Here is a 42,799-nt window from a genome sequence, read left to right as displayed (position 1 = left end):
GACTCCGGCCCCAACTCCCCCTCCCGCTCCCCGCACTGCTTCTCCCCCTCGCCCCCGCCGGAGGCACTCTCACCCCACCTGCGGCACCTCCCCTCCCACCCCCCGCACCGCCGTGCGGAAGGCGATCGGGGTGGTGCCGGTGCGTTGGTGGAAGAACTTGGCGAAGTTGGCGGCGTCGGCGAAGCCGAGGTGGTCGGCGATCCGGGCGGCGGAGCTCTCGCTGTGGGCGAGCAGGCGTTTGGCCTCGAGGACGACCCGGCGGTCGACGAACTCCTTGGCGCCGACGCCTGCCGCGGCGATCGTCGCGCGGGAGAGCGTGCGCGGGGAGTAGCCGAGGAGCCTGGCGTAGTCCTCGACCCGGCGGGTGCGGGTGAAGTGGTGTTCGACGGCCTGCCGGAAGCGCCGGTAGGTCTCGCCGGGTTCGGTCGCGGTGCTGCCGCACGGCACGGCCGGGTTGGCGAGGCGCAGCAGGAGCGCGGCGAGCAGGTGGCGCAGCAGGGCGTGGTGGATGTCGGCGGGCAGGTCCGCGCCGGAGGCGTACTCGCGGTGGAGGTGGCGGACGGCGTGCCGGAGCGCTTCCCGGTCGGTGCCGTCGGTGTGCAGGACGGCGGCGGCGAAGGGGTCGTCGAGCCGGGCGGCGGCGACCGTGGCCGGGTCGGGGAAGCCGGGTTCGAAGAGGACCAGGGTGCCGTCCGCGTCGCCGAGTTCGCCCCACTGCTGGACCTGGCCGGGCCGGACCCACAGCCAGCTGCCGGGTTCGACGGTGTGCGCGGTGAAGTCGACGGTGTGGCGCAGGCTGCCGCGTTCGAGGGTGAGCAGGTGGTGGAAGGCGGGGCGCTGGGGGCGGTGGAAGTCGCCGTCGGTGGCGGCGGCCCGGCGGGCGCGCAGTTCGGCGAGGGTCAGGACTTCGACGCCGGCCGGTGCGCCGGGTGGCGCGGTGAACGGGACCTCGGGGATCGCCGTCCCGGACGCCTGGGGTTGGTTCGCTCGCATGGTCACCACATCCGCTGCCAGGCTACCTCCGGTTGATCTTCTTCCGGGAGCCCGGGCGGTACGGTCGGGGCAGCGGAGGAGGGAGTCCGGGTGTCGGGGATGGAGCGTCGGCCGACCTTGCACGACGTGGCGCGCGAGGCGCAGGTGAGTGCGAAGACGGTGTCGCGGGTGCTGAACGGGGAGGGGCCGGTCGCGGCGGCGACCCGGGAGCGGGTGCTGGCGGTGGTGGCGCGGCTGGGGTTCCGGCCGAACCTGATGGCGCGCAGCATCCGGACCGGTGGGCCGGATTCGACGGTGGGGCTGGTGCTGCCGGAGCTGGGCAACCCGTTCTTCGGGGCGCTGGCGGACGGGGTGGAGGAGGCGGTGCGCGGGCGCGGGCTGACGGTGCTGCTGGGGTGTTCGGGCGGGGACCGGGCGCGCGAGGCGGAGGTGGTGGGGGCGTTCCTGGCGCGGCGGACGAGTGCGCTGCTGGTGGTGCCGGCGGGTGGCGGGGGGACGCTGGCGGCGGCGGCCGGGGCGGGGGTGCCGCTGGTGTACCTGGACCGGCCGGGGCCGGGGGCGGACTGCGTGGTGTCGTCGAACCGGGCGGGGGCGCGGGCGGGGGTGGCGCACCTGGTGGCGGCGGGGCACCGGCGGATCGGGTTCCTGGGCGACCTGCCGGCGTCGATGTACACCCGGCGGGAGCGGCTGGCGGGCTGGCGGGAGGCGCTGGCGGCGGCGGGGCTGCCGGCCCCGGACGCCCTGGTGGCGGGGGCGCGGACGGCCGCGGCGGCGGAGCGGGCGGCGCTGGCCCTGCTGGCGCTGCCGGAGCCGCCGACGGCACTGTTCGCGTCGAACGTGAACGCGGCGACGGGCGCGCTGCTGGCGCTGGGGCGCTCGGGGCGGCGGGACGTGGCGCTGCTGTCGTTCGACGACCTGCCGTTGGCGGAGGTGCTGGAGCCGCCGCTGTCGGCGGTCGCGCAGGACCCGGCGCTGCTGGGTGCGACGGCGGCCCGGCTGGCGCTGGCCCGGCTGGACGGGGACGCGACGCCGCCGCGCACGGAGACCGTGGCGACCCGGCTGGTGCTGCGTCCGGCCCGCCCTTGACTACCGGCCGGTAACCGTTGGAACGTGGCCTCCCCCACCCGAAGGAGCGCGGATGTCCCCCCAGTTCGGCGACTACCAGAACGAGGTCTACTTCGAGGCGCTATTCGGCGTCGCCCCGAAGTTCCCGATGACGTACGAGGGCCTGGCCGAGCGGGCGCGGCACGCGCTGGCGCCGGAGCTGTGGTCGTACGTGGCGGGCGGGGCGGGCGACGAGCACACCCAGCGGGCGAACGTCGCGGCGTTCGAGCGGTGGGGGCTGGTGCCGCGGATGCTGGTCGGCGCGAAGGAGCGGGACCTGCGGGTGGAGCTGTTCGGGCTGGAGCTGGCCTCGCCGCTGTTCCTGGCCCCGGTGGGGGTGGTGGGGCTGTGCGCGCCGGACGGGCACGGGGACCTGGCGACGGCCCGGGCGGCGGCCCGGACGGGGGTGCCGATGGTGGCGTCCACGCTGTCGGTGGACCCGATGGAGGCGGTGGCGGCGGAGCTGGGCGGCACGCCGGGGTTCTTCCAGCTGTACACGCCGACCGACCGGGCGCTGGCCGAGTCGCTGGTGCACCGGGCGGAGGCGGCCGGGTTCAAGGCGATCGTGGTCACCCTGGACACCTGGGTGACCGGCTGGCGGCCGCGCGACCTGGGCAGCGGGAGCTTCCCGCAGCTGCGCGGGCACTGCCTGGCGAACTACACCTCGGACCCGGTGTTCCGGGCCCGGCTGCAGGATCCGGACGGGGATCCGCGCGGCGCGGTGATGGACTGGGTGCAGATCTTCGGCAACCCGCTGACCTGGGACGACCTGCCGTGGCTGCGCTCGCTGACCAGCCTGCCGCTCGTGCTGAAGGGCCTGTGCCACCCGGAGGACGTGCGCCGGGCCAAGGACGGGGGCGTCGACGGGGTGTACTGCTCGAACCACGGCGGGCGGCAGGCGAACGGCGGGCTGCCGGCGCTGGAGTCGCTGGCCGAGGTGGTCGAGGCGGCGGACGGCCTGCCGGTGCTGTTCGACTCGGGCGTGCGCAGCGGCGCGGACGCGGTGAAGGCGCTGGCGCTGGGTGCGACGGCGGTGGGCGTGGGCCGGCCGTACGTGTACGGGCTGGCGCTGGGCGGCGAGGCGGGGGCGGTGCACGTGCTGCGCTCGCTGCTGGCGGAGGCGGACCTGCTGATGGCGGTGGACGGGTACCCGTCGCTGGCGAGCCTGCGCGCGCCGGGCGCGCTGCGGCGCTGCTGAGCGCCCCCGTCCTACCGCGCACCCCGCCTTATTGCGACTTACTTGCAATAACAGAAGGCATGCAGGAGAGTGGAGCCGCGGGGTCGTCCGACGATCGTCTTCCCAACCGGCGTCCGCCGGGACGCGGCGCCGGCCCCGCGCCGACTTCCCGCCCGGGAGCGCTCAGCGCTCGACCGGGAGCCGCACCAGCATGGTCTTGCCGCCGCCGTCCGGGTCGGCGACGGTCTCCATCGCGCCGCCGGCCAGCGCGGCCAGCTCGTGCACCAGGCCCAGGCCCCAGCCGCCGCTGCCGTCCTGGTGCGGCACGACGGGGCGCTGCGGACAGTGCGGATGGCGGTCGTGCACCCCGACCGTCAATCCGCCCGCGCAGAAGTCGAGTTGGAGCGTGACCCGGGGTGATCGCGGCGCGGCGTGGCGGACGGCGTTGGTGACCAGTTCGCTGACCACCAGCAGCACGGTGTCGGTCAGCGGGTGGTCCGCGTCCAGTCCGCGGGCGGCCAGTTCGGTGCGCACCGCGCGGCGTGCCTCGGGCACGGACGCGGGCACGGTGGCCAGGCTCAGGCAGTAGCGCACGGTCTGGGGTGGGTCCGCGACAGCCATGGTCGGTCCCTTCACAACGGGGGCGACCGGGTGGGAGCGGAAGAACGCCGTCGTCCGGCCGCGTCGGGGCTCGGCAGCCCTGCCCCGTCCGAACGAACCGGACAGATTACCGATACTCAGTACGGTAAGGCCGAACGGGCCCAACTGCGGCGGCGGATGCTGGACAGTGGCCACAACTCGCCAACGCGCCCATATCCTGGGGATCATGTCCGACGACCTGCTGGAACCCCTCGGCCTCGGCACCCTGGAGAGCGCACTGTACCTGCGGGTGCTGGCCACCCCGCGCGCCACCTCCGCCCGGCTCGCGGAGTCGCTGGACGCCCCGCCCAGCGCGCTGCGCACCGCCCTGCACCGGCTGGTGGCCAGCGGCCTGGTGACCAGGCTGGCCGGCAGCCCGACCAGGTACACCGCCGCCCCGCCCGAGGTCGCGGTGGACGCGCTGGCCACCCGGCGCCAGCACGACCTGGACCAACTGCGGGTGAAGGTACGGGAGTTGGCACTCTCGTACGCCGACCTGGGGCCGTCCGTCTCCAGTGAGCTGGTCGAACTGGTGGAGGGCCAGGACGCCCTGCGCCACCGCGCCGAGCAGCTCCAACTCGGCGCCCAGCAGGAGATCCTGGCGATCGACTGCCCGCCGTACTTCGACTCCGCGACGGACAACCCGATCGAGTTCCAGCTGCTCGCCCGGGGCGTGGAGTGCCGGGTGCTGTACGACGCGCCGGGCCTGGAGAGCTCCGACAAGCGGGAGTTCGTGCTGCGCTGCGTGGACGCCGGGGAGCAGGCCCGCAGCCTGCCCTCGGTGCGGATGAAGATGCTGGTCGCGGACCGGCGGTGCGCGATGATCCCGCTGAGCTTCGAGGCCACCGAGTCGACCGCCGCGCTGTGGATCCGCCCCTCCCCGCTGCTGACCGCCCTGGTCACCTGCTTCGACCTGCTGTGGGAGCGCGCCACCCCGCTCGCCGCCGACCGGCCCGCCAGCGAACTCGACGACAAGGACCGGGAGTTGCTCGCCATGATGGCCGCCGGCGCGAAGGACGCCGCGATCGCCCGCAGCCTCGGCATCACCCAGCGCACCATGACCCGCCGGATCGCCCAGCTGATGGCCGAACTGAACGCGCAGACCCGTTTCCAGGCGGGACTGCAGGCCGCCAGGCGCGGCTGGCTGTAACGGGAGCAGACGCGGCGTCAGATCGGCGATCCGGCCCCGGGGATGCGTTCGAAGACCAGGTTGGTGCGGGTCTGCGCGACCGCCGGATGGGTCGTCAGGTGGTCCACCACGAAGCAGCGCAGCTGCTCCGGCCCGGCCACCGCCACGTGCAGCAGGTAGTCGTCGCTGCCCGCCATGTGGAAGACCGCCAGCACCCCCGGCAGCCCGGGCGCGGCGGCCCGGAAACTGCTGTTCTGCTCCCGGGTGTGCGCCCGCAGCCGCACCGAGATCATCGCCTGCAGCGGCAGCCCGACCGCCGGCAGGTCCAGCTCCGCGTGGTACCCGGCGATCACCCCGCGCTCGCGCAGCGCCCGCACCCGCGCCAGGCAGGTGGACGGCGCCACCCCGACCTGCTCGGCCAGCGCGTTGTTGGGCGTCCGGGCGTCGGCCAGCAGCACCCGGACGATCGCCCGGTCGACGGCGTCCAGCTCCGCCGCGCGGGCCCGTGGAATGTTCGGCACTCCCCCAGCCTGCCGGGCCGCGCCGAACATCCGCAAGGGTGCCGCCACCGTGGCCGAATCATCTGCCGTCACTCTGGCCATTCGACGCCCACCCGTTCACCATCGAGCGCCATGAGCCGACTCGACACCCGAGCCGTGCACGCCGGCCGCGACGACCTCGCCGGACTCGGCACGCACGTCCCCCCGCTCGACCTGTCCACCACCTACCCCGTGCCGGACCTCACCACCGGTGGCGACGCCTACCAGGCGCTGGCCACCGGCGGACGCCCGCCCGCCGAGGGCGGCCTGGTCTACCAGCGGCTGTGGAACCCCACCGTCGCCCGCTTCGAACAGGCGCTGGCCGAACTCGAGGGCTGCGCCGAGGCGGTGGCCTTCTCCTCCGGCATGGCCGCGCTCTCCGCCTGCCTGCTCGCCGCCGCCGCCGAGGGCCGCCGGCACGTGGTGGCGCTGCGCCCGCTGTACGGCGGCTCCGACCACCTGCTCGACTCCGGCCTGCTCGGCACCGAGGTCACCTGGGCCGCCCCCGACACCCTGGCCGCCGCCCTGCGCCCCGACACCGGACTCGTCCTGGTCGAGACCCCCGGCAACCCCACCCTGGACCTGCTCGACCTGACCGCGATCGCCGAACGCTGCGGCGACGTGCCGCTGCTGGTCGACAACACCTTCGCCACCCCGGTGCTCCAGCAGCCCGCCCGGCACGGCGCCACCCTCGTCCTGCACTCCGCCACCAAGTCGATCGGCGGCCACGGCGACGTGCTGGCCGGGGCCGTCGCCTGCACCGCCGACTGGGCGGCCCGGCTGCGCCGGGTCCGGGCCGTCACCGGCGCGATCCTGCACCCGCTGGCCGGCTACCTGCTGCACCGCGGCCTGCAGACCCTCCCGCTGCGGGTGCGCGCCGCCTCCGCCACCGCCGCCCGGCTCGCCGACTGGCTGGCCGAACAGCCCGAGGTCGCCGCCGTGCACTACCCCGGCCGCTCCGGCTCGCCCCTGCTCGGACGCCAACTCCTGGGCGGCGGAAGCACCCTGGCCTTCGAGGCGGCCGGCGGCTTCGCGCACGCCGCGGCGATCGCCGAACGCTGCGAACTGATCACCCACGCGGTCTCGCTCGGCGGCGTCGACACCCTGATCCAGCACCCCGCCTCGCTCACCCACCGCCCGGTCGCCGCCGCCCACAAGCCCGCCGAGGCCGTCCTGCGGCTGTCCGTCGGCCTGGAGGACCCGGACGACCTGATCGCCGACCTCGCCAAGGCCCTCCCCCACTGACCCCGCCGGGCCACCGCCGCCACCGACCGGGCGCCGGGTCGATCTTCCGGGTCGGCGGTGCTCCGACCCCACCCGGAAACGGGCGGGCCGGCCCGGACGCCTTCCGCGTCCGGGCCGGCCCGTCACCGCTGCGGGAACGCTCAGCTCGCGCGGTGGGTGTTGGTCCGGCGACGGCGCAGCAGGACCAGGGTGGCCGCGCCGACCGCGACGACACCGGCGCCGGTGGCCGCGATGGGGGTGGCGTCACTGCCGCCGCCGGTGCTGGCCAGGCTGGTCTGGGCCTGCTTCTTGGCCTCGGCCACGGTGGTGGTGGAGGGCTTCTTGGTCGGCAGCGCGGACGGCGCGGACGTGGGCACGGCCGCGCCCGGCGTCGAGGCGGAGGGCTTGGCCGACGCCGGGGTCGACGGCTTCGCCGACGCGGAGGGCTTGGCCGGGGCCGACTCGGACGGCTTCGCCGAGGCGGAGGCCGACGCGGACGCCGGGGCCGAAGCGGACGCCGAGGCGGAGGCGGAGGCCGAGGCGCCGCCGGCCGCGGTGATGGTGAACGCCTTCTTGGCGCCCTCCAGGAAGCCGTCCCCGCTCGGCTCCTCCGCGGAGTCCGAGGCCGGGAACAGCACGGCGTAGGGCTGGGCGGTGGCCGCACCGGCGACCGCGTCGGCGGCCAGGGTCAGCCGGACCTGGATGCTGACGCTCTTGCCCCCGGGGACGAACACCACGGAGTTCTCGTCGGGCTCCGCGTTGTCGCTGAGGCTGCCCAGGATCAGGGCGACACCCGGGCCGTCCGGGCCGTCGTTCTCCAGCTGCGCGTCCACCCACTTGTTGGTGTACGGGTTCTTGAACTGGGCCTTGACCTGGCCGGGGGTCAGGTTGCCGGTCGAGGTGAGGAAGACGACCGGGAGCGCCACGGCGTCGTCGCCGCTGTTGGTGACCACCTCGGTGAAGGTGACCTGCCCGCCGCCCGCGACGACGGTGGCGGGGAAATCCTTCAGGGCGGCGGTGCCGCTCAGCTTCGGGGCGGCGGCCACCGCAGCCACCGCGGAGGTGGCCGGCGCGGCCAGGACCGCGGGGGCGGCGGCCAGCGCGACGCCGGTGACCAGCGTCGTGGCGGCGGATATCGCCAGGGCACGGCGCAGCTTCATGGAGACCTCACAAGGTCCACCGGCACGCGGGGGCGCACCGGTACAGGGGTGTGGGGAGCAGTCCGCCGGGACATGCCGGCGCTGCCGGCTGCGGCGGAGCCACGAAGCCGATGCCGGATCATATCCACAGAGGTAAAGGGGCTGTGAAGGTGGGGGCGCAAACTGTCGCGGCCCGAATTCCGGGCGGCGTACCGCCCCGGAACGCACCGCGGTCCACCCGCCCGGCGCCCCGGCCCGGCCCGGCCCCACACCCCCCGACCTGCCCGGGAGCCGTACCGGAGGAGCGAGAACCGCCGCGTCGCCGCGACGGTTCCACCGCATTTTCCGAACTGCCGTCAGATTCCTTCCCGCGCCGGGGGATTACGGGAAAAGCGGCGTTATCCGGCCGCCCGGCGCGCCTCGGCGGTGGTCCGCAGGTGGGCCAGCACCAGCGGGTCCACCTTCCCCTCCACCAGACGGCCCTCCAGGTTCTCCACGCCCGCCCAGCGGTCCAGCGAGCCGTAGCCGAGCACCGCCAGCAACTGCCGCACCTCCTCGGCCAGTTCCCCCTCCAACGGGAGCAGCTCGGCCGGGTCGGGCGTCCCGTGCAGCACCTCGTGGACGCCCAGCAGGCGGCGCAGCTCGGCCACCGGGTCCGGGTGGTCGTCCACCCGCAGGTCGTACGCCAGGTCGCCCCAGCCGCCGACGCCCCGCCCCGGGTCCACCACGTACAGCGCGGCACTCTGCCGGCCCCGGGCGTCCCCGCCCGCCGCGTCCCCGGCCGCGAGCGCGGCCACCAGCCGGTCGGCGAGCGGCAGCCCGGCGGAGGACAGCCAGGCGTCCGCCATGTCCCGCACCACCTCGGGCCCGGTCAGGATGTTCCCCTGCACCGCGTACCCGTCCCCGGCCAGCCCCCCGGCCCAGGGCAGGCACTCCTCCCCCGTGTACGTCTCCGCCCGCCCGTCCGGCCCGACCACCCCCACCTGCCGGTGCGCCCGCCGCCCGTCGGCGGCCAGCAGCGCCGCCACCGCCTCCCCCGGCGAGGCCCCGCTGCGCAACATCGCCATCCCCTGCGGCCGGAACGCCAGATTGGCCCACGCCTGCGTGGCGAGCGCACCGACACCGACCTCGGCCGCGGGCACCAGCGCACCGACCGAAAGGAACTTGCTCGCCACAGCCACACCGAGAGCGGTGCCCTGCCGAGCCACGATGGAGAACGTCACGACCCGCGACGATAGCCCGCCCCCGGCAGTTCGTCCACGCCCCGCCCCCACCCGGCAAACTCCGTCAAACCCCCGGACGAAACCGCTGCGAAAGCAGGGGCGCGGGACGAACTGCTGCAGGCCCACACGAGCGAAAGCCAGGGGCGCGGGGAACTGCGCGGCCAACCGAGCACCCACAGCCAGATCGCCTCGCAGGACAGCCACTTGCACTGTCCCGCGACCGCACCGACGTGCTCCTCCGCTGCGCGCAGTTCCCCGCGCCCCTGCTTTCGCTCGATTTCGCTCCGCTCAGAGCTCGAACTTCGCCCGCTTCTCCTCCGGCACCAGCGCCACGTACTCCGGGTGCTTGGCGATCCACCCGCGGATGAACGGGCAGTACGGCAGGACCGCGGCGCCCCGCTCGCGGACGGCGTCCAGCGCGGCGCGGGCCAGCTTGCCGCCCAGCCCCTGGCCCTCGAACGCGGGGTCGATGACGGTGTGCACGAAGGCGACCGTCCGTCCCTCGTCGCGGAGCTGGTACTCGGCGAAGCCGGCGAGTCCGGCGTCGGTGCTGATCTCGAAGCGGGACTCTTCGGTGTTGTCGCGGACCTGGGGTTCCATGGTGGTGACTCCTGGGTGTCAGTGGGCGCGGAGCGCCGCGAGCTGCTGGGCGAAGGGGACGACCTGCTCGGCCGCCCGGGCCCGAGGGGTGGCGGGCCGGCCGGCGAGGCTCTCGGTGAGTTCGCCGGCCGCGCGGGCGATCCGTCCGGCGAGCGAGCCGTCGGTGCCGTTGGCGCCCCAGTCCTCGGAGGCGGCGAAGACGGCGGTGGGGACGACGACGGCGCGCAGGTAGGCGAACAGCGGCCGCACGGCGTGTTCGAGGGCGAGGCTGTGCCGGGCGGTGCCGCCGGTGGCGGCGATCAGTACGGGCTTGCCGGTGAGCGCGTCCTTGTCGAGCACGTCCACGAAGGACTTGAACAGCCCGCTGTAGGACGCGGAGAAGATCGGCGTGACGGCGATCAGCCCGTCCGCCTCCTCCACCGCCCGCACGGCGTCGCGCAGGGCGGGCGGCGGGAAGCCGGTGACCAGGTTGTCGGCGATGTCCCGGGCGAGGCCGCGCAGTTCGACGACCCGGACGTCCACGTCCCGTCCCGCCTCGCGCAGGTCGCGGGCGGTGGCTTCGGCGAGGCGGTCGGCGAGCAGCCGGGTGGAGGACGGGACGCTGAGCCCGGCCGTCACCACGACGAGCTTGAGGGTGCTCACTTGGACGCCACCTCCGTCTCCCGGAGGGCCACCCGGGCCGCGTGGGTGGGCCCGTCGGGGACGTCCGCCGGGCGGTTCTTGGCGAACTCGGCGCGCAGCACGGGGACGACCTCCTCGCCGAGCAGGTCGAGCTGTTCCAGGACGGTCTTGAGCGGGAGTCCGGCGTGGTCCATCAGGAACAGCTGGCGCTGGTAGTCGCCGAAGGTGTCGCGGAAGGCGAGGGTCTTCTCGATGACCTCCTGCGGGCTGCCGACGGTGAGCGGGGTCTGCTCGGTGAACTCCTCCAGCGAGGGGCCGTGGCCGTAGACGGGGGCGTTGTCGAAGTACGGGCGGAACTCGCGGACGGCGTCCTGGGAGTTCTTGCGCATGAAGACCTGCCCGCCGAGGCCGACGATCGCCTGCTCGGGGGTGCCGTGGCCGTAGTGGGCGTAGCGCTCCCGGTAGAGGTTGATCAGCTGCTGGAAGTGCTCCTTGGGCCAGAAGATGTTGTTGGCGAAGAAGCCGTCGCCGTAGTAGGCGGCCTGCTCGGCGATCTCGGGGCTGCGGATGGAGCCGTGCCAGACGAACGGCGGCGTTCCGTCGAGCGGGCGCGGGGTGGAGGTGAAGGACTGCAGGGGGGTGCGGAAGCGGCCCTGCCAGTCGACGTTCTCCTCGCGCCAGAGCTGGTGCAGCAGCGCGTAGTTCTCGACGGCGAGCGGGATGCCCTGGCGGATGTCCTTGCCGAACCAGGGGTAGACCGGGCCGGTGTTGCCGCGGCCCATCATCACGTCGACCCGGCCCTCGGCGAGGTGCTGGAGCATCGCGAAGTCCTCGGCGATCTTCACCGGGTCGTTGGTGGTGATCAGCGTGGTGGAGGTCGAGAGGATCAGCTTCTCGGTCCGGGCCGCGATGTAGCCGAGCATGGTGGTGGGCGAGGACGGGACGAACGGCGGGTTGTGGTGCTCGCCGGTGGCGAACACGTCCAGCCCGACCTCCTCGGCCTTGAGCGCGATGGCCACCATGGCCTTGATCCGCTCGTGCTCGGTCGGGGTCCGCCCGGTGGTGGGGTCGGTGGTCACGTCGCCGACGCTGAAGATGCCGAACTGCACCGTTCTCAACTCCTTCGAGGTTGATTCAACATTCAACCACCCGCGACAACGGCACGCCACCCCGCCCTATTCCCCGCCCTCCGACCCGGCCTCCGGCCCGCCCTCAGGCCCGCCCTCAGGCCCGCCCCCGGCCCCTTCGAGCGCCTCGTCCAGCCAGGCCAGCCAGAACGACTCCAACTGGATGCCGCCGCGCAGCACCAGGTGCTGCAACCGGTTCTCCCCGGCCGCCGCCTCCGGCGGGAAGTCCCGCCGCTCGATCTCCAGGTACTCCGCCAGCTGCGCCCGGTGCAGCGCCCGGTGCCGGGCCAGCTCCTCCTCCAGCCCGTCCAGGCCCAGCACGGCGGCGGCCCGCAGCCGCAGCAGCAGCGGGTCCCGGACCGGCTTGGGGTCCTGCGCCAGGCCGGTCCAGCGGGCCAGCTCGGCCCGCCCGTCCGGCAGCACCTCGTACTCCTTGCGCTGCCCGCGCCCCGCCCCCGGCCCGGACGCCCGGACCAGGCCCTCGCGCTCCAGCCGCCCCAGCTCGCGGTAGATCTGCTGGTGGGTGGCCGACCAGAAGAACCCGATCGACCGGTCGAACCGCCGGGTCAACTCCAGCCCCGAGGACGGCTTCTCCAGCAGGGCGGTGAGGATCGCGTGCGGCAGTGACATGCGGCGATCGTACGGGCCGCCCCGCCCGGGCCCCCGCCGACCGGCCCGTCCCGGCCGGGGCGGGCTCCGGTCCGCACGCTCCGCCGAAGTGTCAATTCCCGCTCTTTGCCGACACTTTGACGATCTATCACCCACACGGAAAGCGCTTACCGGGTCTTGCGCAGCTCCGCCGGATGTCCGCATACTCCCGAATAGCGCCTGTCAGGACCAGATCAAAACCGGCCCATCAGGCCGGCCCGGTCCGTGCCTGCCCGCGCCTCACGGCCCCTACCCCAGGGCCTCTCCCACTCCCCCAGGAGGAGATCTGTGAGGACCACGCGCACCACTTCCCGTCCGCGCCGCACCGGCGGCCGCCTGCTCGCCGTGGCCGCCGCCCTCGCGGCCGCGACCGCCCTCGCGGTGCCCGCCGCCGGGGCCGCCACCGCGGCGCCCGACGCCGCCACCCTGGCCCGGGTCAGCGACTCGGTCCAGCTCAGCGGCGTCAACGGCATCGCCTGGCACACCGACCCGGCCAGCGGTCGGGTGGTCGTGACGGCCGACAGCACGGTCACCCCGGCCGCGCTCGCCCGGCTCACCAAGGCCGCCGGGGCGGACGCCGCCCGGCTCAAGGTCGAACGCACCTCCGGCGCCTTCACCCCGCTGCTGTCGGCGGGCGCCGCGATCTACGGCGGCGGCTACCGCTGCTCGCTGGGCTTCAACGTGGTCAAGGGCGGCACGTACTACTTCCTGACCGCCGGCCACTGCGGCAACATCGCCAGCACCTGGTACACCAACTCCGGCCAGAGCACGGTGGCCGGCACCACCGCCGGCTCCAGCTTCCCCGGCAACGACTACGCCCTGGTCCGCTACACCAACACCTCGCTCAGCCACCCCGGCGGCTACACGGCCGCCAACGCGTACGTCGGCGAGGCGGTCAAGCGCACCGGCTCCACCACCGGCACCCACAGCGGCAAGGTCACCGCCCTGAACGCCACCGTCCGCTACTCCGACGGCGGCACCGTCAGCGGCCTGATCCAGACCACCGTCTGCGCCGAGGGCGGCGACTCCGGCGGCCCGCTCTACGACGGCACCAAGGCCCTCGGCCTGACCTCCGGCGGCAGCGGCAACTGCACCACCGGCGGCACCACCTTCTTCCAGCCCGTCACCGAGGCCCTCTCCGCCTACGGGGTCTCGATCTACTGACCCGCCCCGCCCCCACAGGTGCCCACCGGAGCCCCCCGACCACGGCCCCGGTGGGCACCGGCACGCCCGCTCAGAGCGCCGCGGCCAGCCGGGTGCCCTGGTCGATGGCGCGCTTGGCGTCGAGTTCGGCGGCCACGTCGGCGCCGCCGATCAGGTGCGGTTCGACGCCGCGTTCGCGCAGCGCGTCGAGCAGGTCGCGGCGCGGCTCCTGCCCGGCGCACAGCACCACGGTGTCGACGGGCAGGACCTGCTCCTGGCCGTCGACGGTGACGTGCAGGCCGGCGTCGTCGATCCGGCGGTACTCGACGCCGGGGACCATCAGCACGCCGCGGTGGCGCAGTTCGGTGCGGTGGATCCAGCCGGTGGTCTTGCCGAGCCCGGCGCCGACCTTTCCGGCCTTGCGCTGGAGCAGGAAGACCTGGCGCGGGCCGGCGGGCCGCTCGGGGGCGGCCAGGCCGCCGGGGGCGGTGTGCTCGCGGTCGACGCCCCACCGGGCGAGGAAGTCGGGGGCGCCCGCGCCCGGGTCGGTGAGGTACTCGGCGACGTCGAAGCCGATGCCGCCCGCGCCGATCACCGCGACCTTCTCGCCGACCTTCGCGCCGTCGCGCAGCACGTCCAGGTAGCCGAGCACGCTGGGGTGGTCGACGCCGTCGATCTGCGGGGTGCGCGGGGTGACGCCGGTGGCCAGCACGACCTCGTCCCAGCCGGTCAGCTCGTCCGCGCCGACGACCGCGCCCAGGCGCAACTCGACGCCGGTGCGGGCGAGTTCGTGCCGGTAGTAGCGCAGTGTCTCGTCGAACTCCTGCTTGCCGGGCACCTGCCGGGCGACGTTCAGCTGCCCGCCGACCTCGGCCGCGGCGTCGAACAGGGTGACGCGGTGGCCGCGGTCGGCGGCGGAGACGGCGAAGGCGAGGCCGGCCGGTCCGGCGCCGACCACGGCGATCCGCTTGGCCCGGCGGGTGGGGGCGAGGACGAGTTCGGTCTCGTGGCAGGCCCGCGGGTTGACCAGGCAGGAGGTGATCTTCGCGTTGAAGGTGTGGTCGAGGCAGGCCTGGTTGCAGCCGATGCAGGTGTTGATCGCCTCGGGGGTGCCGGCCGCGGCCTTGTTGACGAAGGCGGGGTCGGCGAGCATCGGCCGGGCCAGCGAGACCAGGTCGGCGTGCCCGGTGGCGAGCAGTTCCTCCGCCAGGTCGGGGGTGTTGATCCGGTTGGTGGTGACCAGCGGGACGCCGACCTTGCCCATCAGCTTCCTGGTCACCCAGGCGAAGGCGCCGCGCGGCACCGAGGTGGCGATGGTGGGGATCCGGGCCTCGTGCCAGCCGATGCCGGTGTTGATGATGGTCGCTCCGGCCGCCTCGACCTCCCGCGCGAGCCGGACCACCTCGTCGAAGGTGGACCCGCCGGGGACGAGGTCGAGCATGGACAGCCGGTAGATCAGGATGAAGTCCGGCCCGACCCGCTCGCGCACCCGCCGGACGATCTCGACCGGGAAGCGCATCCGGTTCTCGTAGGAGCCGCCCCACTCGTCGGTGCGGTGGTTGGTCTGCGCGGCGGTGAACTCGTTGATCAGGTAGCCCTCGGAGCCCATCACCTCCACGCCGTCGTACCCGGCGGAGCGGGCGAGTTCGGCGCAGCGCGCGAAGTCCTCGATGGTCCGCTCGATCTGCTCGGCGGTCAGCTCGTGCGGGACGTACGGGCTGATCGGGGCCTGCAGGGCGGACGGGGCGACCAGGTCCTCGTGGTAGGCGTACCGGCCGAAGTGCAGGATCTGCAGGGCGATCTTCCCGCCCGCGGCGTGCACGGCGTCGGTGACGGCGCGGTGCTCGGCGGCCTCGTCCTCGGTGGTGAGCTTGGCGCCGCCGCCCCAGGGCCGGCCGGCCTCGTTGGGGGCGATGCCGCCGGTGACGATCAGGCCGACGCCGCCGCGGGCGCGCTCCGCGTAGAAGGCCGCCATCCGCTCGAAGCCGTGCTCCGCCTCCTCCAGGCCGACGTGCATGGAGCCCATCACCACCCGGTTCGGCAGGGTGGTGAAGCCCAGGTCGAGCGGGGCCAGCAGGTGGGGGTACGCAGCAGTCATCGACGCCTCCGGTCAGGATTTGTTACCCAACGGTAGGGCGCAGCGGACCAGCTGTGCAACTAGTTGCAAAAACGTGAGCGGGACTACAGTCGTGCCATGAGTACGGACGAGGCGAGCGTGCGGATCGACAGCTGGATCTGGGCGATCCGGCTGATCAAGACCCGCTCGGCGGCGGGCGCGGCCTGCCGGGCCGGGCACGTCAAGGTGAACGGGGCCACCGCGAAGCCCGCGCAGCACGTCAAGCCGGGCGACGACGTCCGGGTGCGGGTCGAGGGCCGGGAGCGGATCGTCCAGGTGGTCCGGCCGATCGCCAAGCGGGTCGGCGCCCCCGTCGCCGAGACCTGCTACGTCGACCACAGCCCCCCGCCGCCGCCCCGCACCGAGCGCCCGGCCGCCGTCGCCCAGCGCGACCGCGGCGCCGGGCGCCCGACCAAGCGCGAGCGGCGCGACCTCGACAAGCTCAAGGACGGCTACCGCCCGTACTTCTGAGCCCCCGTCACCCCGCCCTCATCCCTCCGTCGCCTTCTCCTTGGCGATCCGCACCTGCTCGGCGAACTGCTCGGCGGAGATCCGCTCCACCGGGGCCCCGTACTTCGCGGCCAGTTCGTCGGCGGGCCCGGCCTGGTGCTCGACCAGGTCGACCACCAGCAGCGCCCGGCCGTTGCCGACCCGCGAGGAGAGCACGATCAGGCCCGCGCCGCCGTCGGTGATCTCGGCCTGCTCGGCGGCGTTGCCGATCGCCGCGCCCGCCGCGAAGCCCAGCAGCACGCCGATCGGCCCGCCGAGCAGCCCGACCAGGCCGCCGACCAGGCCGGAGCCGACGGTGGGGACGCCCGCGCCGCGGATGTGGCTCTCCGGGATGTCGACGATGCCCTGCTCGTCGCGCTCCAGCACCGCGACCTGCCGGAGTCCGGGCAGGTGCATCGCGTCCTCGTAGGCCAGGCGGCACTGCGCCCGGTCGTCGAAGCCGAGCAGCAGCACGTTGTGGTGGTGGTCGCTCATCGCGGTTCCCTTCGCCCTCGCCGACGGTCCTCCCGCCCCGGCGCCGCACCGGACGCGGCACGCGCCCATCCTGCCCGCGCCGCCCGGACCCATGCCCGCGCCGCGCCGCGGGGACCGGGCGGAGGCGGTCGGCCGCCCCGCCGGGCCGGGGTGCCGGGCGCGCGATAATGGACCCCATGGCCCGCCGACGCACCCCCGCCCCCGCCGCCCCCGCCGACTGCCCGTGCGGCCTGCCCGCCCGGTACGCCGACTGCTGCGGCCGCCTGCACCGCGGCGAGGCCGCCGCGGGCAGCGCCGAGCAGCTGATGCGCTCCCGGTTCAGCGCCTTCGCGGTGCGCGACGAGCCGTACCTGCTGCGCTCCTGGCACCCGGACACCCGGCCCGCCGAGGTGGACTTCGACCCGGCGCTGCGCTGGGAGCGGCTGGAGATCCTCGGCGCGGGCGAGGGCGGCCCGTTCCACACCGAGGGCACCGTCGAGTTCCGCGCCCACTACCGGGAGGGCGGCCGGGCCGGCTCCCTGCACGAGCACAGCCGGTTCGTCCGCCACCGGGGCGAGTGGGTCTACCTGGACGGCGACGTCAAGTCCTGACGCTCCGTCAACTTCCTTCTCCCGCACGGTGATCGGGATCCGGCGGGCGGCCGGCCGTCAGGGGGCGACGTCCACCAGGACCTTGCCCACCGCGCGGCCCTCGACCGCCCGGTGCGCGTCGGCGGTGCGGTCGAGGGGGAAGCGGACCAGCGGGAGGCCGTGCTCCTCGCCGACCGGCAGGGCGCCGTCGCGCACCGCGGCGGCGACGTCCTCGACGGCCGCGGCCCGCGCCCGGGGTCCGGCCGTGTAGAGCACCAGGAACTGGAGGCGCGCGTTCAGCACCATGGTCCGCGGCACGTCCGGCTCGACCGGCCGGCCGCCGTCGTTGGCGTAGGTGGAGATCGTGCCGCGGGTCCGCAGGACGGCCAGGTCCAGCGCGAGGTTCGCGCCCAGGGCCACTTCCGCGACGACGTCGACGCCCTGCGGGGCGATCCGGCGGATCTCGGCGGCCGGGTCGCCCCGGCGGTAGTCGACCACGTGGTGGGCCCCGGCGGCGGTGGCCAGCCGGGCCTTCGCCGGGCTGCTGACCGTGCCGACCACGGTGGCGCCGGCCCATCGGGCGAGCTGGATCACCGCGTGCCCGACCGCTCCGGCCCCGCCCGCGGCGAGCACCACCTTCCCCTCCAGCGCCCCGGGCCGCAGCCGGTCCGGCCCGCCCTCGGCGACGGTGAGCGCGCGGTGCGCGGTCAGCGCGGGGACGCCGAGCGCGGCGCCGAGGTCGAACCCTGCCCCGTCGGGCAGCGGCACGGCCTGTTCGGCGGGCACGACGGTGAACTCGGCGGCGGTCCCGGTGGGGCGCCCGGCGGCGGCCATGAACAGCCAGACCCGCTGGCCGACCCGGCCGCGGTCGACGCCCTCGCCGACGGCGTCGACCGTGCCCGCCCCGTCGAGGTGCGGGGTGACCTCGGCGAAGCGCTTGGGGTGGCCGAGGCCGGAACGGGCCTGCCAGTCGGTCGGGTTGACCCCGGAGACGGCGATGCGCACCCGGACCTCGCCCGGGCCGGGCTCGGGCCGGTCGCGGTCGACGAGCCGGAGGACGTCGGGGGTACCGGTGTCGCGGTAGACGATGGCTTTCATGATCCGTCCTGGGGAGCTGGTCCAGCGGGGCAGGGGGCGGCCGGGTCGGTTCCGGTCAGCCGATGGGCACGTCGTTGGGGCGGGACGCGATGCCGTCGAGGGCGGCGAGGGCCGCGGCGTCGAGGGTGATCGCGCCGGCCGCGAGGTTGGCCTCCAGGTGGGCGGCGTCGGCGGTGCCGGGGATCAGCAGGACGTTCGGGGCGTGGTGCAGCAGCCAGGCGAGGCCGACCTGGGACGGCGTGACGCCCAGGGACTCGGCCACGGCGTGCACCGCCGGCTCGTCGGTCGCCTTGGGCAGGCCGGGGAAGGACCCGCCGAGGGGGAAGAACGGCACCCAGGCGATGTCCTCGGCCGTGCACAGCCGCAGCAGGTCCTCGTCCTCGCGGGAGACGAGGCTGTAGGCGTTCTGCACGCAGACGACGCCGGCGGGCAGGGCGCGGCGCAGGCCGTCGAGGGTCACGCTGCTCAGGCCGATCGCGCCGATCTTGCCCTCGTCGCGCAGCGCGGTCATCACCGCGAGCTGGTCGTCGAGGTCGACGACCTGGTCCCCGTCGGGGCGCAGTCCGGGGCCGGTGTCCAGCCGGCGCAGGTTGACGACCTCCAGCCGGTCGGCGCCGAGGCTGCGCAGGTTGTCCTCGACGCTGGCGCGCAGCTGCTCGGGCCGCTGCGCCAGGCGCAGCGGCAGGCGCCCGCCCGGGTCGGGGTCGGCCCCCACCTTCGTGACGACCAGGACGCCGTCCTCGGGGCGCAGCGCCTCGCGGATCACCTCGTTGGCGAACCCGAAGCCGTAGAACTCTGCGGTGTCCACGTGGTCGACGCCCAGTTCGACCGCCCGGCGCAGCAGCGCGACGGCCTCGTCGCGGCGGCCGTGCAGGCGCTCCAGTTGCAGGGCGCCGTAGCCGATCCGGGAGACGGTGCGGGTGGCGAACCGGGCGGTCCCGATGGTCATGACGCCGTCTCCTCGTCCGTGGTGCGCAGGGCGGTGTACAGCAGTTCGGCCTGGTAGAGCGCCATGACCCGGTGGGCGATCGGCGCGGCGAGCTCGCCCGCCCGGTCCGGCTCGTGGTGCTCGACCTTGACGAGCCAGGCCGTGACGCAGTCGTGCAGCATCGTGCGCATCCGCTCGGTCGCGTCGACGATGATGTCGCGGACGGCCGGGTCGGTGGTCGCCTCGCTCCAGGTCTGCACTCCGACCCGGGCCTCGGCGGGGTCGATCGCGGCGGTCAGCCGGGCGAGCAGTTCGTCGGGGCCGGGCGGGACGTCGGCCGCGGCGTACTCGCCGATGGTCGCGGCCCGTCTGGAGAGCATCTCGCGGGCGGCGGCCCGGACCAGTTCGGCCTTGTTGCGGTAGTGCGCGTAGATCGAGCCGACCGACAGCCCGGACTCGGCGGTGATGTCGGCGATCGAGGTCCGTTCCAGGCCGTTGCGGCTGAAGCAGCGCACGGCGGCCTCGGCGATCTGGGTACGTCGGAGTTCCTTGCGCGCGTCGGTGAGCCGGGGCACCGCACCTCCCACAAAAAGAATGGCTGTTCTGCTTGCACGGGAGACGCTAGCAGAACAGCCGTTCTTTTTGCACCGGGAACCTCACCCGGACAGGCCCGGACCGCACCACCGCCCTCCCGTCAACCCCCGCCCGCCAGCCGGTGCTTGAGGGCGAGCAGCGCCCCGCCCGGGCCGCGCGGCCGCAGCCAGCCGGTGTCCGTGCGGTCGACCGCCCCGAACCGGTACTTGTACGGTTCGGGGCCGCGCAGGAAGTCGAAGGTGCGCACGCCCTCGGCCGCGCAGTTGCGGACCGCCGCGTCGACCAGCGCGGTGCCCAGCGAGTCGGCGGCGAACCGCGGGTCCCAGCCGGTCTGGTAGTAGGCGAACCGGTCGGCCCAGCGGAAGCCGTACAGCACGCCGACCACCTCGCCGCGGCACCGGGCCAGCTGGAAGGCCGGGCCGCGGCCGGGCGCGGCGCCCTGCACCAGCAGCCGGTGCAGCGGCAGCCGGTCGGCCCCGAAGCTGCTGGACCCGCCCGCGGCGGCCTCCCGGCGCAGCCGGTGCAGTCGCAGCAGTTCGTCCAACAACCCGGCCGCCAGGGCGGGTTCGGCGCTGCCGGGCGGCAGCCAGTGGAAGTCGACCCCGGCGGCGGCGAGCCGGCGGCGGGCCCGCCGGTTGGCGGCCCGGAAGTCCCGCGAGCCGAGCCGGTCGGGCCCGTCGGCCAGGTCGGCGCGCGGGCAGGCGGACCGGGTGACGGGGCGGGCGCCGGCCGGCGGCAGGTCCGCGTGCGCGGCGTCCAGGTTCGGCAGCCAGAGCGTCTCGCGCCGGGCCCGCCCGGCCAGCCAGGCGGCCACCTCGGCCCGCCGGTGCGGGCGGACGGCGGGCCCGCAGTGGTCGGCGGCCCCGGGCCCGGACCCGAGCAGGGTGAGCACCGGCAGCTCGACCGGCACCCGCCGGTGCGCCCGCAGCCGGGCCGCCCCGAGCGGCAGCACCGCCTCGGCCCGCCCGTCCGGGCCCCGCCACACCGCGATCTCCCCGGCCTGCCCGGCCCCCAGCGTCCGCCACCAGGCGAGCACCCAGTCCGGCCCGGCGAACCAGGATCCGTCCGGGTCCTCGGCCACCAGCTCCCGCCAGTCGTGCACGAGTTCGCCGTCCAGTTCGGGCGTGCGACGGATCTCCGGCACTCCCCCGCTCCTCTCTCGTCCCGGTGCCGCTCAGCTGCCGCCGCGCAGCCGGTGCACGGCCGGGTGCAGTCCGGACAGGATGGTGTCGAAGCGGTCCCGGCCGGTGTGCGAGTTGACCCGCAGGCGGCTGATCCGCAGCCGGTGGGCCGGGGCCAGGTCGGCGTGCCGGTGGTCGAAGAGGAAGCCGGTGCGGTAGCCGAGGGTGCGCAGGACCCGGTCGGCGCGCGGGTCGTAGTTGCCGTTGGGGTAGGCGAAGGAGGTCGGCGGGCGGCCGGTCAGTGCGGTCAACCGGTCGTGCGCGCGGACGAGTTGGGTGTCGAGGTCGGCGTCGGTGCAGCGGTCCAGGCAGGGGTGGGAGGCGGTGTGGCTGCCGATCGCCAGCCCGGCGTCGGCCAGGGTGCGCAGTTCGGCGCTGCTCAACTGCCGCTGCCGGGGCGCCTGCCGGGCCGCGGTCGTGCGCAACTCGGCGAGGGCGCGCCGCCGTTCGGGGTCGGGCAGCGACTTGAGCCGGCGGACGGCGGCGGTCGGGCCGAGCCCGCGCAGCGGTTCGGCGCGGGCGCCGTGGGCGACCAGGTGGGCGGCCTCGGTCCACCAGTACGGGTGGTCGCTGTCGATCAGGTCGGTGATCACGTAGACGGCGGCGGGGATGCCGAGCCGGGCCAGGACGGGCAGCGCCTCGGTGAGCACGGTGCGGTCGCCGTCGTCGAAGGTGACCAGCACGCTGCGGGCGGGCAGCGGGCGGCGGTGCTCGGCGGCCCGGGCGACCTCCTCCAGCCCGACCGGGCGGGCGGTGCGGGCCAGGCGCTCCATCTGGGCGCGGAAGGCCACCGGGTCGTCGATGCCGTGGTAGCCGAGGACGGCGAGGCGGCGGGCGGCGCGGGCCCGGAACACCGGCTGGAGCGGGGAGCGCCGCAGCAGGGCGTCGAGGTTGCGCCGCCGCGCGGTGGCACGGTCCGTGGTCGGCATGGCCGCTCCCCCTCCGGTGGCGCACGCGGGCGCCGCGGGCGGTCGGCCCGGGGTGCCCGCTGGAGTTCCAGGTCATCAGAGTCCCATGAACGGGTAATGGCTGTCCCAAATTCTCCGAAGCCCGCCGGGCGGCGGGCACCACCTGTCCGGATCACACCGCTTAGCGGCTGATATCACGCATTGGCATAGTTCGGGGGGACCGCTGCCCGCCCGCCCATGGGAGTGCCCGCACGATGACCATGCCCGGCTTCGGCTCCTTCGGCTCCGACGACGCCTTCTCGGAGCTGCTCAACCGCTTCTTCGGCCTCAACCCGGCCGCCTCCCCGCCCGCCGTCCAGCGCGTCCCGATCGGACGGCTGCTCACCGAGTCCGCCCGCGACCTGATCGCCCGCGCCGAGCTGCGCGCCCAGGAGGACGGCAGCACCGACCTGGACACCCCGCACCTGCTGTGGGCCGCCACCCAGGTCGACCCGTCCCGCGGCCTGCTCGCCCAGGCCGGCGCCGACCCGGACAAGCTGGCCGCCACGATCGAGCGCAGCCTGCCGGCCGGCGCGGCCGACCCGTCCGTCGACCCCGGCCTCACCCCGGCCGCCAAGCGCGTGCTGATCGGCGCGCACGCCCGCTCGCAGGCCGCCGGCGTCTCCTACATCGGCCCCGAGCACGTCCTGGCCGCCCTGCTGGACGACCCCGACTCGGCGGCCGGCCGCCTGCTCGGCGCGCAGGGCGCCGACGCCTCCCGCCTCCAGCGCGGCGCCGAGGCCGCCGCCCGGGGCGAGCGCGGCCAGGCCAAGGCCGAGAGCCGGACCCCGACCCTGGACGAGTACGGCCGCGACCTCACCGAGGACGCCAAGCTCGGCAGGCTGGACCCGGTGGTCGGCCGGGCCGAGGAGATCGAGCAGACCGTCGAGATCCTCTCCCGCCGCTCCAAGAACAACCCGGTGCTGATCGGCGAGCCCGGCGTCGGCAAGACCGCCATCGTCGAGGGCCTGGCCCAGCGGATCGTCTCCGGCGACGTCCCCGCCACCCTGAAGGACCGGCGGGTGGTCTCGCTCGACCTGTCCGGGCTGGTCGCGGGCTCCAAGTACCGCGGCGAGTTCGAGGAGCGGCTGAAGAACGTCATCGACGAGGTCCGCGAGGCCGCCGACTCCACCGTCCTGTTCATCGACGAGCTGCACACCGTGGTCGGCGCGGGCGCCGGCGGCGAGGGCGCGATGGACGCCGGCAACATGCTCAAGCCCGCGCTGGCCCGCGGCGAGCTGCACGTCATCGGCGCCACCACCATCGACGAGTACCGCAAGCACATCGAGAAGGACCCGGCGCTGGAGCGACGCTTCCAGCCGGTGCTGATCCCCGAGCCCTCGGTCGAGGAGACCGTGCAGATCCTGGAGGGCCTGCGCGACTCCTACGAGGCCCACCACCAGGTCCGCTTCACCGACGAGGCGCTGCGCGCCGCCGCCGACCTCTCCGACCGGTACGTCTCCGACCGCTTCCTGCCGGACAAGGCGATCGACCTGATCGACCAGGCCGGCGCCCGGGTCCGGCTGCGCGGCCTGGGCCGCTCCACCGAGGTGATCGGCCGCGAGGACGAACTCGCCAAGCTGCGCCGCGAGAAGGACGAGGCGGTGGCCGCCGAGGACTTCTCCCGCGCCTCCGAGCTGAAGACCCGGATCGCCGACCTGGAGGCGCAGAGCGCCGAGATCGAGGAGCGCCGCGAGGGCGTGGTCTCGGTGACCGTCGACGACGTCGCCGACGTGCTCTCCCGGCAGACCGGCATCCCGGTCTCCCAGCTCACCGAGGACGAGAAGGCCCGGCTGCTCAAGCTGGAGGACGAACTGCACGCCCGGGTGATCGGCCAGGACAAGGCGGTGGTCGCGGTCTCCGAGGCGGTCCGCCGCAGCCGGGCCGGCATGGCCGACCCGAACCGCCCGGTCGGCTCCTTCCTGTTCCTCGGCCCGACCGGCGTCGGCAAGACCGAACTCGCCAAGGCCCTGGCCGAGTTGATCTTCGGCGACGAGGACCGGCTGGTCCGCTTCGACATGAGCGAGTTCCAGGAGAAGCACACCGTCTCCCGCCTGGTCGGCGCCCCGCCCGGCTACGTCGGCTACGACGAGGCCGGGCAGCTCACCGAGGCGGTCCGCCGCCGCCCGTACAGCGTGCTGCTGTTCGACGAGGTCGAGAAGGCCCACCCGGACGTCTTCAACGCGCTGCTGCAGGTCCTCGACGACGGGCGGCTGACCGACGCGCAGGGCCGCACCGTCGACTTCCGCAACACCGTGGTGATCATGACCTCCAACATCGGCTCGCAGCTGATCCTGAGCCACAAGGGCGAGACCGAGGAGATCCGCGACCGGCTGATGGAGGAGCTGCGCGGGCGCTTCCTGCCCGAGTTCCTCAACCGGATCGACGACATCATCGTCTTCGACGCGCTGGACGCCGACGACCTGCTGCGGATCGTCGACCTGATGCTCGCCGACTCCGAGCGCCGGGTGAAGGCCCAGGGGATGGAGCTGGAGGTCACCGCCGCCGCCAAGGACTGGCTGGTCGGCAAGGGCCACCAGCCCGAGTTCGGCGCCCGCCCGCTGCGCCGCACCATCCAGACCCAGCTCGACAACCGCCTCGCCACCATGCTGCTCGGCGGCGACCTGCGCCCGGGCGACACCATCGTCGCGGACGCCGAGGACGGCGAGCTGATCTGCTCGATCGGCCGCCCGAACCCCTCCTGACCAGCCCCTTCTCCCCCACCACCGGCCCGGAGTGTGCCCATGCCCCGTCCCCGCGTCCTCGTCATCGGCGCCGGCTTCGCCGGTGTGGAGTGCCTGCACCGGCTGGAGCGGACGCTCAAGCCCGAGGAGGCGGAGCTGGTGGTGGTCTCCCCGCACGACTACCAGCTCTACCTGCCGCTGCTGCCGCACGTGGCGGCGGGCGTCGTCACCCCGCAGTCGGTGGCGGTGTCACTGCGGCGGCGGCTGCGCCGCACCCGCTACGTGCCGGGGTTCGCCCTGGGGGTGGACACCCGGCGGCGGCAGGTGACCGTGCGCACCGTCGAGGGCGCCGAGTGGGAGATCGGCTACGACCACCTGGTGCTGGCCGCGGGCAGCACCACCCGGCTGTTCGACATCCCGGGCGTCACCGAGCACGCGCTCGGGATGAAGACCCTCGCCCAGGCCGCCTACCTGCGCGACCACGTGATCGGGCAGCTGAACGCGGCCGCGGTCACCAACGACCCCGAGGAGCGGGCCGAGCGCCTGTGCTTCGTGGTGGTGGGCGGGGGCTACGCGGGCACCGAGACGGCCGCCTGCCTGGAACTGCTCACCCGGGAGGCGATCCGGCGCTTCCCGCACGTGGACCCGGCCCTGCTCAGCTGGCACCTGGTGGACATCGCGCCGCGGCTGCTGCCGGAGATCGGCGAGCGGCTCGGCGCGGCCGCGATGGCGGTGCTGCGCGGCCGCGGCCTCGAGTTCAGCCTGAACACCAGCGTGACCCGGGTGACCCCCCGGACGGTCGAACTCACCGACGGCCGGACGCTGCGCACCCGGACCCTGGTGTGGACGGCCGGCGTGGCGGCCAGCCCGCTGGTGCACACCGTCGACACCGACCTGGTGCGGGGCCGGCTGGCGACCACCGCGGAACTGACCGTGCCCGGCGCGGACGGCGTGTTCGCGGTCGGGGACGCCGCCGCCGTCCCGGACCTCGCCAAGGCGGACGGCAGCATCACCCCGCCCACCGCGCAGCACTCGCAGCGCCAGGGCAAGGCGGTGGCCTTCAACGTGGCCGCGCGGCTGCGGGGCACCGCGATGCGGCCGTACTTCCACCGCGACCTGGGGCTGGTGGTGGACCTGGGCGGCGGCTACGCGGTCTCCCGGCCGCTGGGCGTGGAGCTGAGCGGCCTCCCGGGGCAGGCGGTGGCCCGCGGCTACCACCTGATGGCGCTGCCGACCGTCACGGCCCGCACCCGGGTGCTGGTCAACTGGGCGCTGAACGCCACCACCGGCAGCGACTTCGTCAGCACCGGCTTCCAGCACGGCCGCCCGGCCACCCTGCCCGACTTCGAGCACACCGACGTCTACCGCCCGGCCTGACCCGCCCGCGGGGCCCGGCCGGAGGGCCGGGCCCCGCGGGGCGGTGTCACCGGTGGCGCCCCTGGCCGGGGGTGTCCTTGCCGGTGTTCGGCGGCAACTTCGCCTTGCCCTCCGGCAGTTCGGCTTCGATGCGCTCCTTGCGCACCTCGCCGGTGACGGTCCGCTCCTCGACGTGCTCCTCGGTCACCAGCCGCACCCGCTCCACCGGGACGGCCTCGGTGCGCACGACCGGACGCTCCCCGTGCAGGGTCACGTCGTACTCGGCCTCCGAGATCGGCTCGCCGGACAGCGCCTCGTGCCGGTTCGCCTCGGTGATCGGCTCGCGCTCGACCCGGACCTCCTCGTGCCGCACCGGCACGGTCTGCTGCTCCTCCTCCGTGACGACGTACTTGCGCAGCCGGGCGTGCCCGGTCTCGTACCGTTCGATGCCGACGTGCATCCGCTCCTCCGAGCGGGTCATCGCGTCGTCGCCCCGCTCCGGCCGGCCGGTGCCCCGGACGGCGGGGCCGGGCGCGGCGGCCGCGGAGCCGGTGCGGGCGCCCTGCCGGCCGCCCGCCGTGGCGCCGGCGGCTCCGGCCGTACCCGCCAGGCCGGCGGTCCCGGCCATGCCGGCGGTCCCGACCGTGCCGGTGGTTCCGACCGTGCCGGTGGTTCCGGCGGCCCCGATGTCGGAGGGGCCGGTACCGGCGGAACCGCCCGTCATCGGCCTGGTCCGCGACGTTCCGGCCGCACCCGCGGCGCCCGCCGCCCCGGCGGCACCAGCCGCTCCGGCCGCGCCCGCCGCGGTGCCCGTTCCGCCCTCCCGGTGGGCCCAGCCGCCCTCACCGGGCTGGTTGGCGGCCTTCCAGGCGTCGTCCCAGGCGATGCCGTAGTGGCGGTACAGCCGGCGCTCCTCCTGCTCGGACAGGTGTCCGCCGCTGTCCACGTCCACGTTCGGCGCGTCCTTGACCTTGTCCTTGTCGTAGGGCACCTGGAGGTGCCCGTCGATCACGTGGGCCTCCCGGACCGGGACGAACGACTCACTCGAACCGAACCATCCGGTCTTCACGCTGACCCACTCGGGCTTGCCGGTGGCGTCGTCGAGGAAGAGGTGGTCGGCCTTGCCGATCTTGTTGCCCTGGGCGTCGTGGACAGGGTGGTGCAGCATGGAACGGATCTGTTGTTCGGTGATCATTGCTCACGCCTCCTTCACATTCCGGCACTGGGGCGCGTGGCCAGCTCAGCCGGACTGAAACGCCCTCCGGGGAGACATTCACCCACCGTGACGGAGATCGGCCGAACTCGACGGATCCGCTCACGCTGCGTCCCCGGATCGGCATATGCCACACCGGGGACGCCATGTGACGTGCACACAGGAGAACGGGCTACACCGCGCCGTCCCCGTCCCCGTCGCCGTCCCCGTCGCCTTCGCCCTCGGGGTCCGGGTCCAGGCCGACCTCCGCGCGGTCCTCCTCGGTGCGCTCCTCCAGTTCGCTCTCGTCGGGCCGCCGCGGCAGGCCGCCGCCGTGGCCGGTGTCCGGGTCGCCCTCGACCGCCTTGTTCGACTTGTGGTGGGTCACGGTTGCCTCCGGCAGTGGTGCGGATGTTCGCTGCCTCCATCACCCCCCCGGGGCGGGGCGGGGCGCAAACGGGGGGCGGGTCAGGCGTCCTCGGACTGCACCTCGCCGGCGGCGATGGCGGCGGCGAGGCGGGCGTGGTCGGCGGTGTTGAGCCCCGCGTAGTGGTGGGCGAAGGCGGCGACCGCCCGGTCGAAGGTGTCGGTGCGGCCCAGGTAGGCGGCGATGGCGATCCGGTCGCCGGAGCGGGCGTGGGCCCGGGCCAGGGCGGCGCCGCACAGGGCCGCGTAGGCGCGCAGGCCCCGGGTGGTCATCTCGCCGACCTCGGCGGAGCCCTTCATGTCGCGCAGCTGGCGCCAGTAGAAGTGGCGTCCGGCCGGGCCGGTCATCCAGCCGAGGAAGATGTCGCTGGCGGCCTGGGTGAGCCGCTGCCCGGCGACCACCCGCTGCCCGTGGTGGTCGTACCGGCTGGGCCCGGCGTAGGGCTCCAGGACGGACGCCTGGGCCTCCTTGACCTGCAGCACCAGCGGGTCGTCGGCGTCCCGGCCCTGGAGCAGGACGACGAAGCAGCGGGTGCCGACGCTGCCGACGCCGACCACCTTGCGGGCGGTGTCGACGTACCGGTAGCGGTCGAGCAGCCGGCCGCGCTCCTCGGGGAGGGTGGCCCGGTAGTCGGCGAGCAGCGAGCGGACCTCGTCGGTGTCGAAGCCGACGTGCTCGATCAGCGGGGGCTGGTCCTTGAAGCGGCGGCGCCCGCTCGCGGTGGTCTCGGTGAGCTTGCCGGCGGCCTGGAGGCTGTCGCGGCGGCGGGCGGCGGCGAGGTCGGCGGCGATGCGCTGCCGGGGCTTGCCCTTGAGGCTGGTGAGCAGCTCGTCGGCGTCGATCCGCCGGTACCAGACCGGGAGTTCGCCGAGCCCGGCGAGCTGCCGGATCCGCTCCCGGTAGGCGCGCACGGCCTCCAGCACCACCCGGTGGGCGCTCTCCGGGCTCTCGCCGTTCTCCTGCGCGGCCACGGCGAGGCTGGCGGCGAGGCGCTGGACGTCCCACTCGAACGGGCCGGGCAGCGTCTCGTCGAAGTCGTTCAGGTCGAACAGCAGGGCGCGTTCGGGCGAGGCGAACAGCCCGAAGTTGACCAGGTGGGCGTCCCCGCAGAGCTGGACGGTCAGGCCGCTGTCGGGGGCGGTGGCGAGGTCGCCGGCCATCACGGCGGCCGCGCCGCGCAGGAAGGCGAACGGGGAGGCGGCCATCCGGCCGTTGCGGATCGGCACCAGGTCGGGGAGGCGGCTCTCCGCCTGGGCGCGCAGCACCGCGAGCGGGTCGGGGCGGTCGGCGGCGGGCCGCCAGTGCCCGGCGGTGGAGCGCGGGGCGCGCTTGCGGGCGGCGCGGCCCACCTCGGTGCGTTCCGCGACGGTCAGGTAGGGGGCGGGGGTGTCCATCGGGCGGGCTCCTCACGGCGTCGGGGCCGGAAGACGTACCGCCCCGGTGCGCCGCCGTACCAGCGGCGGGCACCGGGGCGGCGGTCGCTCACCCGAAGGGCCGCACTACATGTTGATCATGTGCCCGGCCAGGCCGTGGACGGCCTCCTTGACGGCCTCGCCCAGCGTCGGGTGGGCGTGCACGTTGCGGCCGACCTCGTGCACCGTGAGGTCCCACTGCTGGGCCAGCGTCAGTTCCGGCAGCAGCTCGGTGACCTCGGGGCCGATCAGGTGGGCGCCGAGCAGCTCGCCGTGGGTCTCGTCGCAGATCACCTTGACGAAGCCGACCGGGTGCCCGATGCCGTGCGCCTTGCCGTTCGCGGTGAACGGGAACTTGGCGACCTTGACCGCGTACCCCTTCTCCCGGGCCTGCGCCTCGGTGTACCCGAAGCTGGCGACCTGCGGCTGGCAGTAGGTGGCGCGCGGGACCATCACGAAGTCGATCTCCATGGTCTCGGCCCCGGCGATGGTCTCGGCGGCGATCACGGCCATCGCCTCGGCGGCGTGCGCGAGCATCAGCTTCGCGGTGACGTCGCCGATCGCGAAGATGTGCTCGACGCTGGTGCGGCCCCGCCCGTCCACGGCGATCGCGCCGCGCTCGGTGAGCTGCACGCCGGTGTTCTCCAGGCCGTAGCCCTGCACCCGCGGCACGAAGCCGATCGCCTGGAGCACCTTGTCGGCCTCCAGCACCTCCTGCTTGCCGTCCCGGGTGACGGTGACCTTCACCGGCTTGTTCGGGTCGGAGTCGTCGATCGTGTCGACCCGGGTGGAGGTGAGCACCTGGATGCCCAACTTGCGGTACTGCTTGGCGAGTTCGGCGGACACCTCGGCGTCCTCCAGCGGCACCATCCGGTCCAGGAACTCGACGATGGTGACCTTCACGCCGTAGTTGTGCAGCACGTACGCGAACTCGACGCCGATCGCGCCGGCGCCCGCGATGACGATCGACTCCGGCAGCTGCTCGGTGAGGATCTGCTCCTCGTAGGTGACGACCCGTTCGCTGAGCGAAGTGCCGGGCAGCAGCCGGGTGGTGGCGCCGGCCGCGACGACGCAGTGGTCGAAGGTGACCATCTCGAAGCCGCCCGAGGCGAGCTTGACCTGCAGCGTGTGGTCGTCGACGAAGGTGCCCCAGCCGTCGTACTCGGTGATGCCGTTCTTCTTCATCAGGTAGTGGACGCCCTTGACCCGGCCGTCGGCGACCTGCCGGGAGCGGCTGAACGCCTTGCCGTAGTCGAAGGACACCTTGCCGTCGACCTCGATGCCGTACAGCCCGGCCTCGTTCAGCACGGTGTGCGCGAGCTCGGCGTTGCGCAGCAGGGCCTTCGAGGGGATGCAGCCGACGTTGAGGCAGACGCCGCCCCAGTACTTGCCCTCGATCACGGCGGTGCGCAGGCCGAGCTGGGCGGAGCGGACGGCGGCGGTGTAGCCGCCGGGGCCGGCGCCCAGGACGACCACGTCGTAGTGCGTGCTCATGTGCCTCGATCCTTCAGGAAGCGACGGACGGCCTCGCGGCCCGTGCCTCCCAGTACACCAGGCCGGGGGGCGGGAGAAGGCTCCGGCACCGGCAGGTCGGGCAGCGCGCCCCGGTGCAGCCAGGCGTCGAGCAGCGGGCCGAGCGGGCGGTCGGTGTAGCGGGCGGCGTGCGCGGCGAAGTCGGCGGTGGCGACGACGGCGTGCCGGTAGGCGGTGGCCCAGTCGCGCAGCAGCCGGAAGAACTCGGTGTCGCCGAGGGCGCAGCGCAGCGCGTGCACGGTCAGGCCGCCGCGCTCGTAGACCCGGTCGTCGAACATGTGCCGCTTGCCGGGGTCGCCGATCGCCAGGTCCTGCGGCAGGCCGCGCAGCTGGAGGTGGGCGTCGGCGGCCTTGCGCTGGGCGGTGGGGCCGCCGGTGCGCTCGGACCACAGCCACTCGGCGTACTTGGCCAGGCCCTCGTTGAGCCAGATGTGCCGCCAGTCGGCGACGGTGACGCTGTTGCCGAACCACTGGTGGGCCAGCTCGTGCGCGACCAGGCGCTCCCAGCCGCGCCGCCCGTCGACGTGGTTGCGGCCGAAGGTGGCCATGCCCTGCGCCTCGACCGGCACGTCCAGGTCCTCGTCGACCACGGCGACGGTGTACCCGTCGAACGGGTACGGGCCGAACAGCTCCTCGAACAGGCGCATCATCTGCGGCTGCCGGGCGAAGTCGTGCTCGAACCGGGCGGTCAGCGGCTGCGGCACCCAGCCGCTCTGCGGGACGGTGCCGGGGGCCCGTTCGGTCAGCGGGACCTGGCGCAGCGGGGCGATCGCCAGTCCGACCAGGTAGGGCGCGGTGGGCGCGGGCTGCTCGTACACCCAGGTGGTGGCGGAGGAGCGGGTGGTGCGGCTGAGCAGCCGGCCGCCGGTGACCACGGCGTAGGGGGTCGCGGTGGTGACGGTCAGCTGGTAGGCGGCCTTGTCGGCGGGGCGGTCGTTGCAGGGGAACCAGGACGGGGCGCCGGTGGGCTGGGAGGCGACCAGCGCGCCGTCGGTGATCTCCTCGAAGCCGAGGCCGCCCCAGGGGCTGCGCACCGGGCGCGGGTTGCCGGACCAGTGCACCTCGCAGGTGAACACCGCCCCGGCGGCGGGGGCCTTGGCGGGCTTGATCCGCAGCTTGCCGTCCCGGTGGGCGTAGTGCGCGGGCCGGCCGTCGACCAGCACCTTGCCGATCCGGAAGTCGGCGAGGTCGAGGGTGAACTCGCGCAGCGGCTCGGGCCCGGCGATGGCGGCGATCCGGGCGGAGGCGGCCAGCCGGTTGGGGCCCGGCCGGTAGTCGAGGGCGATCTCGTAGCGGTGGGCGCGGTAGCGCGGGTCCCCGTGCCGGGGGAAGTACGGGTCGGCGGCGGGGGCCTGCTTGGGGCTCACCGGTGGGGTTCCTCCTGGCGCGGGGGCGGACACGTCATTGCTGCCAGGCTTCGATGGGGTTGCCGAGCCAGCGGGTGTCGGCGGGCACCGTCTCGGCGCGCATCACCAGGGAGGCCGGGCCGAGGGTGGAGCGCTCGCCGACGGTGCTGCCGGGCAGCACGATCCCGCCCGGGCCGAGGGTGGCGCCCGCGCGGAGCTCCACAGTATCCAGTCGCATGATCCGGTCGTGGAAGAGGTGGGTCTGCAGCACGCTGCCGCGGTTGACGCTGACGCCGTCGCCGAGGGTGACCAGGTCGGCCTCGGGCAGCCAGTAGCTCTCGCACCACACGCCGCGGCCGATCTTCGCGCCGAGGGCGCGCAGCCACAGGTTCATCAGCGGGGTGCCGGCGGTGCGGCCGACCAGCCAGGGCACGGCGAGGACTTCGGTGAAGGTGTCGGCGAGCTCGTTGCGCCACACGAAGCCGGACCACAGCGGGTGCTCGACGGCCCGGAACCGGCCGACCAGCAGCCACTTGGCGGCGGCCGAGACCAGGCAGGCCGCCAGGCCCGCGCCGAGCAGCACGAAGCCGGACAGCAGCGGCTGCCCGAGCGCGCACAGCGCGGCGGCGGTGAGCACGGCCAGCGCGGCGGAGGCGAACACCGGGACGATCCGGGCCAGTTCGGTCAGGCCGCGGGCCCAGCGCAGCCGGGCGGGCGGCTCGTAGGTGAGCGCGAGGTCGGCGGTGTCGGCGGCCCGGGGCAGCTTGACCGGCGGCATGCCCAGGTAGGAGCTGCCGCGCTTGGCCTTCTTCGGCGTCGCGGACAGCACGCCGACCAGGCCCCGGTCGGGGACGGCCCGGCCGGGCGCGGTCATCCCGGAGTTGCCGAGGAAGGCCCGCTCGCCGATCTCGGCCCGCCCGATCCGCACCCAGCCGCCGCCCAGCTCGTACGGGGCGATCAGGGTGTCGTCAGCGAGGAACGCGCCGTCGCCGACCTTGGTCAGGCTGGGCAGCGCCAGCACGGTGGAGACCTCGGCGCCCTTGCCGATCCGCATGCCGAGCAGCCGCAGCCACACCGGGGTGATCAGTCCGGCGTACAGCGGGAACAGCGTCTCGCGGGCCAGGTCCATCAGCTGGCTGACCGTCCACGCCTGCCAGCCGACCCGGCCGTGCAGCGGGTGGTAGCCCGTGCGCAGGCCGAGCGAGAGCAGCCGGACGCCCGCCAGGACGAGCGCGGCGTAGGCCAGCCCGTAGGCGAGGGTGGCGGGGAGGAGGGCGGTCAGGGCGCCGCGCAGGGCCTGGGCGAGGCCGTCGCCGGGGTGGACGAACCGCCCGGCGATCAGCAGCGCGGGCAGGGCGGCGAGCAGCGGCAGCAGGGTGAGGGCGAAGCCGGTGGCGCCGTAGGCGGCGGCCCAGCGGGCGGTGCGCGGCGGGCGCTGCTTGGGCCAGCCGCGTTCGGCCTTGCCGGTCTTGACGGCGGGGGCGCCGGCCCAGCGCTGGCCGGTGGGGACGGAGCCGGTGACGCCGGAGCCGGGGGCGATCTCGGCGCGCTTGCCGATCTTGGCGCCGGGCAGCAGGGTCGAGCGGGTGCCGACCACGGCGCCGGCGCCGATCCGCAGCGCGCCGATCTCCAGCCGGTCGCCGTCCAGCCAGTAGCCGGACAGGTCGACCTCGTTCTCGACGGCGCAGCCCTTGCCCAGGCGCAGCAGGCCGGTGACGGGCGGCAGGGCGTGCAGGTCGACGTCGGGGGCGACCCGGCAGCCGAGCGCCCGGGCGTAGCGGATCAGCCAGGAGCCGGAGAGTCCGGTGGCGCCGGAGGCTTCGGCGAGCCGTTCGGCGGCCCACAGCCGCAGGTGGACGGAGCCGCCGCGCGGGTAGGTGCCGGGGCCGGTGCCGCGCAGCAGCAGCCGGGCGCCGCCCGCGGCGACGGCCAGGCGGCCGGGCGCGGAGTACAGCAGGACGGCGCCGGCGGCCAGCAGCCACCAGGGGGCGGTGGGGGCCCACGGATAGTCGCCGAGCAGGTTGAGCAGGGTGCCGAGGACGCCGAGGGCGAGGCTCCAGCGCAGGCCGGTGAGGGTGGCCAGCGGCAGCATCAGCAGCAGTTGCAGGGCCTGGGCGCGGCGGGGGGTGGGGGCGACGGTGCGGGCCGGGCCCTCGGCCTGGGCGGACTTCTCCAGCAGCCGGGCGAGCTTGCGCAGGGTGGGCTGCTGGTAGATGTCGAGGACGGAGGCGGCCGGGTAGCGGGTCCGCAGCAGGGTGGTGAGCCGGGCGGCGGCCAGCGAGCCGCCGCCGATCGCGAAGAAGTCGTCGCCCGCGCCGCGGGGCGGGGCGCCGAGGATCTGCGCCCACTGCTCGGCGAGCCACGCCTCGGTGCCGTAGAGCTGCTCGGCGGGGCCGGAGGCCTCCAGGTCGGGCAGCGGCCAGGGCAGCGCGTCCCGGTCGACCTTGCCGGAGGTGCGGGTGGGCAGGTGGTCGACGGTGGCGAGCAGCGGGACGAGGGCGGCGGGCAGTTCGGCGCGCAGCCGGGCGACGGCGGCGTCCCGGTCGAAGCCGTCCTGGGCGACCAGGTAGCCGACCAGCAGCTGGTTTCCGCCGCGGGCGGTGCGCACGGCGGCGGCCGCGCCGGAGACGGCGGGCAGCGCCTGCAGCGCCGCGTCGACCTCGCCGAGCTCGATCCGCCGTCCGCCGAGCTTGATCTGCTCGTCGGCGCGGCCGAGGAAGACCAGGCCCTCGGGTTCGGCGCGGACCAGGTCGCCGGAGCGGTAGGCGCGCTCCCAGCCGAGGGATTCCAGCGGGGCGTACTTCTCGGCGTCCTTGGCGGGGTCGAGGTAGCGGGCCAGGCCGACGCCGCCGATCACCAGCTGGCCGCTGGCGCCCATCGGGACCACCTCGCCGGCCTCGTCGACGACGGCGAGCTCCCAGCCGTCCAGCGGCAGGCCGATCCGGATCGGGGCCCGCCCGGTCAGCAGGGCGCCGCAGGCGACCACGGTGGCCTCGGTGGGGCCGTAGGTGTTCCACACCTCGCGGCCCTCGGTGACCAGGCGCTCGGCGAGTTCGGGCGGGCAGGCCTCGCCGCCGAAGATCAGCAGCCGGACCTCGTCGAGCGCCTCGGCGGGCCAGAGCGCGGCCAGCGTGGGGACGGTGGAGATCACGGTGATCTCCTGCTCGGCCAGCCACGGGCCGAGGTCGGCGCCGGAGCGGACCTGGGAGCGCGGGACGGGCACCAGGCAGGCGCCGTGCCGCCAGGCCAGCCACATCTCCTCGCAGGAGGCGTCGAAGGCCACCGACAGCCCGGCCATCACCCGGTCGCCGGGCCCGATCGGCTCGTCCTGGAGGAACATCGCGGCCTCGGCGTCGACGAACGCGGCGGCGCTGCGGTGGCTGACGGCGACGCCCTTGGGCTTGCCGGTGGAGCCGGAGGTGAAGATGATCCAGGCGTCCTGCTCCGGGCCGGGCGCCTGCGCCTCGTGGCCGGAGGGCTTGACCCGGTCGAGGGCGTAGTCGGCGCCGATCACGGCGTTGACGTCGGCCTCGCCGAAGACCAGTTCGGCCCGCTCGTCCGGGTCCTCGAAGTCGACCGGCACGTAGGCGGCGCCCGCGGCGAGCACCGCCAGGATCGCCACGTAGAGCTGGTTGCCGCCGGAGGGAACCCGGACGCCGACCCGGTCGCCGAGGCCGACGCCCGCCCTGGCCAGGTGGCGGCGGACCTTCTCGACCTCGGTGAGCAGTTCCGCGTAGCCGAGCGTCTCGCGCCCGTCGTCCAGCGCCGGCTCCTGCGGGTGGGCGGCTGCGGTGGCCGCGAGCACGTCGACCAGGGTGCGCGGTCCGGGCGCGGCCTGGGCGCGGAACAGCGCGGTGGCGGGGGCGGTGATCATGGCTGCAACGGTCCTCGTCCTGGGTTCCCCGGCAGTCAACCGAAGGCGTCGAAAGCGCGACAACCTGGGCAAGTTTACCGGTCAGGGCGGGTGGACGGCCGGAGGCGAGGGCGCCCGGGGCCGCCGGGCGGCCGGTGCGCGAGGGGCGGCGCGAGCCGACGGATCATCAGCTCGCGCCGCTGCGGGGCAGGTTGCGGGGGTCGGCCGGGCACCCCGACTGACGGCGGGTCAGGTTCCCGACACGCCGGTGTATTCCGGGAGTTCACCCACTGTTCACGCATCCGCCTTCTTCGCGTGGCCGCCCGGTCGGTCAGCGGCCCCGGGTGGGTTCGCCGCGGCGGACGGCGCCGGGGGCCCGGCGGGCCGGGCGGTCGGCGCGCCCGGCCGAAGTCAGCTGCCAGGGCACCGAGATGACCATCACGCCGGGGGTGAACAGCAGGCGGCTCTTGAGCCACAGCGCGGACTGGTTGTGCAGCAGGTTCTCCCACCAGTGGCCGACCACGTACTCGGGGATGAAGACCGCCACCGCGTCGCCGGGCTGAGCGGACGTCAGCTCCCGGACGTGCGCGACGACCGGCTTGGTGATCTCCCGGAACGGCGAGTCGAGCACCCGCAGCGGCACGTCCAGGCCGCTGCCGTCCCACTGGGCGCGCAGGTCGGCGGTGGCCTCGGGCTCGACGTCCGCGGTGACGGCCTCCAGCGTGTCGGGCCGGAACGCCTGCGCGTAGCCGATCGCCCGCAGGGTGGGCCGGTGCAGCTTGGAGACCAGCACCACGGCGTGCACCTGCCGGGGGCGGGGCGCCGGCTCCTCGTCCTCCGCCGCCAGTTCGGCGGCGACGGCGTCGTAGTGGCGGCGGATGCCGCGCATGGTCAGCCAGAGCAGCAGGGCGGCGACCACGGCCAGCCACGCTCCTTGGGTGAACTTGGTGATCAGCACGATGACCAGGACCAGCGCGGTGGTGACGGCGCCGAGCCCGTTGATGATCCGGGAGCGCCGGGCGGCGGAGCGGGCGGCCGGGTCGCTCTCGGCGGCCAGGGCGCGGTTCCAGTGCCGGACCATGCCGATCTGGGAGAGCGTGAAGGAGGTGAACACGCCCAGGATGTACAGGTGGATCAGGCTGGTGACGTCCGCCTCGTAGAACCACAGCAGCGCCCCGGCCACCACGGCGAGCGCGACGATGCCGTTGGAGAACGCCAGCCGGTCGCCGCGGGTGTGCAGCTGCCGGGGCAGGTAGCGGTGCTGGGCGAGGATCGAGGAGAGCAGCGGGAAGCCGTTGAAGGCGGTGTTCGCGGCCAGGATCAGCACCAGCGCGGTGACCGCCTGGACGAAGTAGAACAGCACGCTGTCGGAGCCGCCGAAGACGCTCGCGGCGAGCTGGGCGATCACGGTCTGCTGGGTGTAGGAGTGGCAGTCCCCGGCCAGGCCGGTCAACTGGCAGGCGTCCTCGACGTAGTGGACGTGCGAGGTGAGCGCGAGCAGCGTGACGCCGGCGAACATCACCACCGCGACGACGCCCATCACCGCCATGGTGGCGGCCGCGTTGCGGGACTTCGGGGCCCGGAACGCGGGCACCCCGTTGGAGATCGCCTCGACGCCGGTCAGCGCGGTGCAGCCGGAGGCGAAGGCGCGCAGGCCCAGCATCAGCAGGCCCAGGCCCTGCAGGGCGTCCTTGCCGTGCTCGGCGGCGACGCCCAGGTGCGCGGTCGGCGCCTGCGGGCCGTCGCCGAACGCGAGCCGGACCAGGCCGGTGACCACCATCAGCAGGATGCCGCCGATGAACAGGTACGTCGGCGCGGCGAACGCCCGCCCCGACTCGCGCACGCCGCGCAGGTTGACCGCGGTCAGCAGCGCCACGAAGCCGAGCGCCAGCGCCACCCGGTGGTCGGCCAGCGAGCCGAACGCGGAGATGATGTTGTCCACCCCGGAGGCCACCGATACCGCCACCGTCATCACGTAGTCGACCAGCAGCGAGGCGGCCACCACCAGCCCCGGGTTGGCCCCGAGGTTGCGCGAGACCACCTCGTACGAGCCGCCGCCGCTCGGGTAGGCGTGCACCACCTGCCGGTAGGACAGCACCACCACGGCCATCAGGGCGACCACGCCGAGGGCGATCCACGGCGTCAGGTACAGGAACGCGGTGCCGCCGACGGTGAGCACCAGCAGGATCTCGCCGGTCGCGTACGCCACCGAGGAGAGCGGGTCGGAGGCGAAGATCGGCAGCGCCAGCCGCTTGGGCAGCAGCGTCTCGCCGAGTTCCTCGCTGCGCATGGCGCGGCCGATCACGAGGCGCTTGAGCGCCTGGGGGAGGTTGAACACAGCACGGCAGCGTATGCGCCGCCGCCGATCGGCCAATCAGCCTGTCAGACTGTCGGATTTCTTGCGTTCCCGCAGGTCAAAGGTGGTTTTGGTGATCGAATCGAAGGCTCGGGCCCGGAACGGGCCTGCCGTTAAGGATTCGTCAATATCCGCGCGGCCCGGCGGGCAGCCGGGCCTCGATCGCCGCCAGCGCGGCCCGGAGCGCCGCCACGTCGGCCTTGTCCGCGACCTGGTCGCCGTCCTTGAGCTTCACCAGCAGCGTCCCGCCGGGCTCCAGCACGATCAGCGAGGTCTCCCCGATCGCGTCACCGCCCTGGTGCCGGACCGCCACGTCCAGGTCGGCCACCCGGATGCCCTGCCGGGCGATCGTCCGCCGGTCGTACACCCCGTCCCGGGCCAGCACCGTCGGCGTCCCGTCCAGCAGCCGGTTGAACCAGTCCCAGCGCGCCGCCTGCCGCACCAGCACCCAGTCGGTGGCCAGCAGCACCAGCGCCCCGTACAGGCCGCCGGTCACCGAGTCGTCGTTCCCGATCACCGCGTTCTGCACCACGTTGGACAGCAGCAGCATGACCACCAGGTCGAAGGTGTTCAGCTGGGCCAGCCCGCGCTTGCCGATCACCCGCAGCAGCACCAGCAGCGCCAGGTAGACCAGCACCGTGCGGAGGGTCTTCTCGCCGTACGAGATGCCCGCGTCGAACATGTCCTGCCACATGGCGGCCACCGTAGGCGCCGGTGCGACCACCGCACCGGCACCCACGCCAGCGGTCACCCGGGCGGCCCACCGGGCCCCGGGCCCGCCCGGGGGCGGCTACGGGCGGCGGGTGGCCAGCAGCAGACCGGAGGAGCAGTCCAGGCGGGTGGCGTGCAGCCGGGGGTCGGTGGTCAGCCGCTCGACCAGGGCGGCGACCGCCGGGGCGTGGCCGTCCGGCCAGGTCGGCTGCGGCAGCAGGTCGTCGACCAGGTACAGGCCGCCCGGGGCGAGCAGCTCCAGCGCCTGGTCGAGGTGGTGGAACTTGCCGGGCCAGGTGTCCGCGAAGACCAGGTCGAAGCTGCCGGGCGCCAGCGCGTCGATCAGCTCCGCCCCGTCCCCCACCACCAGCCGCAGCCGCGGGTCCGCCCCCAGGTGCTCGGCGGCGACGGCCGCGACCGCCGCGTCCTGCTCGACGCTCACCAGCGTCGCCGCCGCGTCCATCCCGCTCAGCAGCCAGCTCGCCCCCGCCCCGGCGCCGGTGCCCAGCTCCAGCACCCGGCCCCCGGGGCGGGCCGCCGCCAGCGTCCGCAGCAGCTGCCCCGTGGTCGCGTCGCAGGACATCGCGAAGCCGAGCGCCGCGCACCCCCGCTCGATCGCGGCCAGCACGGCGGGGTGGGAATCGGTGGTGAGCGTCATGGCGCGGCCTCCGGGAGTGGGTGGGGTCCGTCGGTGGACGCGACACGCTAGCGGCGGGGCCGGGCAGCGCACCGGGAATTCCGCTCCGCGGACGGGCGGCGCGGGCGGGGCGGGTGCTTGGCGGGCGGGATGGGCGCTTGGCAGGCGGGATGGGTGCTTGGCAGGTGAGGCGTGAGCGATAAATATGACTTAAGTGACCTTTTTCCCTTCTGGGTGGATGTGGGTGTTTGAAAGCCTTGCTCTCATCTGACCTGCCGAAGGAGACCCCCGTGACCGGCACCCCCCGGCGCGCCGTCCGTCTGCTGCTCATGGCTGCCGCCTCGCTGTGCGTGCTGCTGCCGCTGCTGCGCGGCGCCACCACGGTCGGGGCGATCACCGAGTTCGGGGTCGGGCGGGACGCCGCGGTGGCCGCCCAGCTGGGGTCGGCGCTGGCGATGCTGACGGCGCTGCTGGTGTCCGGCCGGCTGGTGGACGCCTGGGGGTGGCCGCGGGTGCTGCGCCGGGCGCTGGGGGCGATGGCGGCCGGGGGCGCCGTCGCGGTCACCGCCGGGCACCCCTGGACGTACCTGGCGGGGCGGGCCGCGGAGGACGCCGGCTCGGCCGGGGTGCTGATCGCCGCGCTGGCCTCCGTCCCCGTGCTGAACCTGCCCGGCCGGATCACCCGGGTCATCGGCGGGGCGGTCGCCGGGGTCGCCGGGGTCTTCGTGCTCGGCGCGAACGTCGCCGTGCGGATCGACACGGCGGCCGGCTGGCGGCTCGGCGAGTCGGTGGTCCCGGCCGCCGCCGCGCTGCTGCTGCTCGCCGCGCTGCGCCTGCTGCCACGCGACCGGCTGCCCCGCTCCGGCCTCCGCCCCGGCCCCCGGCAGGCCCCCGTCTGCGGCCCCGGCGTCGCGGCGGCCGCCCTGCTGGCCGTCGCGGGCCTGGAGCTGGGCCCGCTGCGCGACTGGTCGGACCCGCTGGTCGGCGGACTGCTGGGCGCCGCCGCGGTGCTGTTCGCGGCCTGCCGGGCCCGGACCGCGCTGCTGGCCCGCCGCCGGCCCGGCCCCGCCCCGCCCGGGGTGCCGGCCCGGGCCGCGGCCGGGGCGATCACCGCGGGCGCGACGCTCGGCTTCACCCAGCTCGCGCTGACCGCCGCCGTCCCCGTGCTGCTGCTCCAGCGCGGCGTGACGGTGGCCCACGTGACGCTGTCGATGTCCGGCTACGGGCTGGGCATGCTGGCGGCCGGGCTGACCGCCCGGCGCTGGCGGCTCACCCCGCTGACCAGTTCCTCGCTCGGCCTGCCGCTGGCCGCCGTCGGCCTGGCCTCGCTGCACTTCCTGCCCGCCGAGGCCGGGCGGGCCGCCCTGGTCGCGGGCGCGGTCGCGGTACTGGTCGGCTTCGGCCTGGTGGTCGCGCAGATCCCCTACCTGGCCGGTTTCCTGGCCGCGCTCCCCCGGCAGCGGCGGGCGGCCGCCTCCGCGCTCTACCCGGTGGCGGTCCTGTTCGGCGGGGTGCTGGCGCAGACCGTGCCGGGCAGCACCGCGCTGCTGACCGGCGAGGGCGACGCCCGCGCGCTGAGCACCGTGCTCTGGGTGGCCTGCGGGGCGGTCGCCCTGGTGGCGACGGTGCTGGGCCGCCCCGTGGTGTCGCTGACCGTCGCCGCGGCCGCCGGGCTCCAGCACCTGCTGCTGGTCGCGCTGGCCGGCGGGAGCGTCGCCGACCGCCCCGGCGCCGCCACCGCCGCGCTCGCGGTCGGCGCCGCGATGGGGCTGGTCGCCTGGAGCCGCCGCCAGCAGTCGGAGCGGCTGGCCCGCGTCCGGGCCAACGAGATCGCCCTGCAACAGGCCGTGCTGCACCCGATCCCGGCCCGGCTCGGCGACCTGCGGCTGACCGGCCACTACCAGCCCGCGACGGCCGGCACCGGCGTCGGCGGCGACTTCTTCGAGGCGGTGCGCACCCCACACGGCACCCGGCTGCTGATCGGCGACGTCCGCGGCAAGGGCCTGCAGGCCGTCCAGACCGTCACCGACCTGCTCGGCTGCTTCCGCTCCCAGGCGCACGAGACCGCCGACCTCGGCGAACTCGCGGCCCGGCTGGACCGCCAGCTGGCCCGGCTCGCGGCGGCCCGCGGCGACGAGGAACTGTTCGCCACCGCGCTGCTGCTCCAGCACCGGGACGGCATCGACCAGGTCGAGGTGGTCAACTGCGGGCACCTCGCCCCGCTCCGGGTCGACCCGGACGGCGTCCGCGCCACCCCCGTCCCCGCCCTGCTGCCGCTCGGCCTCGGCGCGCTCGGCCTCGGCCCCGCCCCCGCCCCCACCCCGCTGGCCCTGCCCGGCGGCTCGGCCCTCCTGCTGCACACGGACGGGCTCAGCGAGGCCCGCAACTCCTCCGGCGAGTTCTACCCCCTGGGCGAACGCCTCTCCGTCCTGCGCGCCGCCGACCCCGGCCGCCTGATCACCGGCCTCGCCTCCGACGTCCGCGACTGGACGCACCAGCTCTCGGACGACATCGCCCTGATCGCCCTGACCCGGGCCTAGCCGACGGGGCCGGTCCGGACGGGGCGGCGTGTCCGGTGGCGGATTCGGTGGCGGATTCGGGGCGGCGTGTCCGGCGGCGTGTCCGGTGGCGGATTCGGGGTGGCGCCGGGAGGGTGGCTGGCGGGGGGCGCAGCGGATTTCCTGAACCGGAAAGAGCGAGAGATGCCCGAAGTCACCACCCCGTACGCGACCGGCACCCCGTGCTGGGTCGATCTGATGGCGAAGGACCAGCAGGCGGCGCTGGACTTCTACCGCGACCTGCTCGGCTGGCAGGGCAAGGTCGGCCCGGCCGAGTTCGGCGGGTACGCGGTCTGCGAGCTGGACGGCAAGGCCGTCGCCGGGATCGGCCCGGCGATGGCGCCCGAGGGGATGCCGGAGCCGCCGACCGTCTGGACCAGCTACCTGGCCAGCACCGACGCCCAGGCCACCCAGGACGCGATCGTCCAGGCGGGCGGCACGCTGCTCGTCCCGACCATGGACGTCGGCGACCTGGGCCGGATGCTGGTCGCGGCGGACCCGCAGGGCGCGGTGTTCGGCGTGTGGCAGCCCGGCGAGTTCTTCGGCGCGAAGGTCGTCAACGAGCCCGGCGCGCTGACCTGGAACGAGCTGCACACCAGTGACGTGCCGGCCGCCACCGCGTTCTACGGCGAGGCGTTCGGCATCGAGATCGAGCCGCTGGACGGCGCGGACTCGTACTGGGAGCTGCGGGTCGGCGGCCGGGCCGTCGGCGGGGTCACCCTGCTGGCCAACGACCCGCCCGGCACCCCGGCGCACTGGCTGACGTACTTCTCCGTGGACGACGTGGACTCCACCGTGGACGCGCTGGTCAAGCGGGGCGGCACGGTGCTCGCGCCGCCGTTCGACATGATGGCGGGCCGGATGACGGTGGTCGCCGACCCGCAGGGCGCGCCGTTCGCCATGATCAGGCCGCAGCCGATGGCGTAACGCCACGGGTGCCCGCGCACCGCCCGTCCCGGTTCGGTCCGGGGCGGGCGGTGCGGTGCCGTCGGGGGGAGGGAGGGGTGCGGG

The 42,799-nt window shown here is 74.9% G+C and carries 36 protein-coding genes; 11 read left to right on the top strand and 25 right to left on the bottom strand.

Going from position 1 to position 42,799, the window contains the following annotated elements:
* Positions 1-69: 69 nt before the first annotated feature.
* A complete protein-coding gene (locus tag IH44_RS0121995) occupies positions 70-993 on the bottom strand; it encodes an AraC family transcriptional regulator (RefSeq protein ID WP_107066592.1) in 924 nt (307 codons plus the stop codon).
* 99 nt (positions 994-1,092) lie between these two features.
* Between IH44_RS0121995 and IH44_RS0121990 the strand changes: the two genes are divergently transcribed.
* Both IH44_RS0121990 and IH44_RS0121985 read left to right on the top strand, forming a co-directional pair.
* Positions 1,093-2,079 (top strand): LacI family DNA-binding transcriptional regulator, encoded by a 987-nt coding sequence (locus IH44_RS0121990; RefSeq protein ID WP_030461390.1) that lies wholly within the window; start codon positions 1,093-1,095, stop codon positions 2,077-2,079.
* 52 nt (positions 2,080-2,131) lie between these two features.
* Positions 2,132-3,295 (top strand): alpha-hydroxy-acid oxidizing protein, encoded by a 1,164-nt coding sequence (locus IH44_RS0121985; RefSeq protein WP_030461389.1) that lies wholly within the window; start codon positions 2,132-2,134, stop codon positions 3,293-3,295.
* A gap of 162 nt (positions 3,296-3,457) precedes the next feature.
* On the opposite strand, the gene IH44_RS0121980 is transcribed toward IH44_RS0121985, so the two are convergent.
* The gene (locus IH44_RS0121980; protein WP_030461388.1) at positions 3,458-3,895 is read right to left on the bottom strand and encodes an ATP-binding protein; all 438 of its coding nucleotides are present in this window, start codon (positions 3,893-3,895) and stop codon (positions 3,458-3,460) included.
* A 205-nt stretch (positions 3,896-4,100) separates the two neighbouring features.
* Between IH44_RS0121980 and IH44_RS0121975 the strand changes: the two genes are divergently transcribed.
* Positions 4,101-5,063 (top strand): TrmB family transcriptional regulator, encoded by a 963-nt coding sequence (locus IH44_RS0121975; protein WP_030461387.1) that lies wholly within the window; start codon positions 4,101-4,103, stop codon positions 5,061-5,063.
* Between the two features lie 17 nt (positions 5,064-5,080).
* Here IH44_RS0121975 and IH44_RS0121970 read toward each other — a convergent pair whose 3' ends face one another.
* Positions 5,081-5,563 (bottom strand): Lrp/AsnC family transcriptional regulator, encoded by a 483-nt coding sequence (locus IH44_RS0121970; protein WP_030461386.1) that lies wholly within the window; start codon positions 5,561-5,563, stop codon positions 5,081-5,083.
* 111 nt (positions 5,564-5,674) lie between these two features.
* Here IH44_RS0121970 and IH44_RS0121965 point away from each other — a divergent pair, with 111 nt between their 5' ends.
* The gene (locus IH44_RS0121965) at positions 5,675-6,826 is read left to right on the top strand and encodes a PLP-dependent aspartate aminotransferase family protein (RefSeq protein ID WP_030461385.1); all 1,152 of its coding nucleotides are present in this window, start codon (positions 5,675-5,677) and stop codon (positions 6,824-6,826) included.
* 140 nt (positions 6,827-6,966) lie between these two features.
* Here IH44_RS0121965 and IH44_RS0121960 read toward each other — a convergent pair whose 3' ends face one another.
* The 6 genes from IH44_RS0121960 to IH44_RS0121935 all read right to left on the bottom strand — a co-directional run bounded on the left by IH44_RS0121960 (position 6,967) and on the right by IH44_RS0121935 (position 12,145).
* Positions 6,967-7,965, bottom strand: a complete 999-nt coding sequence (locus IH44_RS0121960) for a hypothetical protein (RefSeq protein ID WP_030461384.1) — start codon at positions 7,963-7,965, stop codon at positions 6,967-6,969.
* Positions 7,966-8,342: 377 nt separating this feature from the next.
* Positions 8,343-9,167 carry a DUF1028 domain-containing protein gene (locus IH44_RS0121955; protein ID WP_030461383.1) on the bottom strand — a complete coding sequence of 275 codons (825 nt, stop codon included), beginning with the start codon at positions 9,165-9,167 and terminating at the stop codon, positions 8,343-8,345.
* Between the two features lie 288 nt (positions 9,168-9,455).
* Positions 9,456-9,767 carry a GNAT family N-acetyltransferase gene (locus IH44_RS0121950; RefSeq protein WP_030461382.1) on the bottom strand — a complete coding sequence of 104 codons (312 nt, stop codon included), beginning with the start codon at positions 9,765-9,767 and terminating at the stop codon, positions 9,456-9,458.
* Positions 9,768-9,785: 18 nt separating this feature from the next.
* Entirely contained in the window at positions 9,786-10,409 is a 624-nt protein-coding gene (locus tag IH44_RS0121945) for an FMN reductase (protein WP_030461381.1), read from the bottom strand.
* Positions 10,406-11,497, bottom strand: a complete 1,092-nt coding sequence (locus IH44_RS0121940; RefSeq protein WP_030461380.1) for an LLM class flavin-dependent oxidoreductase — start codon at positions 11,495-11,497, stop codon at positions 10,406-10,408. Before IH44_RS0121940 ends, IH44_RS0121945 begins: the two co-directional genes overlap by 4 nt.
* 66 nt (positions 11,498-11,563) lie before the next feature.
* Positions 11,564-12,145, bottom strand: a complete 582-nt coding sequence (locus IH44_RS0121935; protein WP_030461379.1) for a PadR family transcriptional regulator — start codon at positions 12,143-12,145, stop codon at positions 11,564-11,566.
* Between the two features lie 306 nt (positions 12,146-12,451).
* Between IH44_RS0121935 and IH44_RS0121930 the strand changes: the two genes are divergently transcribed.
* On the top strand, positions 12,452-13,327 hold the full coding sequence (locus IH44_RS0121930) for a S1 family peptidase (RefSeq protein WP_030461378.1): 876 nt from the start codon (positions 12,452-12,454) through the stop codon (positions 13,325-13,327).
* Positions 13,328-13,397: 70 nt separating this feature from the next.
* Here IH44_RS0121930 and IH44_RS0121925 read toward each other — a convergent pair whose 3' ends face one another.
* Positions 13,398-15,404 carry an NADPH-dependent 2,4-dienoyl-CoA reductase gene (locus IH44_RS0121925; RefSeq protein ID WP_030461377.1) on the bottom strand — a complete coding sequence of 669 codons (2,007 nt, stop codon included), beginning with the start codon at positions 15,402-15,404 and terminating at the stop codon, positions 13,398-13,400.
* Between the two features lie 96 nt (positions 15,405-15,500).
* Here IH44_RS0121925 and IH44_RS0121920 point away from each other — a divergent pair, with 96 nt between their 5' ends.
* A complete protein-coding gene (locus IH44_RS0121920) occupies positions 15,501-15,893 on the top strand; it encodes an RNA-binding S4 domain-containing protein (RefSeq protein ID WP_030461376.1) in 393 nt (130 codons plus the stop codon).
* Between the two features lie 18 nt (positions 15,894-15,911).
* Here the strand turns inward: IH44_RS0121920 and IH44_RS0121915 are convergent, their stop codons facing one another.
* The gene (locus IH44_RS0121915) at positions 15,912-16,406 is read right to left on the bottom strand and encodes a hypothetical protein (protein ID WP_030461375.1); all 495 of its coding nucleotides are present in this window, start codon (positions 16,404-16,406) and stop codon (positions 15,912-15,914) included.
* Between the two features lie 167 nt (positions 16,407-16,573).
* Here IH44_RS0121915 and IH44_RS0121910 point away from each other — a divergent pair, with 167 nt between their 5' ends.
* Positions 16,574-16,996, top strand: coding sequence for a YchJ family metal-binding protein (locus tag IH44_RS0121910; protein ID WP_035955949.1), 423 nt, complete (start codon positions 16,574-16,576; stop codon positions 16,994-16,996).
* A 57-nt stretch (positions 16,997-17,053) separates the two neighbouring features.
* On the opposite strand, the gene IH44_RS0121905 is transcribed toward IH44_RS0121910, so the two are convergent.
* The 5 genes from IH44_RS0121905 to IH44_RS0121885 form a co-directional block, all read right to left on the bottom strand.
* Positions 17,054-18,073: an NADPH:quinone reductase gene (locus tag IH44_RS0121905; RefSeq protein WP_030461373.1), complete on the bottom strand. Its 1,020-nt coding sequence runs from the start codon at positions 18,071-18,073 to the stop codon at positions 17,054-17,056.
* A gap of 55 nt (positions 18,074-18,128) precedes the next feature.
* Positions 18,129-19,022, bottom strand: a complete 894-nt coding sequence (locus IH44_RS0121900) for an aldo/keto reductase (RefSeq protein ID WP_030461372.1) — start codon at positions 19,020-19,022, stop codon at positions 18,129-18,131.
* Positions 19,019-19,576 (bottom strand): TetR/AcrR family transcriptional regulator, encoded by a 558-nt coding sequence (locus IH44_RS47340; protein ID WP_051817167.1) that lies wholly within the window; start codon positions 19,574-19,576, stop codon positions 19,019-19,021. Before IH44_RS47340 ends, IH44_RS0121900 begins: the two co-directional genes overlap by 4 nt.
* A 119-nt stretch (positions 19,577-19,695) precedes the next feature.
* Entirely contained in the window at positions 19,696-20,739 is a 1,044-nt protein-coding gene (locus tag IH44_RS42970) for a GNAT family N-acetyltransferase (protein WP_030461370.1), read from the bottom strand.
* Positions 20,740-20,769: 30 nt separating this feature from the next.
* Positions 20,770-21,705 carry a polysaccharide deacetylase family protein gene (locus tag IH44_RS0121885; RefSeq protein ID WP_030461369.1) on the bottom strand — a complete coding sequence of 312 codons (936 nt, stop codon included), beginning with the start codon at positions 21,703-21,705 and terminating at the stop codon, positions 20,770-20,772.
* A gap of 233 nt (positions 21,706-21,938) precedes the next feature.
* Here IH44_RS0121885 and IH44_RS0121880 point away from each other — a divergent pair, with 233 nt between their 5' ends.
* Positions 21,939-24,428 (top strand): ATP-dependent Clp protease ATP-binding subunit, encoded by a 2,490-nt coding sequence (locus IH44_RS0121880; RefSeq protein WP_030461368.1) that lies wholly within the window; start codon positions 21,939-21,941, stop codon positions 24,426-24,428.
* 39 nt (positions 24,429-24,467) lie between these two features.
* A complete protein-coding gene (locus IH44_RS0121875) occupies positions 24,468-25,784 on the top strand; it encodes an NAD(P)/FAD-dependent oxidoreductase (RefSeq protein ID WP_030461367.1) in 1,317 nt (438 codons plus the stop codon).
* Between the two features lie 46 nt (positions 25,785-25,830).
* Here the strand turns inward: IH44_RS0121875 and IH44_RS0121870 are convergent, their stop codons facing one another.
* The 9 genes from IH44_RS0121870 to IH44_RS0121830 all read right to left on the bottom strand — a co-directional run bounded on the left by IH44_RS0121870 (position 25,831) and on the right by IH44_RS0121830 (position 39,251).
* Positions 25,831-26,958 carry a PRC and DUF2382 domain-containing protein gene (locus tag IH44_RS0121870; protein ID WP_030461366.1) on the bottom strand — a complete coding sequence of 376 codons (1,128 nt, stop codon included), beginning with the start codon at positions 26,956-26,958 and terminating at the stop codon, positions 25,831-25,833.
* A 190-nt stretch (positions 26,959-27,148) separates the two neighbouring features.
* Positions 27,149-27,343, bottom strand: a complete 195-nt coding sequence (locus tag IH44_RS41270; RefSeq protein ID WP_035955946.1) for a hypothetical protein — start codon at positions 27,341-27,343, stop codon at positions 27,149-27,151.
* A gap of 80 nt (positions 27,344-27,423) precedes the next feature.
* Positions 27,424-28,776, bottom strand: coding sequence for a DUF2252 domain-containing protein (locus IH44_RS0121860; RefSeq protein ID WP_030461365.1), 1,353 nt, complete (start codon positions 28,774-28,776; stop codon positions 27,424-27,426).
* Positions 28,777-28,881: 105 nt separating this feature from the next.
* Complete coding sequence (gene lpdA, locus IH44_RS0121855) at positions 28,882-30,288, bottom strand: dihydrolipoyl dehydrogenase (RefSeq protein ID WP_030461364.1); 1,407 nt, start codon at positions 30,286-30,288, stop codon at positions 28,882-28,884.
* Positions 30,285-31,694 carry a M1 family metallopeptidase gene (locus IH44_RS0121850; RefSeq protein WP_035955942.1) on the bottom strand — a complete coding sequence of 470 codons (1,410 nt, stop codon included), beginning with the start codon at positions 31,692-31,694 and terminating at the stop codon, positions 30,285-30,287. Before IH44_RS0121850 ends, lpdA begins: the two co-directional genes overlap by 4 nt.
* Positions 31,695-31,728: 34 nt before the next feature.
* Positions 31,729-35,547, bottom strand: coding sequence for a Pls/PosA family non-ribosomal peptide synthetase (locus tag IH44_RS0121845; RefSeq protein WP_030461362.1), 3,819 nt, complete (start codon positions 35,545-35,547; stop codon positions 31,729-31,731).
* A gap of 310 nt (positions 35,548-35,857) precedes the next feature.
* Entirely contained in the window at positions 35,858-37,816 is a 1,959-nt protein-coding gene (locus IH44_RS0121840; protein WP_107066591.1) for an APC family permease, read from the bottom strand.
* A 190-nt stretch (positions 37,817-38,006) separates the two neighbouring features.
* Positions 38,007-38,576 (bottom strand): DUF421 domain-containing protein, encoded by a 570-nt coding sequence (locus tag IH44_RS0121835; protein ID WP_030461360.1) that lies wholly within the window; start codon positions 38,574-38,576, stop codon positions 38,007-38,009.
* 96 nt (positions 38,577-38,672) lie between these two features.
* Positions 38,673-39,251: an O-methyltransferase gene (locus IH44_RS0121830; protein WP_030461359.1), complete on the bottom strand. Its 579-nt coding sequence runs from the start codon at positions 39,249-39,251 to the stop codon at positions 38,673-38,675.
* Positions 39,252-39,520: 269 nt separating this feature from the next.
* Here IH44_RS0121830 and IH44_RS42965 point away from each other — a divergent pair, with 269 nt between their 5' ends.
* Both IH44_RS42965 and IH44_RS0121820 read left to right on the top strand, forming a co-directional pair.
* The gene (locus IH44_RS42965; RefSeq protein ID WP_051817166.1) at positions 39,521-41,770 is read left to right on the top strand and encodes a PP2C family protein-serine/threonine phosphatase; all 2,250 of its coding nucleotides are present in this window, start codon (positions 39,521-39,523) and stop codon (positions 41,768-41,770) included.
* A 162-nt stretch (positions 41,771-41,932) separates the two neighbouring features.
* Positions 41,933-42,715, top strand: a complete 783-nt coding sequence (locus IH44_RS0121820; protein ID WP_030461357.1) for a VOC family protein — start codon at positions 41,933-41,935, stop codon at positions 42,713-42,715.
* The last annotated feature ends 84 nt before the right edge of the window (positions 42,716-42,799 follow it).

It is taken from the genome of Kitasatospora sp. NRRL B-11411 (assembly GCF_000721345.1).
Taxonomy (GTDB): Bacteria; Actinomycetota; Actinomycetes; order Streptomycetales; family Streptomycetaceae; genus Kitasatospora; species Kitasatospora cineracea.
This window is presented reverse-complemented; position numbering and strand designations above follow the sequence as displayed.

Coding starts and splice junctions, on each gene's coding strand:
- IH44_RS0121885 (WP_030461369.1), bottom strand. CDS start 21,705: ATGCCGACCACGGACCGTGCCACCGCGCGGCGGCGCAACCTCGACGCC.
- IH44_RS0121995 (WP_107066592.1), bottom strand. CDS start 993: ATGCGAGCGAACCAACCCCAGGCGTCCGGGACGGCGATCCCCGAGGTC.
- IH44_RS0121860 (WP_030461365.1), bottom strand. CDS start 28,776: ATGGACACCCCCGCCCCCTACCTGACCGTCGCGGAACGCACCGAGGTG.
- IH44_RS0121975 (WP_030461387.1), top strand. CDS start 4,101: ATGTCCGACGACCTGCTGGAACCCCTCGGCCTCGGCACCCTGGAGAGC.
- IH44_RS0121965 (WP_030461385.1), top strand. CDS start 5,675: ATGAGCCGACTCGACACCCGAGCCGTGCACGCCGGCCGCGACGACCTC.
- IH44_RS0121960 (WP_030461384.1), bottom strand. CDS start 7,965: ATGAAGCTGCGCCGTGCCCTGGCGATATCCGCCGCCACGACGCTGGTC.
- IH44_RS0121950 (WP_030461382.1), bottom strand. CDS start 9,767: ATGGAACCCCAGGTCCGCGACAACACCGAAGAGTCCCGCTTCGAGATC.
- IH44_RS0121830 (WP_030461359.1), bottom strand. CDS start 39,251: ATGACGCTCACCACCGATTCCCACCCCGCCGTGCTGGCCGCGATCGAG.
- IH44_RS0121820 (WP_030461357.1), top strand. CDS start 41,933: ATGCCCGAAGTCACCACCCCGTACGCGACCGGCACCCCGTGCTGGGTC.
- IH44_RS0121905 (WP_030461373.1), bottom strand. CDS start 18,073: ATGAAAGCCATCGTCTACCGCGACACCGGTACCCCCGACGTCCTCCGG.
- IH44_RS0121985 (WP_030461389.1), top strand. CDS start 2,132: ATGTCCCCCCAGTTCGGCGACTACCAGAACGAGGTCTACTTCGAGGCG.
- IH44_RS0121900 (WP_030461372.1), bottom strand. CDS start 19,022: ATGACCATCGGGACCGCCCGGTTCGCCACCCGCACCGTCTCCCGGATC.
- IH44_RS0121910 (WP_035955949.1), top strand. CDS start 16,574: ATGGACCCCATGGCCCGCCGACGCACCCCCGCCCCCGCCGCCCCCGCC.
- IH44_RS0121875 (WP_030461367.1), top strand. CDS start 24,468: ATGCCCCGTCCCCGCGTCCTCGTCATCGGCGCCGGCTTCGCCGGTGTG.
- IH44_RS0121915 (WP_030461375.1), bottom strand. CDS start 16,406: ATGAGCGACCACCACCACAACGTGCTGCTGCTCGGCTTCGACGACCGG.
- IH44_RS0121990 (WP_030461390.1), top strand. CDS start 1,093: ATGGAGCGTCGGCCGACCTTGCACGACGTGGCGCGCGAGGCGCAGGTG.
- IH44_RS0121870 (WP_030461366.1), bottom strand. CDS start 26,958: ATGATCACCGAACAACAGATCCGTTCCATGCTGCACCACCCTGTCCAC.
- IH44_RS0121920 (WP_030461376.1), top strand. CDS start 15,501: ATGAGTACGGACGAGGCGAGCGTGCGGATCGACAGCTGGATCTGGGCG.
- IH44_RS0121840 (WP_107066591.1), bottom strand. CDS start 37,816: ATGCGCAGCGAGGAACTCGGCGAGACGCTGCTGCCCAAGCGGCTGGCG.
- IH44_RS0121880 (WP_030461368.1), top strand. CDS start 21,939: ATGACCATGCCCGGCTTCGGCTCCTTCGGCTCCGACGACGCCTTCTCG.
- IH44_RS0121925 (WP_030461377.1), bottom strand. CDS start 15,404: ATGACTGCTGCGTACCCCCACCTGCTGGCCCCGCTCGACCTGGGCTTC.
- IH44_RS0121980 (WP_030461388.1), bottom strand. CDS start 3,895: ATGGCTGTCGCGGACCCACCCCAGACCGTGCGCTACTGCCTGAGCCTG.
- IH44_RS0121935 (WP_030461379.1), bottom strand. CDS start 12,145: ATGTCACTGCCGCACGCGATCCTCACCGCCCTGCTGGAGAAGCCGTCC.
- lpdA (WP_030461364.1), bottom strand. CDS start 30,288: ATGAGCACGCACTACGACGTGGTCGTCCTGGGCGCCGGCCCCGGCGGC.
- IH44_RS0121845 (WP_030461362.1), bottom strand. CDS start 35,547: ATGATCACCGCCCCCGCCACCGCGCTGTTCCGCGCCCAGGCCGCGCCC.
- IH44_RS0121835 (WP_030461360.1), bottom strand. CDS start 38,576: ATGTGGCAGGACATGTTCGACGCGGGCATCTCGTACGGCGAGAAGACC.